This is a genomic window from Tardiphaga sp. OK246, assembly GCF_900188215.1.
In the GTDB taxonomy this organism is placed as follows: domain Bacteria; phylum Pseudomonadota; class Alphaproteobacteria; order Rhizobiales; family Xanthobacteraceae; genus Tardiphaga; species Tardiphaga robiniae.
In genome coordinates this window covers 122,101-179,771 of sequence record NZ_FZOX01000004.1, presented here as the reverse complement: position 1 = coordinate 179,771, position 57,671 = coordinate 122,101, and the positions used below count along the sequence as shown (strand labels likewise).

The following is a 57,671-nucleotide window of genomic DNA, read 5'->3' as shown; positions in this document are numbered from 1 at the left end:
AATGCCGGCCGCTCAGCAACTCAACCCTGGCGAGCCTTGAAACGGCGCTGGGTCTTGTTGATCACGTAGACGCGGCCCTTGCGGCGGACCAGGCGGTTGTCGCGGTGACGACCACGCAGCGATTTCAACGAGTTACGGACTTTCATCGGTCAATCCTGATAGCTTGCGATACTGACGTCAAAGGCCGTGCGCAGCAGGCCGAAATCAGCGAAAATGAGCTTGAACCCGCTGGCGACCAAGTCGCCCGGGACCCGCGGTTTCTAAGCCATCGGGCGCCGGACTGTCAATCCGATCCAGGCATCTGGCGACCATCGGATCGATATTTGCAGGTATTTTGGTGGCGTGAGGGTCCGGGAATAGTCACCGGACCCTCACCCGTGCGGGTCACTCTTGCGGAACATTCGCGGTTTTCACCACTGCGCCCCACTTCTTGATCTCCGAATCGACGAAAGCCGTGAATTCAGCTCCCGTCAGCTTGCCCGGCTCGACGCCCTGGGTGGCGAATTTCTCGCGGGTCGCGGGTGCCGCCAGGATCTCCTTCATGGCCGCGACCAGCTTCGTATAGGCCGGGCTGCCATTGGCCTGCGGCATATACATGCCGAACCAGGCGGTCGCCTCGAACCCCTTTATGCCGGCCTCATCAAGGGTCGGGGCATTGGGGAGCGAGGCCGCTCGGGTGAGACTGGTGACCGCGAGCACACGGATGTTGCCCGCCTCGGCAGCAGGCAAAACGGTCGGCAACGTATCGAACATGATCGGAATATGGCCGCCGATCAGGTCGTTCATCGCCGGCGCGGCGCCCTTGTAAGGGATGTGCTCGATATTGATTCCAGCCATCTGCTTGAACAATTCACCCGACAGATGATTGGCACCGCCGACGCCGGCCGATCCGAAAGACAGCTTGCCGGGCTGCTTCTTCGCCAGCTCGATCAACTCGGCAACCGACTTCGCCGGAAAGTCCCTGGTCACAACAAGCGCATTTGGCGCCGTCGCGATCAGGGCGATCGGCGAGAAGTCCTTCTGTGTCTCGTAAGGCAGACTCTTGCGTAGACTCGGATTGATCACGTGATGCGTGGCCGTGACCAACAACACGCTGCCATCGGCGGGCGACTTCACGACAACTTCTGAACCGATCGTGCCCGATGCGCCCGGCCGGTTCTCGACGATCGTGGTGACGCCGAGCTTCTCGCCCAGATATTGCGCAACAAACCGTGCGAGGATGTCCGTCGTGCCCCCCGCTGGAAACGGCACGATGATCTTGATCTGACTGACTGGAAAATTCTGCGCCAGCGCGCCCGACAACATGACAAAAGTCATCGCCAGACACGACAGGGCGAGCCTCGTGAGCTTCTTCATTTCGATCCCTTGCCTGTTCTTGTTCGGCGTGCGGACTATGCCGCACACCGTTGCATCGAGCCACTAGGCTGTCAGCGGAAATTCAACCATCGCCTCGCCAACAGCGACCTTCTCGTCGTTCTGGTTCTTCACCAGCACGTCGATCAGCACCCAGCGCGACTTCTCGGTGGTCTGCTTGGCCTTGATGATGCCAACCGGCTGGATCGTGTCGCCGGGCTTCACCGGCTTGACCCATCGCGTTTCGAGACGGCGATGGATTGCACCCGCAGGATAGGCCCAGTCGGTCAGCATGCGGGTAATCAGCCCGAAATTATTCATGCCATGCATGATGATGCCGCCGAAATTGGTCTTGCCGAACGAGCTCTTCATGTAGTTGTCGTCGAGATGCAGCGGATTGTAGTCGAGCGATCCGTCGCAGAAGAGCCGGATCGACTCGCGCGACACTGCGAAGCTCGGACCGTCGATGGTGTCGCCGGTGGAGAGTTTGTCAAAGCTGGTTGTCATGGTTGATCTCCTTGCCACGCTCACATCGGGCGAATGGTCTGGCCGCGGCCAGAACAGATGACGTCGCCGCGCTGGTTGAAGAACACGTTGTCGTGGACCACGAACAGCCGCTCGCGCTTGATGAACTTGTCGAGCGCGCGGGCCTGCAGGGTGATGGTGTCTCCGGGCCGTGCCGGGACGTTGTAGCTCCAGGACTGGCCGGCATTGACGGTGCCAGGTGTGCGCATCCAGTCGTCAGCCGGCGTGCAGGAGAACATCAGCAGAATGTGGATCGATGGCGGCGCGATCAGACCGCCATAGGGCGACGCCTTCGCGTAAGCCTCGTCGAAATACAATGGGTGGTTCTCGCCGACCGAGCGGCAATAAAGCTGGATCGCCTCCCTCGTCAGGACATAAGGCAGCGTCTTGCGTGGCTCGCCCGGGACGATCTCGTCCCAGACCTTGCGCAGGTTCGCGTCCTTCCAGAAATCGGTTTCAAAAACTTCCGCTTGCGCCATAGCGCCTTCTCCACTAGTGTTCACCAGGCGAACTTTATGGCCGCCTTACGAACAACTATAGGCGCGGTTTCCCGGGACTGACAAGTCCGAACCGGTAGGATGGTGCATGGCCAAAGACAGTGACGGTTTCGTTCGGGCGATCGCCCGTGGTTTTGCGGCCGTCGAAGCGCTGGGTCGCCCACCGGGTCGGCACACGCTCTCGGAAGTCGCCGCGATCGCGGGCCTCAGCCGCGCGACGGCGCGCCGGATGCTGGCGACGCTGATCGTGATGAAATATTGCGAAGCCGATGGTCGCTATTTCAGCCTACGCCCGCGGGCGCTGGGGCTTGGCCTTTCCTACCTCAATGCACTGCCTTACTGGGGCTACGCGCAACGCGCTTTGGAAGACCTGCGCAACGAAATCGGTGAATCCTGCTCGCTGGCAGTGCTGGACGAGACCGAGATCGTCTATGCGCTGCGATTGCCGGCGCAGCGCATTCTCTCGGCCAATCTCGCCGTCGGCAGCCGCCTGCCCGCCCATGTGGTGTCGCTCGGCCGGGTCCTGCTGGCGGCCCTCCCACCGGACCAGCGTGCGCACTATCTCGCCACCACCGAATTCAAACATATCACCCCACGCACCATCACCGATCCCGTACTGCTGGAACGCGAGCTCGAACGCGTCGAGGCCAAAGGCTATGGCTGGGTCGATGGTGAACTCGACCCAGCCATCTGCGGCATCGCCGTCCCCGTCCGCGACCACGGCGGCCGGGTCGTCGCGGCGATCAGCGTGAATGCCATCTCGGGCACAATGGACGAGGCGACGGCAAAGGAGAAATACCTGATCCCGCTCCGCCGCACCGCGCAGGATATCCGGACACAGTCCTTCTCCACCGGCTAAGGTCAGCAGCGTTCCGCGCCTTTCATTCAGCAGGCCGGTTTGCTAGAGCAACCGCCAACGATAATGATGAAAATGCGGGAGACGCGGGACATGAAATTGCTCAATCCGGACGACCTGGTCGCCATCGACATCCACACCCATGCGGAAGAGCCCTGCGGCTGCCACGCCGACGACGGCTATGATGATTTCCAGGCCCGCATGGCCGAGTATTTCAAGTCGCCGCACAAGCATCCGCCGACAGTGCAGGAAACAGCCGCCTATTACCGCGACAAGAAGATTGCCGCGGTGATCTTCCCGGTCGACGCCGAGCGCGAGACCGGTTTCCGCCGCTACAACAACTACGAGATGCTGGAGATCGCCAAAGAGAACGCCGACGTGCTGATCCCGTTCGCGTCGATCGATCCGCACAAGGGCAAGCTCGGCGTGCGCGAGGCACGCAAGCTGATCTCCGAATACGGTGTGAAGGGTTTCAAGTTCCATCCGACCATGCAGGGCTTCTACGCCAACGACCGCATGGCCTATCCGCTCTATGAGGCGATCCAGGAAGGCGGCGCTATCGCGCTGTTCCACACCGGCCAGACAGGCGTCGGCTCCGGCATGCCAGGCGGCATGGGGATGCGGCTGAAATATTCCAACCCGATGTATATGGACGACGTTGCGGTCGACTTTCCCGACATGAAGATCATTCTGGCGCATCCCTCCTTCCCCTGGCAGGAAGAGGCGCTGTCGGTCGCGACCCACAAGCCCAACGTGTATATCGACCTGTCCGGCTGGTCGCCGAAATACTTCCCGCCGATCCTGGTGCGCTACATCAATTCGATCCTGCAGGATAAGATGCTGTTCGGCTCCGACTGGCCGGTGATCATGCCGGATCGCTGGATGGCCGATTTCGCCAAGCTCGACATTCGCGACGAGGTGCGTCCGAAGGTCCTGAAGAACAACGCACGGAAACTCCTGGGCATATGACGAACAACGATCTGCCGCGCAAACTTTCGGATGCCCGGCAGATCGCTGCCATTGCCACCGGCTTCTCGCTGCCGTTCTCAACCAGCGGTCAGGCTATCGCGGTGTCGATCTTTGCAGTGCTCGCGCTGCTGACACTCGACCGCGATCGTTTCATCGCCGCGTTGCGGAAGCCGGCGGCCTATCTGCCGGTCGCGCTGTTCGCACTGATCCTAGTCGGCGTGCTCTGGTCGATGCAGCCGCTCAGCGGCGCGATCAGATGGGTTGGTCCCTACGCCAAGCTGCTGCTGATCCCATTGGTGATGGCAACGGTATTTACGCCGAAACAAGCGTTACACATCGCTTATGGCTTTCTTGCCGCCTGTATATGTCTTCTCGCCCTGTCATGGGCTGCGTTCCTGTGGCCCACGGGACCGTGGGGCTGGTTCAAGGCGCCCGGCGTGCCCTTCAAGGACAACGCGGTTCAATCCGGCTGCTTCGCGCTTTGTGCCTTCGCTCTGGCGATCGGCGCGATGCGCATCTGGGTGCAGGACACCCGCCGCGCCATCGCGATGATCGTGCTCGCGCTTCTGTTCTTTGCCGACATTTTCCTGATCTATGTGTCGAAGACCGGCGCAATCATGGCCACCGCATTACTCGGTTTATTCGTCATCCATGCCGGCGGCTGGCGACGCTCCGCCATGGTCGCGGTCGCAGCCATGATCGTAATCGGCATCGCACTGCTGACCTCGCCACAAGCCCAGCGCCGGATCGCAGAGATCAACTCGGACATCAACGCCAATAGCGGCCAGACCGCAGGCGGCGAAACAATCTCGACTGCATCGCGGCTGGATTTCTGGAGCAAGGCAGTCGGCTTCGTGAAGGCCTCGCCCATCGCCGGTCACGGCACCGGGAGCATCAAGCCGCTGTATCAGAGCATGGAGGCGACGAAGCCGTCGCCCTATGGCCAGGCCACGCCCGATCCGCACAATCAAACGCTTCATACCGTGCTGCAGGTCGGCCTGATCGGCGGGCTGCTGCTGTGGGCCATGTGGATCGCGCATGCACGACTTTTTCTCGCGCGCGATTATGCAAGCATCCTCGGCCAGGCCGTCGTGTTGCAGAACGTGATTGGCTCTTTATTCAACAGCCACATCTCGGCGGTGACGCAGGGGATGCTGTACTGTCTGGCAGTGGGATTGCTCGGCGCACTGGTGCGCAATGCTCCATCCGGAATGACCGGCCGGAAGCCGCCAACTACTTCAGCTTCAACCACCGCTTCAAATAACGCCGCCTGAATTTCTGCACGGCAAACTGTATGCGCAGCTGCAATTGCGCATGCCCTTTGCGATCAAGCGAGCTCTTGAACACGCCATTAAGCGAGCCTTGCTCGGCCAGCGGCGGTTCCGGCCACAGGAACGGGATGCCCATGGCAGGATCGCCGGTGTTAAAGGCGATGTCGATAGGCTCGTGCATGGGATGCCGCGCGATCCAGTCAAGTCGCGCCGAGGCCTCCGGCGCGCCCAGGACATAGGCTTCCATATTGCGCACGCGATTGCCGGGATAGACGATCTGCCCCGGGCGCAACTCCGACGCCGGGGTGTAAAAATTGGTCGCGGCGCCAAGATGCAGAATTCGCGGCCGCGGCCACTTTTCAGCTTCATCGAGCACGCGCTTCAACTGGTCGCAGAAATCCGGCACCAGCAATGCGTCATCCTCGAAGATCAGCGCCAGATCCTGGCCGCGCTCGCGGATGCGCTGCATGGCGACGACATGTTTCAGCGCGCAGGATTTCTGCCGCAGCGTGAGATCGGCGCCTTCGGCGAAATAAGCCCGATCGACATCGGAGGTGATCTCGTCGGCATCGAAATCCAGCACCCACTCGAACTTGATGCCCGCACGGTCGAGCTCACGCTGGATATGCTCCGTGCGCTCGGGCAACGACTTGGCATGGATCACATAGGCCGGCAGCATCGAGGGGTAGGCTCCAGAACATCGCCCGGCACGGTCAGCCGGACAAGAGCCCGTATAAGGTCAAAACCGGCGTGAGGGAATGGCGCGGCAGCGCCGCCCCAGTTCCCCAATGCACGGATGTGACTTCACTTTGTCGGCGACATGTGAGAGGGCGTGGCGGTATGTCACCGAGACCGCATCATGAGCCTTGAGTCCGTCCGCGCCTTTCTCACCGCCAACGCCCCCGAATTATCCGTCACCGTCACCGACAAAAGCTCGGCCACGGTCCTTCTCGCCGCCGAGGCATTGGGCGTCGAACCCGGCCAAATCGCCAAGACGCTGTCGGTACGGGTCGGCGACCGGGTGGTGCTGGTGGTGACCAAGGGTACAGCGCGGCTCGACAATAAGAAGGCACGCGATGCACTTGGCGGCAAGCCCCGCATGCTGGGGGCCGACGAGGTCGTTGCCCTCACCGGCCATCCGGTTCGGCGGCGTCTGCCCGTTCGGCCTGGCAACGCCATTACAAGTCTACTGCGACGTGTCGCTGAGGGAATTCGCCGAGGTGTGGCCGGCGGCGGGCTCGGTCAACAGTTCGGTGCGGATGTCCCCGGCACGGATGGCCGAACTGACCGGGGCCAGTTGGGTCGATGTTTGCCAGGAGCCGGCGGCAGTGCAGGAGCAAGCTCCCGCGATGGGTTGAGGCAGCGAGAATAATTCACTGCCGTTCATTGCCGGTAGAGAACAAGCCAACCGCCGTCCGGCACGAGAGCAGCGCGGGTATTGCTATTTTTGCCGGGGGATCGACTTCCCCCACGCAAGGCACGATTTTCCGGGTGTCGTCCCTGAGGACGCTCGGCTGCGCAGCAATATGTGCGGCCAAACCGGACAAGACCATGCGCTTCAAAGCCTCGTCTCATCGCCCGCAGTCGTCGAAGAGCTGGAAGCAGGTCGTGGCGTCGATCGTGGCCGCAGCTGCAGCCGGACTACAGTCCGCTGGCGCCTGAACGCGCTCTGTAGACGTCCGCTGGCGCGCAAACGCCGCTGGCGCCAAGTTCCCGCGTTATCAAAATCTTGAGGGTATATAGCTAGGGTTGCATCCGGCCGTGTGTAAATCGGCGGGGGGACCTCGAGATGCGGCTCGTGCCGATCACCGACGCCGACAGAAGCTGGGCTTCACTGAAGTCGCAGTGGCGGAAGGCTGCCGAGGCAGCCGAGGAAGACTTCTCCACTTACACCCAGGGTATTTTCGCGGCGCTGGACCCTGTCATGCAGGGCGGCAAGGGTGGGTTGTACGGTCTCTACGACGGCACCGTTCCGCAGGCCTTCTGTCAGGTCAGCAAACTTCTGATGCCCAAATTCGAAGGTCCCGTGCTGCGTTGCCGTTTCATGACCGTGTCGCCGACCTACGACTTCGGGAGTGCCGGTCTCGATAAATACGGACAACTGCTGATCGAGCTGTTTTCCGGCATGATCTGGCTGTCGCGCAACGCCCTTTCCGCCAGCCATATCCAGTTTCACCTCCGCAGCCCCGCCGACGCGCAGTTCCTCGCCCCATTGCAGGCTCCGGTGCCCAACTCGCCGTTCCAGCGCTTCACCATTAACGGCGCCTGGGTCGAATGCGATCTCAAGCTCCCCGAACTCGAAACAATGTAAAAGCGTGCAGCGCAATGACGCGTGCCGCAAGCTTGCGCAGCGACATCGGCGATGATAGCCCGGTTGTACGATGACCGGACAAGCTAAGCCACGCACCAAGCGCAAGACAACCAATGGGGCCGCAGGCACGCCTTTGCTGCGACCGCTCAATCCCGTGCGCCGCCGTACTGAGGAAGTCGTCGAGCGCATCGCTGCCCAGATCATCGAAGGCCGCTTGCCCGCAGGCGCGCGCCTACCGACCGAGCAGGCCATGATGGCGGCCATGGGCGTCAGCCGCACGGTCGTTCGCGAGGCGATCGCGGCACTCCGCGCCCGGGGTCTTGTAACCACCCGGCAAGGCGCCGGTGCCTTCGTCAACAGCGAGCCCGATCAGCAGCCTTATGCCATCGACCCCGACGGCCTGGGCTCGCTTGGCAGCGTGATCGAAATTCTTGAACTGCGCACGGCCGTCGAGATGGAGGCCGCGGCTATAGCCAGCGAGCGCGCCACCGCTGCCCAGATCCGAGCCATTGCCAAGGCCGCGGCTACCTTCAGCCGCGCCATCGCCAATGGCGACCGTGCGGTGAAGGAGGACTTTGACTTCCACTTCGCCATTGCTGTCGCCACGCAGAATGCGCGCTTTGTCGGTTTTCTGGAATTCCTTGGCGGTCTTATCATCCCGCGCCAGAGCATCCGCACCTTCGATGGCAAAGTCGAATTGCAGAAGCGCTATCTCGAGAGCATCGAGAAGGAGCATCAAGTCATCGTCAATGCGATCAGCGCCCGTTCGCCGCGCAAGGCTCGCGATGCGATGCGCCGGCATTTGCTGAACGGCAAGGAACGCTACAAGCAGTTGTCAGTCGATCCGGTCCAGTAGCTCACCTGAAGCCGAACGCGTGCGGCAGCGCCATCGAGAACCACGGTACGTAAGTCACCAGCATCAAGACCGCGAACATCACCCAGTAAAACGGCCAGATCCCGCGCATCACCTCGTCCACCGAGACCTTGCCGATGGCGCAGCCGACGAACAGCGTGGTACCGACCGGCGGCGTCAGCAGACCGATGCCGAGATTGAGCAGCATCACGATGCCAAAATGCACGGGGTCGATCCCGAAACTCTTCACCACCGGCAGCAGGATCGGCGTGCAGATCAGCAGCAGCGGCGCGAGATCGAGCGCCGTGCCGAGGATCAGCAGCATGATATTGAGCCACATCAGCAGCACGTATTTGTTCGACGAGATGGCGACGAAGAACTCCGTCATATGCGCCGGCATCCGCATCATCGCAGCGACATAGCCGAAGCATGACGCGGTCGCGACCAGCGTCAGCACCATCGCCACCGTCTGGAGCGTCCGGTAGGTCAGCATCGGCAGCTCGGACCATTTATAGTCGCGATAGATAAACATCGTGACGAAGAAGGCCCAGACGCACGCCACAGCGCCAGCCTCGATCGGCGTGAACACGCCGGTGAGAATGCCGCCGAGCACAATCACCAGCGTGACGATGCCCCAGGTGGCATCCCCCAGCATCTTCAGCGCCTGCTTCACTGGCACCGGCTCGCCCTTCGGATGACCATCGCGATAGGCAAAGTAGAGACACAACAGCATGATTGCGAAGCCAAGCAGTAGGCCGGGCACGATGCCTGCCAGGAACAGGCTGGTGATCGAGACCACGCCGCCGGTCGCCAGCGAATAGATCACCGCATTGTGGCTCGGCGGCACCAGGATCGCCTGGACCGAGGCGGAGATCGTCACATTGGTGGCGAACACCCGTGGATAACCCTTCGCCGCCATCTGCGGGATCATCACCGAGCCAATCGCCGACGTATCTGCGACCGACGAGCCGGAAATCCCGGACATGATAGTCGTAGCCAGAATATTGACCTGGGATAGGCCGCCGCGGATACGCGTGAAGCCGACCACGACGGCTGCAAAATCCACCAGCCTGCGCGCCATGCCGCCTTCTGCCATGATGGCGCCGGCCAGCACGAAGAACGGCACAGTCAGCATCGACACCTTGCCGACGCCGCTGGAGAGTTGCTGCATCACGGCTGCAACGGGCAGATCGATCCACAGTGCACCGACCAGCGCCGAAAGCGCCAGCGCGAAGGCGATCGGCATGCCGACGGCGAAGAACAGACACATGCTGAGCAGAAGAACGGCGATGTCCATGTCGGATTTTCTTTGTTCTGGCTGGAGCTGATCGGCGAAACTAGTCGAGAGGTATATGTGCGTCGCTGCCATCCTGCGGCGGCGGACCGATGGTCAGGCGTTCGACGACAAAGAGAAACATCATCGCGCCGGAAACGGGGATCGGCATGTAGGTGATCCCGACAGACAACCAGGGAAATTCATCCACCGAATTGCCCCAGGTGGTCATCACCAGCTTCATGCCCCAGATCACCATGAACAGTGCCACCGCAGCCATCAGCAACTCGCTGATGAAAGCAGCTACGACACGCGCGTGAGGCGGCAGCAGGTTGGTACCTACCGTCATGTTCATGTGGATGCGCTGACGATAGCAGTTGGCAGCGCCGATGAAAGTCACCGCTATCGTCAGCAACACCGCCAGAGGCTCCGGCCACGACGCCGCGCTGTTCAAAATGTAGCGGGTGTAAACAGCCCAAGGGATAATCGCGGAGATCAGCACAAGCGCCAGGCAAGAAAACACGGCACCGGTCCAGTACAGTGCGTTCATGGCGCGGCGGAATGCGTAAGCCGCACCATGGCTGGCCGTATCGGCGTGATGACTGGATGCAGCCGGCAGTTTGGAAACAACGTCAGACATGAAGACCTCAGGTAACGCGACGGAAGCGCAGGTCTATTCTGTCGCCCCCGCGAAAGCGGGGACGACACATTGAGAACATGCCGCTAGCTCACCGCAGCAATGCGCTTGGTCATCTCGGCGTATTTCGCGCCGTATTTGTCCCACACCGGCTTCACGGCATCGCGGAACGGCTGCTTGTCGATGGACGTGACGATGTCGGTGCCGACTTCCTTCATCTTGTCCAGCGCGGTCTTCTCCGCCTCGTACCAGAGCACGCGCTGTTCGAGCTGCGCTTCGCGGCCGAATTTCTTCAGCAGCGCCTGATCGTCCGGCGTGAGCTTCGCCCATGACGCCTTCGAGAACACCAGCAATTCCGGAATGATCAGATGCTCTGTCATCGAGAAATACTTGGCGACCTGGAAGTGGTTCTGCGCCACGAAGGATGGCAGGTTGTTCTCGGCCCCATCGACGACGCCGGTCTGCATGGCGCTAAACACCTGATCGAAGCCCATGGCGACGCCATTGCCGCCGAGCGCATTCATCGTGTCGATGAACAAGGGATTACCGATCATCCGGATCTTGAGACCCTTGAGATCGGCGAGCGTCTTGATCGGGCGTTTGCTGTTATAGATGTTGCGCGAGCCGGCATTCATCCAGCCAAGCGCGACCAGACCGGTTTTTTCATTGGCCGTGATCTTGTTCAGCAGCTCGGTGCCGATCTCGCCATCGAGGACCGCTTCCATGTGCTTGGAATCGCGAAACACGAACGGCATGTTGAAGACGTTGACGTCATCGACCACGGGGCCGACGGCGCCGACGGAAATGCGCGCGATCTGCAGAGCGCCGACCTGGGCCTGCTCGATGGCTTCCTTCTCGCCGCCAAGCTGCATGGAGGGAAACATCTGGATGGTGAGCCGGCCGCTGGTCGCGGCATCCAGCTTCTTGCCCATGCGCACCACGGATTCGACCGTGGGATAGCCGAGCGGGTGGACGTCAGAGGCCTTGAGGACCATCTTGGCCTGCGCCTGCGCAGGCGTGAACCGCCCGAGACCGGTAGCGCCAACCGCGAGCGCGGCCAGTCCGCCTTTGACGACATCTCTTCTCTTCATGGACGAAATCCTCCCTGTGAATTTCCCGATGCGGCGCGTTGGCCATTATTCTGGTTCGCCCCTTTGCGGGGTCGATCTTGTCACAATTCTAGGAGCGTGCCGGCCCGGCGTCCATCAGCTTGTAGCGGCAGCGCACCCCAAAAGTTGTACGATGACCCGACATCTAGCACCGACATCGGAGGCCGGCAAGCGCGTGCTCGAGCGGCCGCGCAGAACTAAAGTTCAACCCGAGGCGCGGCGCGAAGAGAGCAGCTCGGCCTCATTCTCGCACGGGTGTTGGGTAACCACTGATTGATTGGGTGGAATCGGTGTAGAAAGAGACATCTGTCACGACAGGAGCCCACCGTGCCAACTGAACGCTTTCAATTCCCCGGCGCGGCCGGCCATATGCTGGCGGCGGCGCTGGACCTGCCCGATGGCGCTGTCCATGCATATGCGCTGTTCGCGCATTGCTTCACTTGCGGCAAGGATGTGCTCGCGGCGCGGCGCATCTCCGCGGCGCTGACGCTCAAGGGCATCGCCGTGCTGCGCTTCGACTTCACTGGCCTCGGCTCCAGCGAGGGCGATTTCGCCAATAGCACGTTCTCGTCGAATATCGCCGATCTCGTAAAGGCCGCCGACCATTTGCGGGAAATACGCCAGGCACCGGCAATCCTGATCGGCCACAGCCTCGGCGGCGCAGCGATCCTCGCCGCCGCTGAACAGGTGCCGGAAGCCAAGGCCGTTGTCACCATCGCGGCGCCCTCCGATCCCGCGCATGTCACCGACATGTTCGCCGAACATGTCGACGCGATCCGCGAAAAGGGCGAGGTCGAGGTCAAGCTCGCCGGCCGGCCGTTCAGCATCAAGCGTGAATTCCTCGACGATATCGCCGAGCACAATCTGATCACAAAGGTGACCAGGCTGCACAAGGCGCTGCTGATCATGCATGCGCCCACCGACGACACAGTGGGCATCGACAACGCCACGAAGATTTTCGTCGCTGCCAAACATCCCAAGAGCTTCGTCTCGCTGGCCGGCGCCGATCATCTGCTCACGCAAAAGCATGACGCGATCTATGTCGCCGATGTCATCGCCGCCTGGGCCGGGCGCTATCTCAATGCGGTCGCCGTCACGCCCGTAGCGAGCCTGCCTGAAGAGCCGCGCAAGGTGGTGGTGAGCGAGACGCGCGCCAGCAAATTCCAGCAGGTCATCACTGTCGGCCCGCATCAGATACTCGCCGACGAGCCGATCGCCGCCGGCGGCGAGGACACCGGACCCGGTCCGTATGATCTGCTGCTCAGCGCGCTCGGCGCCTGCACCGCGATGACCATGCGGCTCTATGCCGAACGCAAGGCATTGCCGATGGACCACGTCACGGTGACGCTGAACCACAAGAAGATCTACGCCAGGGATTGCGAGGAATGCGAGACCAAGGACGGCATGCTGGACCAGATTGAGCGCGTCATCACGATCGACGGCAAGCTCGATGCGGAGCAGCGCGCAAAGCTCATGGAGATCGCTGACAAGTGCCCGGTACACCGGACACTGACATCTGAGATCAGGATCGTGACGACAGCAGCAGAGTAAGCGCGTCGCTGACGCGCCTTTACCTGTTAGGGTCCGGATAGACCAGGCTGCGCCAGCCAGAGCGATCGAACGGTGCCCACGCGCCTTCCTTTTGCGCGAGACGCTCCGCCACTGCATAGACGACGGCGGGGTGATGCCCCATCCCGCAATGGCTGCTCTCGACCTCGATGCTCTCGGACATCGCCGACGGCTTCTCCATGCAGCCCTGCCAGGCACAGACGCCGTCGGTGCGGCTGTAGATCGCGGTGGTCGGGACCGGCGGCGTATCGGCAAGCGAACCACCGAAATCGTCGTCGGTGTCATCGGCGCGTTTGCCGCTGGCGAATTCATAGACGCGCCAGGCATTGGTGGATTTCGGATGGCCGGCAAACGGGCTACCCAGCGTGATCACCGAGCGGACGCGGTCCGGCATCATCTTGGCAAGCTGGCGCGCGTAAAGGCCGCCGAGGCTCCAGCCGACCAGACTTACCTTGCGGCCGTGGGTCTCGTTCATCTCTTTCAGCAATTCGACCATGCTGCCCTGCACACCGTCGCGCAGACCGAGATTGCGGCCCTGCTTCCAGCCGCTGACGGCATAGCCGCGGCCCTTGAGAAACGTGCGGAGCGGGCCTGTCGAAACATCCGAGGCCACAAGGCCCGGCAGTACCAGTACCGGATGACCATCGCCTCGCGGCGCGAGATTCAGCAGCGGCAGCGCGCCGAGAAAGGCGCCGAATTCGTGAACCGCACGGCCTTCAAGAAACATCAGGGTTTTCGATGGGGGACGCTGCGCCTGGGCCGTAGCCGACATCTGATTTCCTCTCGCCGGCGCGTTGGCCGGTCATATCGATTGATTTGAAAGCAGCCTCACAGGGAGGGAATCACACAACGCACCGAAGCAACTATCAGTTCACTCAAGTTAAGGTCGGGTTTGTGGCAGTTCAAGCGCATCCCGATACCCCCTCCGGCGCCTCACTTCCGCAATGCGGAACTGCTCTCACAGCAGTCGCAACAGATATTCGATCGTGTAGAGCGCCAGCCCGGCGAGCCCGCCGATCAGCGAACCGTTGAAGCGGATATATTGCAGATCGCGGCCTATATTGACTTCGATGACACCGATCAGCTGCTGCATGTCCCAGCCCTTCACCTGGTCGGCGATAAAACCCGACACGCCGCTTTTCTGATCGGCGATGAACGTGCGCAGCACCACGACGATGCCCTGGTTGATCTCGCCGCGCATCTCGGCATCGGCGCGCAGCGCTGCGCCGGCCTCGACGAACACATTGGCGAGATGATGTGCCAGTACATTGCTTTCACCCGATGCACTGCGCTCGATGAAGCTGCGCGCATTGTTCCAGAGATTACGCCCAAGTTCGGCAAGCTCGGGGCGCGCCAGCAGATCGCGCTTCAACCCATCGATGCGGCCGGTGAAGCCGGGCTCGGTCTCCAGCCGATCGACGAAGGAGAGCAGCATGCGGTCGAACTCACCACGGAACGGATGCGCTGGATCCTTGCGTACATCGTCAAAGAAGGTCGTGGCCGACGCGACGATGCGCTTCAGCAGGAACGCATCGGCGCGATAGAGTTTGAGCAACGTCGGCAGCTCGTCGCGAATCTTGTTCTTGATGACAGCCAGCGTGTCCGGCTCGGTCAGCGCGCCATGCATGGCGCCGAGCAGGTTATCGAGCAGGCCCTGATGGCGACCATCCCTGATGAAGCCGCGCATGGTGCCGGCAGCGATGGGCGCGAGATCAACCGACTGCAGCTGGGTCATCACGCGGCGCGTGATGAAGGTTTTGAGACCAGACGTTTCCGTCGCCGACATCGCCTCCGGCAACAGCCGCAGCAAGAAACGCGCGAGATCCGCGCTACGCTTTTTGTCGCTCAGCCAGTCTGCAACGAAACTCGCAAAATCCACCTCACGTAATTTGGCCTCGACCGGCCCGGCTTCGAGGAAATGCACCTCGATGAATTCACCCAGCTTGTCGGCGATGCGATTTTGATTCGCCTGGATGATCGCGGTGTGCGGAATCGGCAGACCCAGCGGCCGACGGAACAGCGCGACAACGGCGTACCAGTCCGCCAATCCGCCAATGGTCGCCGCTTCTGCAAAGGCCGCAGCGAATCCGAACGCGGGATGAATCGGCAGCAGGATTTTTGCCGTTATGAACACCACCAGACAGCTCGCCAGCACCAGCGCCGCGATCGCCTTGACGCGGCGCAACTCTGCTGCGCGCGCAGCGTCGCCGGGACTCGCGAAAGACGAAAAACTGTTTGCGTCCATAGGCTTCCTCAACCGGTCAAGATGGCCGGTTCCCGCTGTTAACATAATGTCGGACAATGTGAGTCACTGTCGTTAACCTTTCTTAAAGATGTCGCTCGCGGAACCTGCTCCGCGTGGTAAATCTCGATTCGAACTTGCGAGGCGCACTTCGCTTTGATGAGCGCCGAAGACCGTTTTGGGAATTTCATGAGCGAATCATTGTCGTACCGCCCCGCCCGCGATCCGCTACCGGATCAGGAACAGAAGCAGGCCGCGCTGAGCTATCTCAACGAAGCCTGGGCGGAAGCACGGCATGACGGCGTCGATGGCGATTGCCTCGCGCAGGCCAGCCTGTTCGCAGCCTTTGCCGAGCTCGTCGGCACCTATGGCGAAGACGCCGTGGCGAAGTTCGTCGAGGGTCTTCCGGGCCGCGTGCGCAATGGCGAGTTCTCGCTGACACTGGCACGGCAGTAACGGCTAAGCACCAGTTATCCTCAGGCGTCTTCAACAGACTCAAATGTCATCGCCCGGCTTGACCGGGCGACCCAGTAGACACTGGCTTCACAGCTTCACACTCCGATGGCGTTTACTGGATCACCCGCTTCCGCGGGTGATGACAGCGGAGAGTTGAGCGATACGGCAATGCCGCACGCCATCACGCCCTCAACGTCTCCAGGAATTTCACCGTCTCACCCCGCGACGGCGTGACCAGCTCGCCCTGCCACATCACGCGGCGGCCGCGCACGAAGGTGCCGACGGGCCAGCCGGTGACCTTCACACCGTCATAGGGCGTCCAGCCGGCTTTCGAGGCTACCCAGTCATTGGTGATGGTCTCGGTGCGCTTGAGATCCACGATGGTGAAGTCGGCATCATAGCCCGCCGCGATGCGGCCTTTCATGGCGATGTTGTACAGCCGTGCCGGACCGGCGCTCGACAGATCGACGAAGCGCGCCAGCGACAAGCGGCCGGCATTGACGTGATCCAGCATGATCGGCACCAGAGTCTGCACGCCGGTCATTCCCGAGGGCGACGCCGGATAGACTTTCTTCTTTTCCTCAAGCGTGTGCGGGGCGTGATCGGAGCCGAGCACGTCGATGATGCCCTGACTGATGCCGTTCCAGATGCCGTCGCGATGGCTGGCATCGCGCACCGGCGGGTTCATCTGCGCCAGCGTGCCGAGGCGCTCATAGCATTCCGGCGCCGTCATGGTCAGGTGATGCGGCGTCGCCTCGCAGGACGCGACGTCCTTGTGGTCGCGCAAATAGTCGATCTCTTCTTTCGTCGAGATATGCAGCACATGGATGCGCTTGCCGGTCTCGCGCGCAAGGTTGACCAGCCGCTGCGTCGCCATCAGTGCCGCAGTCTCGTCACGCCACACCGGGTGCGAACGGGTGTCGCCTTCGATGCGCAGGTTCTTGCGCTCGTTGAGGCGATATTCGTCTTCGGCATGGAAGGCGGCGCGGCGCTTGATGACCTGGAAGATGCGGCGGAGGCTGTCGTCGTCCTCGACCAGCAGCGCGCCGGTCGATGAGCCGATGAATACTTTCACGCCGGCGCAGCCGGGCGCACGTTCGAGCTCCGGCAGATCCTGCACGTTCTCGCGGGTCCCGCCGATGAAGAAGGCGTAATCGCAATGCATGCGGTGATGGCCGCGCTTCACCTTGTCGGTGAAGGTGGCTTCGTCGATGGTCAGCGGATTGGTATTCGGCATTTCGAACACGCCGGTGACGCCGCCCATCACGGCGCTGCGTGATCCGGTCTCCAGGTCTTCCTTCTGCTCGAGGCCCGGCTCGCGGAAATGCACCTGGGTGTCGATCACGCCGGGCAGGATGTGCAGCCCCTTGCAGTCGATTACTTCGGCGGCCGAGGCCGCGCCGAGCGATCCGATGGCGGCGATTCGGCCATTGCGAATGCCGATATCGCGCGCACCCTCGCCGTCCTGATTGACGACGGTGCCGTTCTTCAAAATCGTATCGAATGTCTGGGTCATCTGGTCTCGTCACAGCCTGTGAATGCCGCGCAGGATGAGCGCGGGCCTTGTTGTCGGCATCTTAGCGGCTTAACTTTGGCTGTCATATCCGCCAGCCGTGATTCACCCTCGTTTCCTGGCTCGTTTATTGGATTTTTTCGAGATTTTCCCAATGAAAGCAGCGTTTCTCCCCGATCGGGGTGTGGTGAAAATCGCCGGCGACGACGCCCGCGGTTTCCTCAACAACCTCGTGACCTCCGAGATCGAGGTGTTGACGCCGGGCACCGCGCGGTTCGGCGCGCTGCTGACGCCGCAGGGCAAGATCATCGCCGACTTCCTCATCACCGAAGCGCCGGCCGGCCATGGCGGCGGGCTCCTGATCGACTGCCCGCGCGAACTGGCACAACCGCTGGCCACCAAGCTCGGCTTCTACAAGCTGCGCGCCAAGGTGACGGTAGAGAATCTCTCGGACGCGTTCGGCGTGCTTGCGGTGTGGGATGGCGAGCCCGGCATGAAGCCGGACCTGACCTTCGCCGATCCGCGCAATGCGGAGCTCGGCTATCGCATCCTCGTGCCGGCGGATCTCGCCGCAAAGACGGCAGCGCTGGTCGGGGCCGAACTGGTCGGTGCGTCGGCCTATGAGGCGCATCGCATCAGGCTCGGTGTGCCGCGGGGGGGCGCCGACTTTGCATATGGCGATGCGTTCCCGCACGAAGCCAATATGGACAAGCTCTCCGGCGTCGATTTCGACAAGGGCTGTTACATCGGCCAGGAGGTCGTCTCCCGCATGCAGCATCGCGGCACCGCACGCACGCGCATTGTCGGCGTGACGCTGGATGGCGCGGCGCCGGCCCCCGGCACCGAAATCCGCGCTGCGGACAAGCCGATCGGCACCATGGGCTCGTCTGCTGATGGCCGTGGCCTCGCCATGATCCGCACCGACCGCGCCAGCGATGCGCTCGATGCCGATGCCGCTTTCCTAGCCGGCGACATCGCCATTCATCTCGCCGACGCCGCTGCGGTGCGCGCACTGGCCACGAAGAAGACCCCCGCATGAAGAAGATTTCGGCATGAGCAAACCCGCGATCGCGCATGCCGACGGCAAGACGCGCTGCCCGTGGCCCGGTGAAGATCCATTCTATGTCGCCTATCACGACACTGAATGGGGCGTCCCGGAATATGACGACCGCGCGCTCTATGAAAAGCTGATCCTCGATGGCTTCCAGGCCGGCCTCTCCTGGATCACCATCCTGCGCAAGCGCGACAATTTCCGCAAAGCATTCGATGATTTCCAGCCGGAGAAGATCGCGCGCTACAGCGAGAAGAAAGTTCAGGCGCTGATGAATGATGCCGGCATCGTGCGCAACCGTGCCAAGATCGAAGGCGCGATCCTCAGCGCCAAAGGCTATCTGAAAATCATGGAAGAAGGCGCCGGCTTCTCGAAATATCTGTGGGACTTCGTCGATGGCAAACCGCTGGTCAACAATTTCAAGACCCATGGCAGCGTGCCTGCCTCGACACCGCTATCGGCCAAGATCTCGAAAGACCTGCAGGGGCGCGGCTTCAAATTCGTCGGCCCGACCATCGTCTATGCCTTTATGGAGGCCACAGGCATGGTCAACGATCATCTCGTGACCTGCTTTTGCCACGAGGCCTGCATGGGCCTGAAGCGCAAGCCGCGCCTCAAGGCGAAGTAGCAACAAGAAACTCAAGACCAAGAACCGATGGCCAAATCGAAATTCGACCAAAGATTTTCCCGCGACGTCGCCACCCGCGCCTGGCAACGCATGCTGTCGGGCCGGCGGCTTGATCTGCTCGATCCCTCGCCGCTGGATATCGAAATTGCCGATATTGCCCACGGGCTCGCGCGCGTTGCGCGCTGGAACGGGCAGACCCACGGCGCGCATATTTTCTCGGTGGCGCAACACACGCTCCTCGTGGAGGCCGTGTTGCGCGAGCAGATGCCGCGCGCCGACGAGCGCGTGCGGCTCGCGGCCCTGCTGCATGACGCGCCGGAATATGTCATCGGCGACATGATCTCGCCGTTCAAGGCGGTGATTGGCGGCGACTACAAGGTGATCGAGAATCGCCTGCTCGGCGCCATCCACATCCGCTTCGGCCTGCCGCCGGCGCTGACACCGGAGATCACCAAACAGATCAAGGCCGCCGATATGGGCGCCGCCTATCTGGAAGCCACACGCCTTGCAGGCTTCAAGGAAGCCGAGGCAAAGCGTCTGTTCGGCAAGGATCCCGGCCTCTCGGAAGCCATGGTGGAAGATTACCTGACGCCGTGGTCGGCGGGGAAGGCTGAGAAGCGGTTTCTGGCAAGGTTTGAGGCGCTGCTGGCGTAATGTAAACTCCGTCATGCCCGGGCATGACGTGGAGAGAACGGAGCGTTATAACGACGCTCAACAAAAGGTTCCCCGATGATCCACGTCTGCTCGCTCGCCGATCTGCATCCCACCGTGAAGGACACGGCCGCGAGCCACGTGCTCACCATCATGGCCAATGTCGCGCAGGTGCAGCGGCCGCCGTCGATCAGCGAGGCCAATCATCTCAGGGTGCAGGTCGACGACATCACCGAGGCGATGGACGGCTTTGTCGCGCCCAACGAAGGCCACATCACGCAGGTGCTGGACTTCGTCCGTGGCTGGGATCGCGCCTCGCCGCTGGTGATCCATTGCTATGCCGGCATCTCGCGTTCCACCGCCAGCGCCTTTGCCGCTGCCTGCATGCTCAATCCGGACCGCGACGAGCGCGACATCGCGCTGCGCATCCGCGCGGCCTCGCCGATCGCCTCCCCCAACCGCCTGCTCGTGACCCTTGCCGACAAGGCGCTCGGCCGCGGCGGCCGCATGGTCCGCGCGCTCGACGAGATGGGCCCCGGCAATCTGACCGTGATCGGCAAGCCGTTCCGCCTCGATCTGGATTAATTCCAGCAATTACGCGCAGCGCGTGAACTAAAGTTCTCCACGACAACACATACCGATGGCCATGTCCCCGGGCGCCGTTCCGGGGCATGATTGGCGTGTGCCCTGCTTCCTGAAGGTTTGATAGTCGATGTTCGATGATTTCGGTTTCGTCACGCTAGTGATTGCCATCGTTGCCTTCATCTTCGCGCGCAAGGCGCGCAATGAAGTGAAGGTGCTGCGCGCCCGGGTCGACGCCTATGAGGCGCTGCCGCGCGTGGCGGCAACGCCGGCCGCCGTCGCAAGGCCGGACCTCACACCGACCACGCCGAACATTGCATCCGCCCCTGCCGTATCCGAGACTCCAACCGAGGTGACCCGCGAAGCTGCCCCCTCGATCCAGCCGGATGTCCCTGCTCATACTACGCCCGAACCCGCTGCGCCTGTGGAAGCCCCTGCGGCTGGCCCCGGCTTCGAGGAACGCATCGGCACGCGCTGGGTGGTCTGGGTCGGCGGCCTCACGCTGGCACTCGGCGGCTTCTTCATGGTGCGCTATTCCATTGAGGCCGGCCTGCTCGGCCCCGGAGTGCGCGTGCTGCTCGGCGGGTTGTTCGCGCTGGCGCTGCTCGCCGTCGGCGAATTCGCCCGCCGCAAGGAAAGCCTCTCGGCAATCGCACCGCTGCCCATCGCCAATATTCCGGCGATCCTCACGGCCGCCGGCACTGCCGTCGCCTTCGCCACAGTCTATGCGGCGTATGCGCTGTATAACTTCCTCGTCCCCGGCACGGCCTTCGCCCTGCTCGGCATCGTCGCCATGTGCACCATGGCCGCGGCATTGCTGCACGGCCCGGCGCTCGCGGGCCTCGGCATTGCCGCCGCCTTCGTCACGCCGGTTTTGGTGTCGTCCGGCAAGCCGGACTACTGGGCGCTGTATATCTATCTCGCCATCGTCATGGCGGCTGCCTTCAGCCTCGCGCGTATCCGCCTGTGGCGCTGGTTGGCGCTGACCACCATCGTCTTCGCAACGCTGTGGACCCTGCCGGGCCTCGACGCCGGCACACCGGCACTCGCGCCCCATGCGTTCCATGTCCTGGCCGGCTTCATCTTGGCCTCACTGCTGGTCGTCTGCGGCTTCCTGTATGGTCCGCCGGCCGAAGAAGGCCGCATCGAAGGCATCTCGTCGGGCGCGCTCAGTGCGAGCCTGCTCAGCGCGACGCTGGTGGTGCTCTCCAGCTTCCATGCCGACATCGCCATGGTGACCTTCGCGCTGATCGTCGCTGGCACGCTGTTCGTCGCATGGTACGCACAAGCGGCCACCGCGGCGGTTGCCGTAGCCGCAGGCTTCGTCGCCGTGGTCTTCCTGGAGTGGGCCATCCAGGGCAATTTGGACATGCTGGTGCTGCCCGGCGGGCCACTGGCGGGCATCGGCGCCAGCCCGGTGGAAAGCTCGGTGTCGTTGCATCTGGCGTCCGCTGCCATCTTCGCCATTGGCTCCGGCGCACTCGGTTTTCTCGCACAGGGCCGCTCCGTCAGTGCCGTCATTCCGGTGATCTGGTCAGGCGCCGCCGTGTTCACGCCGCTGGCGCTGTTGATCGCGCTCTATGCCCGCATCGCGCATCTCGACCGCTCGATCCCCTTCGCCATTCTCGCCATCGTCATCGGCGCAGCCTTTGCAGCCGCCACCGAACTGCTCGGCAAGCGCGAACAGCGTCCGGGTCTCGCGATCTCGACCGCACTGTTCGCCACCGGCACACTCGGCGCGCTGGCGTTGGGGCTAACCTTTGCACTGGAGAAAGGCTGGCTCACCATCGCCCTGTCGCTGATGGCGCTCGGCACCGCCTGGATCTCCATGCAGCGGCCGATCCCGTTCCTGCGCTGGCTCGCAGCCATCCTCGCTGGCATTGTCGTCGCCCGGATGGGCTGGGAGCCGCGCGTGGTCGGAGATCTCGTCGGCACCACGCCGATCTTCAACTGGCTGCTATGGGGCTACGGCGTGCCCGCTGCATCGTTCTGGGCCGCCAGCATCCTGATGCGCCGCCGCGGCGATGATGCGCCGCTGCGCATGGTGGAATCCGCTGCGATTCTGTTCACAGTGTTGCTGGCCTTCATGGAGATCCGCCACTTCGTGAATGGCGGCGATGTCTATCGGTCCTCCTCAAGCCTCACCGAGGTCGCACTGCAGGTCTGCGTCGCACTGGCCATGGCAATCGGACTGGAACGCCTGTGGGAGCGGAGCCGCAGCATCGTGCACAGCGTCAGTGCCGGGCTGCTGACATTGTTCGCCGGCGTCGCAAGTCTCGGCGGGTTGCTGTTCATCACCAATCCCGGCATCTGGCGTATCGATGTCGGCGGCGTAATCTTCAACCTGCTGCTGCTCGGCTATGCTCTGCCCGCGGTGCTCGCTCTGCTGCTGTCCTATGCCGTCGCCGGCCGTCGCAAGCCGGCCTATGGCAACACCATCGCCGGTGGCGCGCTGGTGCTAGCCCTGATGTATGTGACGCTGGAAATCCGCCGCATCTATCACGGCCCGATTTTCTACAACGCTTCGATCACCGATGCCGAGCAATATACGCTGTCGATCGCGTGGCTGGGCTTTGGCGTCGTGCTGCTCGGCATCGGCATCCTGTTCAACTCGCAGCGCGCGCGGCTCGCCTCCGCCGTGGTCATCGCATTGACGATCCTCAAAGCGTTCCTAGTCGACATGTCGTCGCTGACAGGCGTCTATCGCGCGCTGTCCTTCATGTGCCTCGGCCTCGTGCTGGTAGCCATCGGCTGGCTGTATCAGCGCATCCTGTTCTCGAGACGCGCACAGTCACCCGCGGCGGCCCCTGCAGCAGAAAGCTGACGCCTCTCCAGCGCAATTCCCGCTTGCGCATTCCCTGCGATCGTCAATGATACCGATCGCGGCGATCTCCGGCCTTAAACCGGGATCGCCGCATAAAAGCATCCGCGCACCAAGCGCGCGAGCCAAAAAAGATCGGGAGCCCATGAACGCCCAGGGAAAAATCGCCACAGATTCGTCCGTCGAAAACGCAGCCGAACACGTCGATGTCATCGTCGTCGGTGCTGGGATCTCCGGCATCGGCGCCGCCTATCATCTCACCAAGCAGAATCCGGATACGCGTTTTCTGATTCTGGAAACCCAGGAGAGCTTTGGCGGGACATGGCACACCCATCGCTATCCTGGCATCCGCTCTGACAGTGACCTGCATACGTTCGGCTATCGCTTCAAGCCCTGGACATCGGCGCCCATCGCCACCGCTGCGGAAATCCTGCGCTATATGGGGGACGTGATCGCCGAGAACGGGCTCGGCGCGCATATCCGCTACAAGCACAAGATCCTCTCCGCCAACTGGTCGAATGCCGACAAGCTCTGGACGCTCACCGTCATCCGTCACGACACCGGCGAGACGCTGAACTTCACCACGCGTTTTCTCTGGATGTGTCAGGGCTATTACAACCACAATCAGGGCTACACGCCGCAATGGCCGGGCATGACCCGGTTCAAGGGCCGCCTAGTGCATCCGCAGACCTGGCCGGAAGATCTCGACGTCACCGGCAAGAAGGTTGTCGTGATCGGCTCCGGCGCGACTGCCGCGACGCTGGTGCCCGCCATTGCCGATAAATGTGCCGAAGTCACCATGCTGCAGCGCTCGCCGACCTTCTTCATCACCGGCCGCAATGCCAACGCTCTGGCAGAGATGCTGCGCGAGCTGGATGTCGACGAAGAATGGGTCCATGAGATCGTCCGCCGCAAGATCCTGTTCGATCAGCAGGCCTTCACCAAGCGGACGAACAGTGAACCGGAGGTGGTGAAAGAGGAATTGCTGAAGGGCGTACAGGCCTATCTCGGCAAGGACTACGACATCGCCACACATTTCACGCCGCGCTACCGGCCGTGGCGGCAGCGTATCGCCTTCATTCCGGATGGCGACCTGTTCCAGAGCATCAAGGCCGGCAAGGCGAGTGTCGTCACCGATGAGATCGAGACCTTCACCGAACACGGCATCACGCTGAAATCAGGCAAGACGATCGACGCCGACGTCGTCGTCACCGCCACCGGCTTCAATCTCAACATGCTCGGCGATATCGCCTTCTCCATCGATGACGCACCGCTGAATTTCTCCGACACTGTGACCTATCGCGGCATGATGTTCACCGGCGTGCCGAACATGGTGTGGATCTTCGGCTATCTCCGTGCCAGCTGGACATTGCGCGTCGATCTCGTGGCCGACTTCGTCTGCGGGCTCCTGAAGCACATGGAAGAGACCGGCACGACCACAGTGACGCCGATGCTGCGGCCGGAGGACAGCGACATGCCGCTACTGCCCTGGATCGATCCAGAGGACTTCAACCCGGGCTACATCATGCGCGGCATGCACCTGTTGCCGAAGCGCGGCGACAAGCAGGAGTGGCAGCACAACCAGGACTACTGGAGCGACAAGAACGTATTTCCGGCCATCGACTATGGCGATCCGATCTTCCGATACATGTAACAAACGTTCAACACATCGCGCATTTCTCCAAGCATTGCGCAAACTTAATTGACCATCATGAAACCGTTTCGCGGTTCAGCTATTGCTGCAGTGCGACCATTCGGCTCCAATCACAATTGGACCGACCGCATTGCTGCATCAGCCCGCCTCCCGGCGGAGAGCCAATTCTAGAAATCGGAGCTCCCATGTCGAAAACTGTCGCGGATGAGATTGTCCATGTTCTTGAGACGATTGGCGTACAGCAGATTTTCGGCCTGATCGCCGACTCGCTTAATCCTTTGGCGGACTCGGTCCGGCGCAGCAAGATCGAGTGGGTCGGGGTACGGCACGAGGAAGGCGCGGCGCTGGCCGCCGCTGGCCAGGCCAAGCTCACCGGCAAACTCGGCGTCTGCGCTGGCTCCACAGGGCCCGGCAGCACGCATCTCGTCGCCGGTCTCTATGAAGCGGCGCGCGATCACGCCCCGGTGCTGGCGCTCTCTGGTGAAATGGCGCGAGCCGCAAAAGGCGTCGACTTTTTCCAGACCACCGAGCCGGACCTGCTGTTTCGCGACGTCGCACTCTACACCCAGACCATCACCACCGCCGCGCAGGCGCCCGGTGTGATCCATCAGGCCATCTCCACCGCCTATGCAGGGCCTGGCGTCGCGCATCTGACGCTGCCTGTCGACGTGCTGTCGTCGAAAGCCGAAGGGGCTACAGCGAGCCTTGCCACGCTGGTGCCACGCGGCGAGATCCTGCCGAATGATGCCGCCATACAGGAAGCCGCCCGCCGCATCGACGAAGCCGGCAACGTTGTCATCATGTGCGGCCATGGCGCCATCGGCAGCGCCGAACTCCTGCGTGCGCTCAGCGATAAGCTGAAGGCGCCACTGGTGCATTCGGTGCGCGGGAAGGAGATCATGGCGTTCGATGACGTCCGATGGATGGGCGGGCTCGGCATGATCGGCACCAAGGCCGTCTACAACGCCGTGCATGATTGCGACCTGCTCGTCATGGTGGGCACCGACTATCCCTATTCCAACTTCCTGCCGCGCAAGGGCAATGTCATCCAGATCGATGTGCGCGCCGAAGCGCTCGGCAGGCGCACACCGACGAGCCTCGGCGTCATCGGTTCGGCACGCCCCGCGTTGAAGATGCTGCTGGACAGGGTGCAGACCAAGACCGACGGCCAGTTCTTCGAGACGACCAGTCACGCCCGCAAGAAGTGGGATGAGATGCTCGACAAGCAGGCCGATCCTGCCCGCAGCAAGAACAAGATCCACCCGCAGGCCGTAGCGCGCATCGCCAGCGATCTCGCACGGCCCGATGCAATCTTCGTGTTCGACACCGGTCTGAACACGCTGTGGTCGGCCAACTGGATCCGCCAGAACGGCACCCAGCGCATCATCGGCTCGTTCAACAATGCCGCGGTCGGCACGTCCGTCGGCCAGGGCAACGGCGTGCAGATCCTCGATCGCAGCAAGCAGGTGATCGTGCTCACCGGCGACGGCGGCTTCAACATGCTGATGGGCGAATTCATGACGGCTGTGCAGCACAAGCTGCCTATCAAGGTCATCGTCTATAACAACTCCGCCCTCGGCCTGATCACGCTGGAAGCGGAAAGCATCGGCCTGGCGCCCTTCCGCGAAGCCATCGAATTCCCCAATCCGGATTTCGCGGCACTGGCACGCGCCTGCGGCGCGCAAGGCTTTACGGCCAAGCAGCCGGGTGATTTGAAGAAGGCTATCGCCAACGCGCTGGCCTGTGACGGACCCGCCATCGTCGATTGCGTGGTGGCGCCTGACGAGCTCCCGAACCTGCCGCATGTGGACGCCGCCATGGTCGGCAACTACGCGCTGGCGAAGATCAAGGAAGCAGTGATGGCGGTGACGGGCTGATCTCGGACCTATCAGCTGTCATGCGCGGGCTTGTCCCGCGTATCCACGTCTTGGCCGAGGCGAACAAGACGTGGATGGCCGGGACAAGCCCGGCCATGACGAACGAGAGAACGGAGCGCGAGGTCGCCTAAAGTGTTCGCCAAAAATACACTTCGCCACACCTGCTCAATTTATCGCCGAGAATAAATCCAGCCTGCCCAAAGCCGGGGCAAAACACTTCAAGCCTCAAGCACTCAGCAGAAAACCTGCGCGATTGCTTGAGGCTTTTTCGCGCCCAAGATGGCACGCAGCTTGCGTATGTGCGGTACCCAGGAAACCGCATCATGCCGCCGAAACAAGTTCAACTCACCGTCCAGAACATCAGCAAGTCGTTTGCCGGCAAGGGCGGCGACGTCAATGTGCTCGACGACCTCTCCTTCACCATCAACGAGCGCGATTTCGTCAGCATCATTGGCCCCAGCGGCTGCGGCAAGACGACCATCTTCAACATCATCGCCGGCCTGCTGGAGCCCGATGGCGGCACTATCACCTATCGCGGCAAGGAAATCGAAAGCCTGCGCGGCCGCGTCGGCTACATGATGCAGAAAGACCTGCTGTTTCCGTGGCGCACGGTGATGGGCAATGTGCTGCTCGGGCTGGAGACCCGCGGCGTCGACCAGAAGGAGGCCGAGGAGAAGGCGCGCGAGTATCTCAAGCAGTTCGGCCTCGCCGGCTTCGAGAATGCCTATCCCAAGACCCTGTCCGGTGGCATGCGCCAGCGCGTGGCGCTGATCCGTACGCTGATCATGGATCCCGACATCCTGCTGCTCGACGAGCCATTCTCGGCGCTGGATTATCAGACGCGGCTGTATCTCGAAGGCGTGCTCAAGGATGCAGTCCAGAAATTCAACAAGACGGTCATCCTCGTGACCCATGACATCGACGAGGCGGTCGCGCTGTCGAAGCGCGTCGTCGTGCTGTCCGGCCGCCCGGCACGGGTGAAGGTCGTGCATGAGATCGACATCGAGGCAACCTCGCCCATCACCGCGCGTAACGACGTGAAATTCTCGACTTATTTCAAGACGCTTTGCGCCGAGCTCGATATCCAGACGGAGACAACCTCATGAGCCTCGTGATGTCCGGCACATCCGCGCGCAAGAAGACCGCACCGCGCAAGTCCCGCAAGAAGCGAACGGCCTTCGACACGACGCTCGGCCGCGCGGTGTTGCAGCTGCTCGCCGTCGCAGTGTTCTTCGCGCTATGGGAACTCGGCGTCCATGCCGGCTACATCTCGGCATTTTTGATGGGGTCGCCATCCGGCATCTTTGCCACGTTTTACAAGCTGATCCTGAGCGGCGAACTGCTGTCGGATTCCTGGTACACGCTGTTCGAGGCCATTTTGGGCTTCATCATCGGCACCATCTTCGGATCGCTGTTCGGTCTCGCACTGTGGTATTCGGTGTTCGTCGCAAAGCTGGTCGAGCCCTTCATCGTTGCCATCAATTCCGTGCCGAAGATCGCGCTCGCGCCCATCGTGGTGCTGTGGTTCGGCACCGGCCTGATATCGAAGGTCGCACTCGCCGTCTCGCTCACCGCGCTTGTGGCGCTGATCGCAGCCTATCAGGCGGCCAAGGATGCCGACGTCGATCTGCAGTCGCTGATGATCTCCATGGGCGCCGACAAGCATCAGGTGTTCTGGAAGGCTGTGGTGCCATCCACACTGCCGTCGATCATCGCCACCTTCCGCATCAATATCGGTTTCGGCCTGGTCGGCGCCGTCGTCGGCGAATTCATCTCGTCGCAGCGCGGCCTCGGCCACATGATCTTCCTCGCCTCCAGCCTGTACGACCTCAACTCAGTCTGGGTCGGGCTGTTCACGCTGATGATCCTCGGCTTCGTGCTCTATTACGTCATCGACATCATCGAGCGCACTTCGCTGCCGTGGAAGCAGGCGACCACCTCGCATCAGGTCCAGGTTTAATCCCTCTCTTTCCACCATAACGGAGACGTTCTATGTCGTTGTTGAAGCGTATCACCGGCGCGGTCGCGCTGGCTGGAGTCCTGCTCGCCACGCCAGCGATGGCGCAGAACAAGAAGGTGGTGTTGTCGCAGGCCTTCCAGTCGATGCTGTACCTGCCGCTCTATGTCGCCATTAATGAGGGCTTCTTCACCGCGCAGGGCCTCGACCTCACCAAGGAAACCGCAGGCTCGCCCACAGTCGCACTCTCGGCGGTGATCTCCGGCAGCGCACAGTTCTCGATCCATGGCCCGGAATGGACAGCCATCGCCGCTTCCAAGGGCGCACCGGTTGGCATCATCGCCAATGTGGTCAACGGAGCCGCGGTGTGGATCGCCACCGCGCCGGATTTCAAGTTCACCGACGTCAAGAGCCTGAAGGGCCAGAAGGTGGTCGTTGGCACCATGCCGACCACCAGCACCTCGCTGTTCCTGAAGCTCCTGAAAGAGAATGGCATGGACGGCAAGACCGATGTGGAGATGATCCCCGTCGCGATCGGCAGCGAACCGGGTCCGTTCCTCGCCAAGCAGGCTGACGTCGCCGTGATGTATGAACCCGGCCTCGATCAGGTGGTCGCCAAGGGCATGAAGGTGGTCTACGGCTTCCCGAAGAGCTACGGCGCCTATGCATTTTCGTCGGTGACGGCGCGCAATGACGTCAATCCGGATCTGGCGCAACGTGTGACCAACGGCATGGAAATGGCGATGCGCTTCATGAAGAAAGATCCTGCCAAGACCGTAGCCATTGCGCAGAAGGAATTTCCAACGCTGGATCCGGCCGTGATTGAATCCGCCGTCAAGCGTATGCTGGCCGACGGCGTCTATCCGGACAGCGTCGATATTTCTGCACCCTCGCTGAAGATCTCCATGGACACCCAGATCGCGCTCGGCAATCTCGCGGCCCAGCCTGACTATGAAAAGTTTGTCGTGAAGAAATATATCGAGCCCGCATTGGCGATGAAGTAATATCGAAGGCGCGCAGCCTCGCGGTTGCGCGCCTCTCTTGATCCCAGAAGAAACGTTCAGGACGACACGACATGACGAATGCAACCGCGCGCACTGCAACATCTGGCGCGGGGGTTCTGGACCTGCTGCGGCTGTTCAAGGGCAATACATCTGCGGCAGATCACTACGCATCGGAGCGGCTCGCACAGGCCAAGGCTGCCGAGCCCATACTGAAGGCCTTTGAGGTCCTCCCCACCGACACTGTGCGCAAGCCAGGGCCGCTCTCCGGCATTCCCGTCGCCGTCAAGGATATCATCGCCACCACCGACATGCCGACCACCAATGGCTCGGCCGTCTATGCCGATCACGTGCCAACGGCCGATGCATGGGTCGTCGAACGTCTGCGCAATCTCGGCGCCACCATCTTCGGAAAGACCGTCTCCACCGAATTCGCCTGGCGCCATCCCGGCCCGACCACCAATCCATGGAACAGCAAGCACACACCGGGTGGCTCGTCCTCCGGCTCGGCAGCCTCCGTCGCTGCCGGCATCGTGCCCCTGGCGCTGGGCACGCAGACGCTGGGCTCCATCATCCGTCCCGCTGCCTTCAACGGCGTCGTCGGCTTCAAGCCGAGCTTCGGCGCTATCCCCCGCAGCGGCGCACACCACCTCAGCCAGTCGCTCGACCACATCGGCTTCTTCGCGCGCAAGGTCGATGACGTCGCCTATGCGCTGTCACTGATCGCAGGCACCAGCGACAGCGATCCGCATGGCGCGCCGGTGCCGGGTTTCGAAATCTCCGTCGAGCGCGGTGTACCGCCGCTGCCGTCCCCGCGTCTTGCGGTGGTGCGCTTTGCCAAATTCGCCAAGGCCGAGAGCGAACAGCAACAGGTGTTCGAAGCCTCCGTTGCCCGACTGCGCAGCGCGGGTGCTGTCATCGAAGAACTGGAACTGCCCGAACTCGATCGCAGCAACTGGGACGCGATCAACATCATTCTGGCCGCCGAAGGCGCGGTGATCTTTGGCGATCTCGTCGCGCGCTATCCCGACAAGACCAGCGATCACCTAAAGAAGCTGGTGGAGACCGGCAGCGCCATCAGCGCGGCAGCCTATCTCAAGGCCAAGGCGTTGCAGATGAAGCTGCGTGCGGATTTCACCGCGCAGATGACGAATTACGATGCGGTGCTGACGCTGCCGGCCTACGGCGAAGCACCGGAAGGGCTGAGCTATACCGGCGATGCCGAATATTGCGCGCCATGGACCCTGATCGGCGTGCCCGCGCTGTCGCTACCGGCTGGGTTCGGCAAGAACCATCTGCCGCTCGGCCTGCAGGTGGTCGGCCCCTATCTGAACGATCTGCGCACGCTGCGCGTAGCGAAGTGGATCGAGAGTGCGCTGGCGTTCTCGCCGGGATTGCCCGAGATCAAATAGCCTTCTTCCCTCGCCCCGCTTGCGGGGAGAGGGTGGCGCGGCAAGCGAAGCTTGTCGCGACGGGTGAGGGGGAGTCAGCGAGTGAAACACTGACTCCCCCTCACCCGCTTTCCACATGCTGCGCATGCGGAAAGCGACCTCTCCCCGCAAGCGGGGCGAGGTAAGATAACTACTTCTTCACCGCCCCATCGGGATGCGTGGGATCGACCCACAACACCGTCTCCGGCTTCTCCACCGGCTCGATGTCGATATTGATAGCGACCGCCTCGCCGTCGCTGCGCACCAGCACGCATTCCAGCACTTCGTCGGCACTGGCATTGATTTCCTGATGCGGCACGTAAGGCGGCACGAAGATGAAATCGCCGGGGCCGGCCTCCGCGGTAAACTGCAGGCGATCGCCCCAGCGCATCCGAGCCTTGCCCTTCACCACATAGATGACGCTTTCGAGATGGCCGTGATGATGCGCACCGGTCTTGGCATCCGGCTGGATCGACACGGTGCCGGCCCACAGTTTCTGCGCGCCGACGCGCGCGAAATTGATAGCCGCCGCACGGTCCATGCCTTTGGTCGATGGCACGTTGGTATCGAGATTGTCGGCGGGAATGACGCGAATGCCGTCGTGCTTCCAGCGATCTGGATCATGGTCGTGAGAATGATCATGCGCGTGATCGTGCGGATGAGTGTGATCGTGGCCGTGACCGGACATTTCAATGCCTTCTTGGGTTCCGAAGAAATGCTGCCACCGCATGCGGCATCACGGCCCCGGGAGTGAGGAACATTCAATTGAGCTGGCAATTGTCTCTGCGAAGCTCAAGCAGCGCGTATCGAGAATGGTCTCGGAACTGCGTCTGCAACATGACAGGAGTATCCCATGGGTGCCACCGCAGACAAGATCAAGGGAACCGCAAACGAAGCCATCGGCAAGGCCAAGCAGGGCATCGGTGAAGCGACCGGCTCTGACCGCCTGCAGGGCGAAGGCCTGATCCAGGAAGGCAAGGGCCACGCGCAGAAGGCCGTCGGCGATGCCAAGCAGGCTGCCAAGGACGCCGCCGACAAGGCGTCGGATTTTGCGAACCGCAAACTTTAACCAATTCCAACCGGCGGAGTTTTGACTCCTCCGTCGGTCGCAGTGACGCTGCAAAAGAAGCCGGTCCCGTAAGGGGCCGGTTTTTTTGCGTTCTGGCACTACGCGTTGCGCTGGTTTCGCCGGGAATGACATAGGTCAATACCTGCGCAGGGGAGCATCCGACCCGAGGCCCTGAGGGCAACGCTATTTCGGCGAGTTCCCGGACTTCCCCCTCGCGGGTCCGGCTGGTAAACCCCCGCCATGTTCAAGGTCGCCGCCCTCTATCAATTCGCCGCGCTGCCGGATTTCCGGCAATTGCGCGAGCCGCTGCGCGCACTCTGCGTCAATCTCGGCATCAAAGGCTCGATCCTGCTGGCCGAGGAGGGCATCAACGGCACCGTGGCCGGGACAGACGCCGCCATCGATACGCTGGTGCACGAACTTGAGACCGGCGTGATGTTCAGCGGCCGACTGAACCATCTGGAGCTGAAATTCTCCCGCGCCAGCCTGATGCCGTTCCTGCACATGAAGGTGCGGCTGAAAAAGGAGATCGTCACCCTCGGCGATCCCCAGACGGATCCGACCAAGACGGTTGGCGCCTATGTGGACGCCGCCGACTGGAACGATCTCATCGCCGACGAGAACACGCTGGTGCTCGATACGCGCAACGCGTTCGAAGTGGCGATGGGCACGTTCGAGGGCGCAGTTGATCCGGAGATCGCAAGCTTCGGCCAGTTCAAGGATTTCGTCGCGCGTACGCTGGATCCCGCCAAGCACACCAAAATCGCGATGTTCTGCACCGGCGGCATCCGCTGCGAGAAGGCGAGTTCGTATCTGCTCTCGCGCGGTTTCGCCGACGTCTATCATCTCAAGGGCGGCATCCTGAAATATCTCGAGGAGATCCCTGAGGCCGAGAGCCGCTGGCGCGGCGAATGCTTCGTGTTTGACCAGCGCGTCGCGCTCGGTCATGGCCTCGTCGAAAGCCAGTCGATCAAGCCTGACTTGCCGATCAATTCGGAAGATTTTGCGATGCTGCGGGAGAGCGCATCCGATGAGTGAGACCGCAAAAGACCTGACAGGCTTACGCGAACGTATCGACGCACTCGAAACTCGCGTCGCCTATCAGGACGACACGATCGAGACGCTGAATACGACGATCACCGCCCAGTGGAAACAGATCGACATGCTGACGCGGCAGGTTGCCACGCTCGGCGAGCGGCTGCAGGAGGCCGAAAGCAACAGCGGTGCGCCGCGGAATGAACCTCCGCCGCATTATTGAGGCGGCGATCCCAAACTCAGCCGTCGTCCCCGCGGAGGCGGGGACCCATACACGCCGAAGAGTTGGAAAAGACGCTGTGGCTATAACTCTGCCGCTTGAACCATACTGACCGTGGTTATGGGTCCCCGCCTCCGCGGGGACGACACCTGATAGGCCAGTGCTCTAAACCGACAAATCCGCCGCCAGCTTGCGGTCTCGCAACTCGCGCTTCAGCACCTTGCCGATGGCGCTGCGCGGCAACACATCGACCAACACGACATCGTTGAGTCGCTGGAACTTGCCGACACGCTCATTCGTCCAAGCCTTCAGTCCCGGCGCATCGACCGAGGCACCCGCCTTCATCACCACGAAGGCGAGCGGTGTCTCACCCCACTCTTCCGACGGCATGGCCACGACAGCGGCTTCGAGCACGTCGTCGTGTTTCGTCAGCACGGCTTCGAGATCGCTCGGATAGATGTTGAAACCGCCGGAAATGATCATGTCCTTCTTGCGGTCCATTAGCTGCAGAAAGCCGTCTTCGTCAAAGCGCCCGACATCGCCGGTCCGGACATAGCGCTTTCCGGAAGCGTCGTGCCAGAACGTCTCGGCGGTCTTGCCGGGCTGGTTGAGATAGCCCTGCATGATGACGGGCGAATGCCCGACCACTTCGCCAATTTCGCCTTGGGCAACGAAATTGCCGTCCTCGTCAATCAGGCGGATCTCATGATCTGGCGCTGGCTGGCCGACGGTGTGCAACTTGGTCGGATGTTCATGCGCCAGCAGCACGCAGGTGCCCCCGCCTTCGGTCATGCCGTAATACTCGGTTAGTCCACCAGGCCATCGCTTGAGCACGTCGGCCTTCAGCGCTGCCCCGAACGGCGCCGAGGTCGAGAATTTCATCACGAAGGACTTCAGATCGAAACTGTCGAAATCCGGCACAGCCATAATGCGGCGATACTGCACCGGCACCAGCATCGCATGGGTCGCCCGATGTCTGGCGCTGAGTTCAAGGAAGCCGCGCGCATCGAACTTCTTCATCAGCACCAGGGTGCCGCCACCGGCGAGTGTCGGATTGAAACAGACCAGCGTGGTGTTGGAATAGAGCGGCGTCGACAGCACGGTGACCGCATCCGGCCCGTAGCCGAGCGGATCGAGCTGGCCATATTGCCGCCAGCGCATCCAGCAGGTGTGGATGATGCCTTTCGGCGTACCGGTCGTGCCCGAGGAATAGATGATATTGAAGACCCATTCCGGATCGATCGCCACCGGCGTGGGCTTCACGCCTTCCGGCGCGAGCCATTGCGCGAACGGTTTTCCAGCCTTGCCGCCGTCAAGCGCAATGCGCTGGACCGACGGATCGATCGCAGCATCCGCAAAGGAGGCTGCCGTCGCGTCATCCATGAACAGGATTTTTGCCGCTGCATCCTTCGCCATTGCGGCGAAATCCGTGGGTGTCGATGACGGCGCCAGCGGAGCGACCGCCACACCGACGCGCAACGCACCAAGAAACACCGCTGCATATTCGATCGACGACAGCGCACAGATGGAGATCGCGTCGCGCGGCTTGAGGCCACTGGCCTGCAGTGATGCAGCGATACGGTCGATCAGTGCGTCGAATGCGGCGTAGTCGATCTGGCGATCAGCATCGATCACGGCGATCTTGGTCGGCTTGGATGCGGCGGTGTTACGGACCAGTGCATCGAGGGTGATGAAGTCGGGCATGTTGTTTCTCCCAGTCTTTTTTGTTCTTTATCAACTATCCACGTCATTGCGAGGAGCGGAGCGACGAAGCAATCCAGAAAGCGACAAGGAAAGACTGGATTGCTTCGTCGCCAAGAGGCGCCTCGCAATGACGGCTGAGGGTAAGGCGGCTACCGATCCAGCTTTTCGCCGTTCAGCCATTTCTTCCCACTGGCATAAAGCGCCTCCACCGCGTCGCCGCGCAGCCCGGGCATGTCTGGCTTGATCTGATAACCGATCTGGCTCTGCAGATAAGCGAGATGGCGATAGCCCTCGGGGAAGCTCGCGAGCAGATCCGCATCGAGCTTCAGCGGCGCGCCGGGCACGACGGGATCCATGCGGTCCTTTTCATAAATCGGCTGGCGCAGCACCATGCCCCACTTGCCGTCGCGCTTTTCGAGGAAATCATAGAAGCGTCCGGTCAGCATCACGTCGACATTGACGCCGTGCACCAGCGCGCGCTGGGCGATGGTCATTTTGGTCTGCGACACTGCGCGGGTGCCTGCCAGATCGATCGACTGCGCGCCGAGGAAATGCATGATCGAGACGCCCTTGGCCCAGCCGGCCTTGCTCATGGCGATGAACTCGTCGGCGGTGCCCTGGGTCCAGGTGGCCACCATGCGGCCATCGTCGAACCAGACGGTGCGGAAGCGGTCCCAGTCGCCGGCGTCGCGCCAGACTACCCAGTTTTCAATCAGATCGCGGATGGCAAGGCGGTCGATAATCTCTATATCCATGGAATATCCATTATGCGGGGCAGGCGCCGATGCGCGCGTGTTCCGTAATCATATCCGATCAGGCTTCCGCGAAAAGAGCGTTCATGACAAAGCAGACATCCTCCATGCCCGCGCCGGTTGCGCCGCGTCATCCGCATTCCTCCACGACCCACGGCATCACTGTGACCGATGACTATGCCTGGCTGAAGGATGCCAAATGGCAGGAGGTGTTGCGCGATCCCAGCGTGCTGGAGCCGGAGATCCGCACCTATCTGGAGGCCGAGAACGCCTATACCGGGAGCCTGCTCGGCGGCACGGCGGCGCTGCAGACCAAGTTGGTTGCGGAAATGCGCGGCCGCATCAAGGAAGACGATTCCAGCGTCCCGTCGCCGGATGGCCCTTATGCTTATTTGCGGAAATTCCGCGAGGGCGGCCAGCATGAATTATTCGGCCGCATGCCGCGGGATGGCGGCGAGGCCACCATCATTCTCGATGGCGACAGGCTTGCCGCCGACCACAAATATTTCAAGTTCGGCGGCGCCCGCCATTCACCTGATCACGCGCTGGAAGCCTGGAGTGCCGACGTCAAGGGCTCGGAATATTTCACCATCCGCGTGCGTGACTGGGCCACCGGCAGTGATCTCGACGACGTGGTCGAGGAGACCGATGGCGGCGTGGTGTGGACGCTCGATTGCAAGTCCTTCTTCTATGTGAAGCTCGACGACAATCATCGTCCGATGCAGGTCTGGCTACACAAGCTCGGCACCAAACAGGCCGACGACAGGCTGATATTCGAGGAGCAGGATTCCGGCTGGTTCACCCACATCCATGAAAGCGCCAGCGGCCGCTTCTGCGTCATCGCCGGCGGCGATCATGAAACGTCCGAGCAGCAATTGATTGATCTCAACACGCCAGACGCGCCGCCGCGCCTCGTGGCGAAACGCGAAGATGGCGTGCAGTATTCGCTGGCCGATCGCGGCGACGAGCTGTTCATCCTGACCAATGCCGATGGCGCCATCGACTTCAAAATCGTGACGGCGCCGCTGACATCGCCCGCGCGCGCCAAATGGAAAGATCTGATCCCGTATCGCGAGGGCATCTATGTCCTCGACATGGATCTCACTGCCGGCCATCTCGTCCGTCTGGAGCGCGCCAATGCGCTGCCATCGATTGTGATTCGCGATCTCACCACCAAAGACGAACACGCCATCGCCTTCGACGAAGCCGCCTATTCGCTCGACACCATGGGCGGCTACGAATTCGATACGACCACGCTTCGCTTCGCCTATTCCTCGATGACGACGCCGTCGGAAGTCTATGACTACGACATGGCAACGCGCGAACGCACCTTGCGGAAGCGTCAGGAGATCCCGTCCGGCCACAACCCCGCTGACTACGTCACCACGCGCATCATGGCCAAGGCACATGACGGCGCCGAAGTCCCGGTGTCGATCCTACATCGCAAGGACCTGGCACGGGACGGCAAGGCTCCGCTGCTGCTCTATGGCTATGGTTCCTACGGCATGGCGATGCCGGCGTCGTTCTCCGCCAACCGGCTGTCGCTGGTCGATCGCGGCTTCGTCTATGCCATCGCGCATATCCGCGGCGGCGCCGACAAGGGCTGGGGCTGGTATCTCGACGGCAAGCGCGACAAGAAGACGAACTCGTTCGACGATTTCGCCGCGGCTGCGCGTGCGCTGATATCAGCGAAATATACTTCGGAGAAGCGCATCGTTGGCCATGGCGGCAGCGCCGGCGGCATGCTGATGGGCGCCGTCGCCAATCGCTCCGGCGAGCTATTCTCCGGCATCGTTGCCGAAGTGCCATTCGTCGATGTGCTCAACACCATGCTCGACGACACGCTGCCACTGACGCCGCCGGAATGGCCCGAATGGGGCAACCCGATCGAGAGCGAAGCCGACTTCAAGACCATCCTGTCCTACTCGCCCTATGACCAGGTCGCGGCGAAAGCCTATCCGAAGATTCTGGCGATGGGTGGCCTCACCGATCCACGCGTCACCTATTGGGAGCCGGCGAAATGGATCGCACGGCTGCGCGTGACGATGACGGGTGGAGGCCCGGTGCTGCTGCGGACGAATATGGGCGCCGGTCACGGTGGCGCGTCCGGGCGTTTCAACCGGCTGGATGAGATCGCGATCGTCTATGCGTTCGCACTGTGGTCGGTGGGGATGGCGGAGAGCTAGTCGCCACACACTCCGTCATGGCCGGGCCTGACCCGGCCATCCAACTTCACTGTCGTACATCAAAGGATGGATGCCCGGGTCAAGCCCGGGCATGACGTGGAGAGGGCAAAGTGTCGTATCGAACGGCCTAGTGCTCCGGCCGATTGGCCTCGATCAGCGCGCCGGCGCCCTTGTCGAGCAGCTCCAGCCCGACAGCCCGCCCCAGCTCGCGCGGACGATCCGCCGGCCCTATGCGTGTCACCTCAATGAACTGCCCGCCGGCTTCATCCAGCACCGATGCGGTCAGCGACATCTCGTGCCCTGAGATCACCGAATAGCCGGCGATCGGCGAATTGCAGTGCCCGTTCAGCACCCAAAGCACCTCGCGCTCGGCATCGCAGGACAGATGCGCCGCAGGGTCGTCGATCAGTGACAGATGACGCCGCGAGGCCCAATCATGCGCCGCGCATTCGACTGCGACGATGCCCTGCCCCACAGCCGGCAACATTTCCTGCGGCGTGAAATCACGTGCGATGCGGCTCGCCAATCCAACACGCTCGAGGCCTGAACGCGCCATGATCAGCGCGTCGGCGGGACCGACCTCGCCGCCATCAGGCAGCCGCTGCATTTCGCCATTGTCGAGTTTGCGCACGCGCGTATCGGCGGCACCGCGGAAGTGGATCACCTCGATCTCGGGAAATAGCCGCCGAATATAGGCCGCGCGGCGCACGGCGTTGGTGCCGATCTTGAAGCCCTTGCCATGCGTGCGCTTGAGATCGTCGAGGCTGACGCCTTCGCGCAGCACCAGTGCATCGGTCGGCGGATCGCGCACCAGCGTGGCGCCGATCACGAGACCCGGCGTGTCTTCATTGCCGGGCATGTCCTTCAGCGAATGCATCGCCGCATGTAGCGTGCCCTTGAGCACGGCCGCGCGAATCTCCCCGACGAAAGCCCCGCCCTTGCCGCCATGCTTCAGGAGATTGCTGGTCTGGTCGCGGTCGCCGACCGGCTCGAATTTCACGATCTCGACGGCCAGTTCCGGCGCGACCACCGCCAGCCGGCGCGCGATCTCTCCGGTCTGGGCCAGCGCCATGGTGCTTTTGCGCGTGCCGATGCGCATCGATTCAGTCACTCAGGCAAGCTCCATCCGGCGGTCCCGCACAGGGATGGCGGGCATTCGCGCGGACAATAAAGCCAGCGCGCGCCGGAAACAATGCGCGCGCGGGCTTTACAGCGAGGCCTTTAAGTGCTCGCCGCCTCGGCCGTTGCCACCGGCTTCCGCACCACGAGATTGACCAGCATTGCGACCACGATATTCGCGACGAGGGCAATCAGCCCGACATAGACCGTCGCCTGGAAGCTGCCGATCGACAGCATGTGCAGCGGCTTGAGGCCGTCCGTCCAGGCCAGATATGTGCCGCCGAACAGGCCGACCACCCATCCGGTCAGCAGTGCCAGCGCCGTGAACCAGCGGGTGAACAGGCCGAAGATCAAGGCCGGCAGCGTCTGCAGGATCCACAGGCCTCCGAGAAGCTGCAGGTCGAGCGCGAACTGCGTCGGCAGATAGATGATGACCAGCAGCGCGCCGACCTTCACCACCAGCGACGCGATCTTGGCAACGGCTGCTTCGCCCGCTGAATCGACCTGCGGATTGACATAGGCCTTCCAGAAATTGCGGGTGAAGAGATTGGCCGCACCAATGCTCATCACCGCTGCCGGGACCAGCGCGCCGATGGCGATCGCCGCAAAAGCGAAGCCTGCGAACCAGCTCGGAAACAGCGTCTGGAACAGCGCCGGTACCACGTCATTATTGCTGGCGAGCTTCAACTTGGCGGCGTGGCCCATATAGCCGAGCAGCGCCAGCAGGCCGAGCATCAGTGTATAGGCCGGCAACAGTACGGCGTTCTTGCGGATGGTCGTGGCGCTCTTGCTGGCGAAGATACCGGTCAGCGTATGCGGATACATGAAGGCCGCGAGCGCCGAACCAAGTGCCAGCGTGGCATAGGCGACATACTGGCTGGGCTGCAGCAGGATACTGCCCGAGCCCTTGGCCTTGAATGCCTGATCGGCGGCGTCGAACACTGCGGCATAGCCGCCGAGCTTGCCGGGGATTACTGACACTGCCGCGATGACGGCGATATAGATCATGATATCCTTGACGAAGGCGATCAGCGCCGGGGCACGTAGGCCCGACGAGTAGGTGTAGAGCGCCAGCACGACAAAGGCCGCGATCAGCGGAAGTTCGCCTTCGAAGCCAAGCGCCTTCACAGCCGTGGCCATACCGATCAGCTGCAGCGCGATATAGGGCATGGTGGCGACGACACCGGTGATGGCGACTGCTGCTTCCAGCATGCGTGAACCATAGCGGCCATGCACAACGTCGGCGGCAGTGACATGGCCGTTGTCCTTGGCGACCTGCCACAGCCTCGGCATCACCATGAACACGATGGGATAGACCAGGATCGTGTAAGGCAGCGCGAAGAAGCCGTAAGCACCGACCGAATAGACCAGTGCCGGCACGGCGATCACCGTATAGGCGGTATAGAAATCGCCGCCGACCAGAAACCAGGTGATCCAGGTGCCGAACTGGCGGCCACCAAGGCCCCATTCGTCGAGACTGGCCAGCGTTTTCGGGCGGCGCCACTTCGAAGCGACGAAGCCCATCACGGTGACGAGCGCGAAGAAGAACAGAAAGACCGCAACGGCGGGAATATCGAGCTCAGTCTTCATTGGCGTAAGTCCGATAAGCGAGCCAGGTCAGAAAGGCGGTCATCGGCACCCAGGCGAGCTGGTACCAGTAGAAGAACGGAAAGCCGAGCAGCACCGGATCATGAAAGTTGTAGAACGGGACCCAGAGCAGGCCGACGAAGGGGATCAGCAGAAGCCATAGAAAATGGCGGGCCATGGCGGGCTCCTCTCGACAGGCGGGCAGCGCCGGATGCCACGATTATTTTACGGCGCAGAATTTTGCGCTGTGTAGGTGCGACATTCTGTCATGTAAACACGATGCTGCCGCAGGGCTGCCATTCGCGGAGTGGACGCACCGCAACGACAAACACCCACACATCGCACCGGACTTGCGGGACAATGTGTGGGTGTTGAAAGTGAGGCGCCTTGAAGTGGTTTAGCGCCCGCCGAACGTCGTATCGCCGAACAGCGCCTTTTGCGTCGATGGCTGCGAGCGCCAGTATTGCGGCGGCGCCTGTACCTGACCGCCAAGCTGCGCCGCCGCGTGCCACGGCCAGCGCGGATCGTAGAGAATGCCACGTGCGATGGCGACCAGATCGGCCTTGCCGGAGGCCACGATGTCTTCAGCCTGTTGCGCTTCGGTGATCAACCCCACCGCAATCGTCGGCAGTCCCGTCGCCGCTTTCACGGCTTCGGCGAACGGCACCTGATAACCCGGCCCGAGCGCGATCTTCTGCTGCGGCGAGACACCACCGGACGACACATCCATCCAGTCGACGCCGCGCTTCTTCAACTCACTGGCGAAGACGATGGTCTGCTCGATATCCCAGCCGCCCTCGACCCAGTCCGACGCCGAGACCCGGACGCCAACCGGCTTGTGGGCCGGAAACGCTGCGCGCACAGCGTCGAATACTTCGAGCGGAAAGCGCATGCGATTTTCCAGCGAACCGCCATAATTGTCGGTGCGCTGGTTGGAGATCGGCGACAGGAATTCGTGCAGCAGATAGCCGTGCGCCGCGTGGATCTCCAGCGCATCGATGCCGAGCCGCTCGGCGCGCTTCGCCGTGGCCACGAAGGCATCGCGGATGCGCTTGAGGCCGGCAACGTCGATCTCCTGCGGCGCCAGTTCGCCGGGTTTCTGCGGAATGGCCGAGGGCGCCTGGGCGACCCAGCCGCCTTTGTCGAGGGGGACCTGCTGGCCGCCATCCCATGGGGCGTGGCTCGACGCCTTACGGCCTGCGTGGGCGATCTGCATGCCAACGGCAATGTTCGAATGCTTGCGGATTGCCGCCAGCACCGGCCTCAACGCGGCTTCGGTCGCGTCATTATAGAGGCCGAGATCGCCGGGTGTGATGCGGCCGATGGCTTCCACGGCGGTCGCTTCGATCACCAGCATGGCGGCGCCCGACAGGGCCATATTGCCAAGATGGATCATGTGCCAGTCGGTGGCGCGGCCATCTTCGGCAGAATACTGGCACATCGGCGCAATGACGATGCGGTTCGGCAGCGTGAGATCGCGCAGCTTGAAGGGAGAGAACAGGGCGCTCATGAAGGTTCCAGGGTGGGAGGACCGAATTGCCATGCGCGGGCGCGCAAGCTTGCCATGCCGACATTGGAATTTGGATGAGAAAACACAAGATGGCATGCCAAAAGCGACTTCAGCGTTGTGCAAGGAGGGTAGCTTTCGACAAATCATTCCCGAAGGAGAGGCCCGTTTTCTGGAGAAAGGCGAGCCTGGAAAGCAAAAGGCGCCCCGGTTACCCGGCGCGCCTCTCCATCTCGTTCATCCAGCGCCGTAGCGCCTATGACTTAGTACGGGCAGACCACTCGGCCCCAGCGACGGCTGAAATAGCAGCCCGGCGCCACGAAGCGCGGTCCACCGTAGAAGCCATAGCCACGACCATAGCCACGACCGCCGCCACGATAGAAGCCGCCACCGCGTCCACGGCCCCAACCGCCGCCGCCACGACCGCGACCACCGCCACGGGCTTCGGCCGAGGTGCTGCTCGTGGTGAGCAACACCGTGGATGCGCCGATCAGACCAACACAGTAGACAGACACAAGCGCCATCGCTGCCAGGCAGCGGGTCACGATATTATGGCGCGTCGTTTTGGTTTGAGCCATTCTTAGGAACTCCCATTCTGCAGAAGCACGGCTTTAGAATGCTTCCGGCCTCAAATCGTTCAGTGAGCAATTCTTGATTCACACAGGTGCTGAAACCAGAATAGTAATATGGCCATCACAAGGCGTGCACGCACGAACAACTTTACAATAGGGTCAAGCTCGAACGGCGGTCAAGTTGCCGGCAACGCTGTCACTACGAACGAATGCGCACCTTCACGCGTCACCTCGCTTTTGTCCTCCTGTGTTCATCTTCTCTTCATATTGCCTCGCACTATGCTGATCGCTGCACCTCGCAACTGCGAATATGCGGTCAGCCCCACCCGCCGCGTCTGCGTTAGCAGCTCGATCCCATCATTCGTCCCTTCCCGCGAATTGTCAGAAGCTGATTCATGCCCAAACCCAGCTACATCCTCGGTCTCAACACCTACGATCACGACGTCAGCGCCTGCCTGCTGCGCGACGGCGCGCTGGCCTATGCGATCGAGAAGGAGCGGATTACCCGCGAGAAACACGCGACGGGGTTCTACAAGGAAGTGATCGACTACGTCCTCGACGCCGAAGGCATCACGCTGGACGACGTCGACCTGGTGGTGAGCAATTGCTACATCCTGCCGGTTCCGGAGATGGAAGACCGCCTGATCTATCAGGACATGCCGGGCTTCCTGCCCGAATATGAACGGCAGGACGCCAGCGTCCATCCGCTGTTTCGGGCGCGCACCGGCAAAGTCAAAACGATCTCGCATCATCTGGCGCACGCCTATAGCGCATTCGCCGTCTGCCCCTTCGAGGAGGGCGCGATCATGATCGTCGACGGCGTCGGCAGCTATCGCTCCGACGTCATGGAGACCTATCCGGACGGCGAGCCGGGCTCAAAGCTCGCCCGGGAATCCGAGAGCTATTACACGTTCAAGGGTACGCAGCTCGATTGCCTGAAGAAGGTCTGGATGGAGCCGGACCGCGGCTTCCTCAGCGACGAATTCTACAACATGCCAGGCCTCGGGGCGCTTTACAGCCGCGCGTCGACCTATGTGTTCGGCGACTGGAACAAATGCGGTGAACTGATGGGGCTCGCGCCCTATGGCCGCCGCGACCAGGTCAAGCCGCTGATGGACATCACCGACAACGTGCTCAGCGTGCCGCGCTGGACCCCCGAATACAACCAGCCCTATATCGCCGACAGCGATGGCAAGTGGGACACCCATCCGTCGATGCGGCATTGGGAGGATATCGCCTGGCGAGTCCAAGACGACACCGAGAAGGTGCTGCTCGCCCGCGCGCGCTGGCTGCGCGAGACGACCGGCGCGAAGAACCTCTGCATTGCCGGCGGCGTCGCGCTGAACTGCGTCGCCAATGGCCGCATCGCCCGCGAAGCCGGCTTCGAGAATGTCTGGATCCAGCCCGCCGCCGGCGACAACGGCATCGCGATCGGCTGCGCCTATTACGGCCTGCTGGAGGTACAGAAGCAGCCGCGCTCTTATGTAATGACCCACTCTTACACCGGCCGTGCCTATACAGATCGCGACGTCGAGGCAGCGACCCAGCGCACGCTGGTCAAGGCGCAGACCAGTGCGGTACGCAGCGACAATATCTGCCGCGATACGGCCAGGCTGCTCGCCGACCAGAAAGTGATCGGCTGGTTTCAGGGCCGCTCGGAATACGGCCCGCGCGCGCTCGGCAATCGCAGCATCATCGCCGATCCGCGCCGGCCGGAGATGAAGGACATCCTCAACTCACGCGTGAAACATCGTCAGCCATTCCGGCCATTCGCGCCGATTGTGCTCGCCGAGCGCGCCAGAGAGATTTTCGAAGGCGATCAGGATTCGCCGTTTATGCTGATCGCCGCCCCGGTGCGCCCCGAATGGCGCGAGAAGATTCCGGCCATTGTGCACATCGATGGAACGGCGCGCATCCAGACCGTTACGCAAGACACCAATCCGGTGCTCTATCGGCTGCTGAAGGAATTCGATGCGCTCACCGGCGTGCCGGTGCTGCTCAACACGTCGTTCAACGTGAAGGGCGAGCCAATCGTCGAGACCCCGCGCGATGCCATGGCGTGTTTCATCAATACCGGCATCGATCACCTAATCCTGCAAGATACGCTGGTGTCCAAGACATCGGCGCATCGTTTCGTCGCCCCGCTGGTGCGCACCTATATGGACATCGCGGGACTGGTGTCTGCTAACACGAGGTAGAACGCCCAGCATTTGCAGGGTGGGCAAAAGCGCAGCCTGCCCACCACCATCATCGAACGCGCTGCGGTGGGCACGGCGCAAAAGCGCCTTTGCCCGCCCTACAAGCCATGATCAAGCCGCGCGCACCGCGTTCAGGAACTTGCTGACTTCATCCTTCAGCCGCGTGCTGTCCGAGGACAGCGATTGCGCCGCAGCGAGAACCTGAGTCGAGGCAGATCCAGTCTCTGTTGCACCACGCTGCACATCAACGATGTTCGACGAGACCTGCATCGTGCCCTGTGCCGCCTGCTGAACGTTGCGAGAAATCTCCTGCGTCGCCGCGCCCTGCTCTTCCACCGCCGATGCGATGGTCGAGGCAATCTCGGACATCCGGCCGATAGTGTCGCCGATCTCCTGGATGGCGCCAACCGATTCCTGCGTCGCCGCTTGGATACCGGAGATCTGCGTCGAGATCTCGCCAGTCGCCTTGGCAGTCTGCTCAGCGAGTGCCTTCACCTCGGAGGCGACGACGGCGAAGCCGCGACCGGCTTCGCCGGCACGCGCCGCTTCGATGGTGGCGTTGAGCGCCAGCAAGTTCGTCTGGCCTGCGATGTTGTTGATCAGCTCGACCACATCGCCGATGCGCGACGCAGCGCTGGCGAGCTCGCCGACGCGATCATTGGTCTTGCGTGCCTGATCGACCGCCTGCCCTGCGATCGCAGCCGACTCCTGCACCTGTCGGCTGATCTCGTTGACCGACGAGGCCATTTCTTCGGTTGCCGATGCCACTGACTGCACATTGGCCGATGCCTCTTCGGAGGCTGCGGCAACCGTCGTGGTCAATTCCTGCGAGCGCTCCGCCGTGGCGGTCAGCGTACCTGCCGAGGCTTCCAGTTCGGTCGATGCCGACGACACCGTCTCCACGATCTCGCCGATCATCGATTCGAAGTTGCGGGTGATGCTGTCGACGCGGCGACCGCGCTCGATCTTGGCTTCTGCATCGGCCGCTGCGGCTTCATCCGCCGCGCGCTTGTCGATCAGCGCCTGTTTGAACACCTGAAGCGAATCCGCCATCGTACCGATTTCGGTCTTCTCGCCCTGATGCGGAACATTTGCAGTCAGGTCACCCGTGCCGAGCGCCTGCATAGGCAACACGATCGACGTAATGCCCGCGGAGACATCGCGCACCAGCAGGATAGCCGCACCGACACCGACAACAATCGCAAACAAGAGCGAACCGATCACCATCTTGATGGCGACCCCAAAGCTGTCCGTCGCCAGTTCTCCGGCTGTCAAAGCTCCCTTGTTGTTGAGCTCGACATCCTTCTGCAGGGCTTCGTCCGCTTTGAAGCCAATCTGGTTGACCTTCACGTTCATATCTCGCGCTTCATCACGAGCGTTCTTGCGCGACAACGCTAGAACCGGCTGCAACGCCGCTATGTATTCGCTCCAGAGCTTGCTGAATTCGCTATACATCGCGCGCTCCTCGGGCGACGAAATCATCGGCTCATAGCTCTTGCGCGCCTTGTCGAGCATCTCGGCGTAACGCACCAGCGTGTCGTCCTGGACCTTCGTATCTGCGGCATCGGTCGCAAGCAGATGTCCACGAACCACCGAACGATAGCTGATCGTTGCAGCGCGGACTTCACCCAGAGCGCGCACGCTCGGCAGCCAGCTCGTGACGATGTCGGATGTCGCTCCGTTGATGGTGTACATCTGCTTGATGGCCAGCGCGCCCATTGCAGACATGGCGAGCAGCAGGAACGAGACGACAAGAGTGATCTTGGTGCGGATGGACAGGCTGGCAAACATAGGTGATGGTCCCTCGGTTTTTGACCGTTGGCGCGCAACTGCACGAATGGCATTTTCTGGGTTTGAAGACACGGCATGCATTGGAGCTGCCGGCCGAGCGTCGATAGCTTTCAACGATCTCGTGATCGAGATTGTCCGGATAAAGTTAAGGAGCAGTGCATCATGACTGCTTCCTGTGCATGACTTCTCGAATGAGTGTGGCGCACACGCATAACAACACTATCGCGTAGGAAAGCCGACGCTCACGCGCCGGCTTTTTGCGCTGTACACTTGTATTCAAGCCCGTCAGGCAGCGCGCACCGAGTTCAAGAACTTGCCCACTTCATTCTTGAGACGTGTGCTGTCCGATGACAGCGACCGCGCGGCGGAAAGCACCTGCGACGACGCAGAGCCGGTCTCGGACGCTCCACGCTGCACGTCGGTGATGTTCGACGAGACCTGCATGGTACCCTGTGCCGCCTGCTGGACGTTACGCGAAATCTCCTGCGTCGCGGCACCCTGCTCTTCCACCGCCGATGCGATGGTCGAGGCAATCTCGGACATCCGGCCGATGGTGTCGCCGATTTCCTTGATGGCGCCGACCGATTCCTGCGTCGCCGCCTGGATACCGGAAATCTGCGTCGAGATCTCGCCGGTCGCCTTGGCGGTCTGCTCGGCCAATGCCTTTACTTCGGAAGCCACGACCGCGAAGCCCCGGCCCGCTTCACCGGCACGCGCCGCCTCGATGGTTGCGTTGAGCGCCAGCAGGTTTGTCTGGCCGGCGATATTGTTGATGAGCTCGACGACGTCCCCGATGCGCGATGCAGCGCTGGCGAGTTCGCTGACGCGATCGTTGGTACGCCGCGCTTGGTCGACCGCCTGATTGGCGATGCTCGCCGACTCCTGCACCTGTCGGCTGATCTCGTTGACCGACGAGGCCATTTCTTCAGTGGCCGATGCCACCGACTGGACGTTGGTGGAGGCTTCTTCGGACGCTGCCGCCACTGTGGTGGCCAGGTCCTGGGAACGTTCGGCTGTCGCGGTCAGCGTGCTTGCGGAGGCTTCGAGTTCGGTCGATGCCGACGATACGGTCTCCACGATCTCGCCGATCATCGATTCGAATTCGCGGGTGATGTTGTCAACGCGGCGACCGCGCTCGATCTTGGCTTCGGCGTCAGCAGAGGCAGCTTCATCTGCCGCGCGCTTGTCGATCAGCGCCTGCTTGAACACCTGGAGCGTGTCGGCCATCGCGCCGATCTCGGTCTTTTCGCCCTGATGCGCCACATGCGCCGTGAGATCGCCAGCGCTCAGCGCCTGCATCGGCTGCACGATCGAAGCGATACCCGACGACACGTCCTTGACCAGATAAATGCCGACACCGATGCCGATGGCCGCGGTCGCCGCAATGATCACGATTACCGTCATCAGCGCCGAACCATAGCTCTCATCGGCCTTCTGTCCCGATGCTGCCGCACCCTTGTCGTTGAATTCGATGGCCTTGCGCAGGGCAAAATCGGCTTTGGATCCCAGCGGATTGATCACATTCAGATTGAGCTCATGGGCTTCCTGACTGCCTTTGCCAAGATTCTTGCGATCGAGGACAAAGATTTCCTGGCTGCGTGATACGTAGTTGTCCCACTCCTTGCTCCAATCGTTGAAGATTGCGCGCTCTTCGGGGCTCGATACCAACTTATCATAGGCAATCCGCTCATCGGCGGCCCGCTTGACGATGGTGTCGATACCAGCCTCGGTCTTCTGCATCTGGTCAGCATTGGCTGCGAGGATGTGTGCGCGCACCAGATTGCGGTAATCGATGGTCGTCGCCCGCAGCCCGCCGAGCACACGGACGCTTGGAAGCCAGTTCTTCTGGATGTCCGACGCGTTGGCATTAATCGTCTGCATCTTGCTGACAGCAAGCGCCCCCATCCCCGTCATTGCGATTAGCAGAAAAGCGATAACGATGGTGATCTTGGCTTTGATAGAGATGTTCGAGAGCATGGCTGGACGTCCTGTTATCGCTCGGTAGAATGATCAGTTCTGAACCCGCATGGCCTAGGCCGCGCGAACAGAGTTGAGGAATCGCGCGACTTCGACCTTTAGCCGCGCGCCGTCCGACGACAGCGACTGTGCTGCCGAGAGAACCTGCGACGAGGCCGACCCGGTCTCGCTGGCGCCGCGCTGCACATCCGTAATGTTGGACGAGACCTGCTGGGTGCCATGCGCGGCTTGCTGCACGTTGCGGGAAATCTCCTGGGTGGCGGCCCCCTGCTCTTCGACGGCCGAAGCAATCGTGGACGAAATTTCCGACATCCGGCCGATGGTGACGCCGATCTCGCGGATGGCACTGACCGATTCGTCCGTGGCGGACTGGATGCTGCCGATCTGCATGCTGATCTCGCCGGTCGCCTTGGCGGTCTGCTCTGCGAGCGTCTTCACCTCGGCCGCCACCACGGCGAAGCCGCGGCCGGCTTCACCGGCGCGGGCGGCTTCGATGGTCGCATTGAGCGCCAGAAGGTTGGTCTGCCCCGCGATGCTATTGATCAGCTCGACCACGTCGCCGATACGGCTGGCCGCCTTGGATAGCTCGCCGACACGGTCGTTGGTCTTCTGGGCCTGCTGCACGGCCTCGCTGGCAATGCGCGCAGATTCCTGAACCTGGCGGCTGATCTCGTTTACCGATGACGCCATTTCCTCGGTCGCCGATGCCACGGATTGTACGTTCGTCGAAGCCTCTTCCGAAGCGGCTGCCACCATGGTGGTCAAATGCTGCGAACGCTCGGCAGACGACGTCAGCGTGCCCGCCGACGCTTCGAGTTCGGTCGATGCCGATGACACTGTTTCGACGATCTCGCCGACCGCACCCTCAAAATCGTTCGCCAGCTTGATCATCTCGCGCTTGCGCTGCTCGGCGGCGATCTGCTCCTGCTGCTTTTGAGCGTCGGCTTCGGCGCGGGCGCGCTCCTGTGCCTTAACCTTGAACTTCTCCACGGCGCCAGCGACGTCGCCGATCTCGTCCTTGCGGCCCAAGCCCGGCAACACCACGCCGAAATTACCCTCGGCGAGTTCTTCCATCGAATGGCTCAGCGCGCGCATCGGACGCCCGATGGTGAACACCGAGAACACGCAGGTCCCGATCAGCATCAGGGCGACCACACCACCGAGAATTAGCGAGTCTCGCTCGGTCGCAGCGGCCTCGTTCGCCGCAGCGGTCGTCTGCTGCTCGACCTTCTCCTTAGCCAGATTGACGATCGTATCGGCCAGCTTGTCGAGTTCTGCACTCATGGGTAGCAGCACGTCGGTGCGGAGCTTCACGATCTCCGCACCCAGTGCGGTGATGCGCGCGGAGGCATCCGCAGACAATTCGCCAGCTTCGTTGCGCGTCGCCTGCAGATTCAAGATATCTGTGCGGATTACGCCGATCTTGTCGCCGCCCTTACCGAGGATCGTCATCATGTCGAGGAATTTGCCGATGCGCTCGCGCTCGTCCGGTGCGGTCGCAAGCTTGAGCATCTGAGCCGAAAATTTAAGGCCGGCGGTAGTACGCGCCGTGAAATAGTCGGCGGCCTTCTGGACATCGGCCACTTTCGTTGCCCCGAGGAAGTCTCGCACGCCGATCTGCATGCCGCGGAACGAGGCCTTGGCCTCGGCAGCGTTCTGCGCAATGCCCTGATAGACGCCGGCCGTCTGATATGACTGGCGAACGCCTGCGCTTCCCATCGTCTGCATATAGATCATGACACCGAGGAGAATAATGCCGAGCCCGGACGCAATCGCGAGCTTCGTGCCAATGCGCAGATTCTGGATGAAGGCCATGACAGTCCCTGGGAATGAAGTGGCAGAAAAATGAGTCGGGTCGTCCTTCGCCGGACGGAGTCCGGCGTCGCGTGAAATGGTCGAATGCTAAGCGGTTGTCATTTTTGGCGCAGCCCGGCGGCAATCCGACGGGCACGCGAAGCTTGGCGTGAGCCGATCCTGAACGAGAAGCGTCATCGGCTCATATGAGCGGGCGATACGTTCGATGATCGATCAAATCACCTGCTCATGGGCAGGAACCTACCACCGCGCTTCTGACACAAACGTTAACGCGCCGATGATGCCATCACTCAAATTGAGCCGGTACCGCAATGGTCGTCGAGCAATTCGGACTTTTCAGACAGTGATGGAGTTCGAGTTCAGGCATTAACGATCTAAAATTGCAATCTCATCATGCGATGCCCTGCACGGGATATTTCGAGGCCCTGAATTCTCTCGGAGCATACAGCGGCTTGAGTGGCGGTGTGCGGAGAACGCACCGTTACTCAAGCCAGTGAATTGCGATGTTGGAGAACTCAGGCCGCGCGGACCGAGTTCAGGAAGCGACTGACTTCATGCTTCAGACGGTTGCTGTCTGACGAGAGCGACTGCGCTGCCGACAGCACCTGAGACGACGCACCGCCGGTCTCGCTCGCGCCGCGCTGCACGTCGATGATGTTGGACGAGACCTGCATCGTGCCTTGCGCAGCCTGCTGCACGTTACGGGAAATCTCCTGCGTCGCCGCGCCCTGCTCTTCGACAGCCGAAGCGATCGTGGACGCGATCTCCGACATCTTGCCGATGGTCGTGCCGATCTCGCGGATCGCCGAGACGGAATCATCGGTCGCAGTCTGGATGCTCGCGATCTGCTGGCTGATCTCGCCGGTGGCCTTGGCGGTCTGCTCGGCGAGCGCCTTCACCTCGGACGCGACCACTGCGAAGCCGCGGCCGGCGTCTCCTGCACGCGCAGCCTCGATGGTGGCGTTGAGCGCCAACAGGTTGGTCTGCCCCGCAATGGTGTTGATCAGCTCGACCACCGCGCCAATGCGGCCGGCAGCTTTCGACAGTTCGCCGACGCGATCATTGGTCTTCTGAGCCTGGTCCACGGCCTCATTGGCAATACGTGCGGATTCCTGGACCTGACGGCCGATCTCGGTGATGGACGACGCCATTTCCTCAGTGGCGGACGCCACCGACTGCACGTTGGTGGAGGCTTCTTCCGACGCCGTCGCGACGACCGTGGTGAGCTGCTGCGACCGATCCGCTGTCGACGTCAGCGTGCTGGCCGAGGCTTCCAATTCGGTCGACGCGGACGACACCGCCTCGACGATTTCACCGACCGTACCTTCGAAATCGTCGGCGAGCCGGATCATGTCCTGCTTGCGCTGCAAGGCCGCCGCCTGATCCTGCGTGATCCGTGCCTCGGCTTCCGCCTGGGCTTTCTCTTCCGCCTTGACCTTGAAGGTCTCGACAGCCTGCGCCATGTCGCCGACCTCGTCCTCGCGGCCGAGCCCCGGCAGCACCACGCCGAAATTGCCCTCGGCGAGCTGCTTCATGCCCGCCGTCAGACCCAACAGCGGCCCGATGATTCCGCGCGCGATCAGGAACGCAATCAGCAGACCGGTGATGGTTGCCGCACCCGCCACGATCTGCTGCAGCGTGATCGTGCCGGAAATGCGCTGCTCATTGGCTGTCGTCGCGCTCACGACCTCCTGCTGGATCGCGGCCTTGATGCCGTCGGTCTTGCGGATGGCGCTGACCACCATCGGCGTGATCGCGTTGTAATAGAGTTGATCCATCTTCAGCAGGTTGTTGGACGCCTTATCGAACACGCTGGAGTAGCTGACCAAGCCTTTCTTGATCGATTCGAACAGCGCTGAAAGACTCGGCGCCATATCAAATTTTTCCATCTCGGCGATCTGTTGCTGCGCGTTCTTCACGCTGTTGGCAAACAACGTCACATTGTCCTGGTCGCGACCTGCAAAGAACCGCCAGTTCGCCATCTGAACCAACAGAGTTTCGGATTGCAGGGTGGTCGCCCCTTGTGCGAATGGCGAGCTACGCGTCGCGAGCACGAGCTTCTTCAAGTCGGCCTGAAGCTTTTCACCCTCAGCAAGCAGCGCCTTGCGGCTGGCGAGCATCTCCTTGACGGTGTTACCGAGATCGACTCGCTTGCTCTTCAGATCGGCGATCGTCTTTTCGACCTCGCGATAGACTCCGCGACGCTCCTCCGAGCTCGCCTTGATCGTCTCCTCCAGCACACCACCGACCTGAGTCAGCAGCTTTTCGGCTTCAGCGAATGACGCCTCGTCCTGATCGAATGTATAGCGCAGCATCGCGCGGCGAAGTGCCTGGAGTTCCGCCGAAATCTCCATCGAGCGCATCGCATTGGCGGACTGGGCATTCATCGCCGAGACGTCGTCACGAATTTCCGTGAGCTTCCATACGGCGAAACCCGCCATGCCCAACCCGAACAAGACGAGCGCACCGAAGCCCCCATACAGCCTGCCACGGATGCGGAGATTGAATAGCGACATGCGACGTGCCCTTCTTGGGAGAACCACTGATAGCCGACCTTGCACGTCGCGAATCGCGCCCGCAACGCAAGAGGCAATCTCGAATCCGATCATCGTTAGGTTGCGAGAACTTCGGGTTAATTTCAGCCGCGCAAACGCTTTAAAGTGGAATGACTTTTTGTCGCGCGTGTCATCGTTTGACTCACCAAAACAAACAGCCCGGATGCGATGACGCATCCGGGCTATTTGCGAGTTGTATTTTATTCGACAGGCGAACCCGCGTGATCGTGTGACGTTTTGTCCTATGCCGCGCGAACGGAATCCAGGAACTTGCCGACCTCGCGCTTCAACCGCGCGCTCTCGCCGGACAGCGATTGCGCAGCGGACAAGACCTGCGACGACGCTGAACCCGTGTTGCTCGCGCCGCGCTGCACATCCAGAATGTTCGAGCTCACCTGCATCGTACCTTGCGCCGCCTGTTGAACGTTGCGCGAAATCTCCTGCGTCGCCGCGCCCTGCTGCTCGACGGCAGATGCGATGGTCGACGCGATCTCCGACATGCGGCCGATGGTGTCGCCGATTTCCTTGATGGCGCCGACCGACTCTTCGGTCGCGGCCTGGATGCCGGAGATCTGGTGACTGATGTCGCCGGTTGCCCTGGCCGTCTGTTCGGCGAGCGCCTTCACTTCCGATGCAACAACCGCGAAGCCGCGACCGGCATCGCCGGCGCGCGCCGCTTCGATGGTGGCATTGAGCGCCAGCAGATTGGTCTGGCCGGCAATCGTGTTGATCAGCTCGACAACATCTCCGATCCGCGCGGCCGCCTTGGCAAGCTCAGCCACGCGATCATTGGTCTTGCGGGCCTGTGCCACCGCGGAGTTGGCGATATTGGCCGACTCCTGAACCTGACGGCTGATCTCGTTGACCGAGGACGACATCTCCTCGGTGGATGACGCCACCGCCTGCACATTGGTCGAGGCTTCGTCGGAGGCCGCGGCCACCATGGCGGTGAGCTGGCGAGATTGCTCGGCGGTCGCAGTCAGTCCGCCCGCCGATTCTTCGAGCTGGCTCGAAGCCGATGACACGTTCTCGACGATGCTGCCGACAGCGCCCTCGAAATCGTCCGCGAGACGGATCATGTCCCGGCGGCGCTGAATCGCTGCCTGCTGGTCCTGCGTCAGCTTGGCTTCGGCCTCGGCGCGTGCCTTCTCCTCGGCCCGTACCTTGAAGGTCTCGACTGCGCGTGCCATGTCGCCGACCTCGTCCTTGCGTGCGAGACCCGGCAGCACCACGCTGAAATCGCCGTCCGCGAGCCGCTTCATACCCGCCGTCAGGCCCGACAGAGGGCCAATAATGCCGCGCGCGATCAGGAAGGCGATCGCTAGACCGACCACAGTAGCGACGCCGGCCACGATCTGCTGCAGCATGCTCGTCGTCGACATGCGGTTGCTGGTTGCGGCGACGGTCTGCGACTGAACCTGCTGGATGTCGGATTTGATGGTCTCGACCTTGCCGATCGCTTTCACGACGGTCGGGCTGATCGACTTGTTGAAGATGCCGTCTGCCGTCTGCAGGCTGGCGGCAGCCTTCTCGAACTGGGCGGCGTAGCTCTTCAGGTTGTTGCGGATGGTGCCGAACAACGCGCTGAGCGTCGGCGGCATCTGCATCTTCTCCATTTCGCCGATCTGCTGCTCCGCGATGCGGACGTGATCCTTGAAAGATTCGATATGTTTCTCGTCGCGGCTGACGAAGAAGCGCCAATTCGCAATCTGCACCATGAGCGTATCGGATTCGAGCTTGGTCGAACCCTGGCCATACATGGTGTTGCGCGTGCTGATCACCAGCTTGCGCAGGCTAGATGACAGCTTGTCGCCGGCTTCCTGCAGCACTTCCCGGCCGGCGACCATCTGCTTGATGGCCTCGCCAAGCGCCTGGCGCTGCGCCTTCACGTCGGCGACGTCCTTCTCGATGGTGCGGTAGGCGGCGCGGCGCTCTTCCGAACGACTGGTCTTGATCACCGTGTCCAGGCTGGCGGTGACGCCGGCGAGACGCTTGTCGGCATCCGCAAGCGCCGCTTCATCCTGATCGAACGAATAGCGCAACACGGCACCGCGGATCGCGTGCAGTTCGGAGGCGATCTCCGAGGCCCGGATCGTGTTGGCCGAAAGAATGTTCAGGGAGTCGACCTGCGTTCCAACTTCCGTCATCTGCCAGACGGCAAATCCCGAACTGGCGAGACCAAACAGGACCAGCGCGCCGAAACCACCATAGAGGCGACCGCGGATACGGAGATTGAGCAGCGACATCATTGGCTTCCTAGGTAGGATCTGATCTGGCTTCGGCGACGGGGCGCCGTCTTCGTTGTGGCTTCCCCCATCATGGGAGAAGCATGAATTTATGCGGCCCGGACGGAGTCGAGGAACTTGCCGACTTCGAGCTTGAGCCGCGCGCTTTCGCCGGACAGCGACTGCGCCGCCGACAGCACCTGCGTCGAAGCTGATCCGGTCGCGCTGGCGCCGCGCTGTACATCGGTGATGTTCGACGTCACCTGCATCGTGCCCTGCGCTGCCTGCTGAACATTGCGTGAGATTTCCTGAGTCGCTGCGCCCTGCTGTTCGACCGCTGAAGCGATGGTCGAGGCGATCTCGGACATGCGGCCGATGGTGTCACCGATCTCCTTGATGGCGCCGACGGATTCCTGGGTCGCCGCCTGGATACCGTTGATCTGGTGGCTGATGTCGCCTGTCGCCTTGGCGGTCTGTTCGGCCAGCGCCTTCACCTCGGACGCAACCACCGCAAAGCCGCGGCCCGCATCGCCGGCGCGCGCCGCTTCGATGGTGGCGTTGAGCGCCAGCAGGTTGGTCTGGCCGGCAATGGTATTGATGAGCTCGACGACATCGCCGATCCGGGCCGCGGCCTTGGCAAGCTCCGCCACGCGGTCATTGGTCTTGCGCGCCTGCGCCACGGCGGAGTTGGCGATATTCGCAGATTCCTGGACCTGCCGGCTGATCTCGTTGACCGATGACGACATCTCTTCGGTCGATGACGCAACCGCCTGCACATTGGTGGATGCCTCGTCCGATGCAGCAACGACTGCAGCGGTCAGCTCCTTGGCCTGTTCGGCCGTTGCCGTCAGCGCGCCCGCGGACTCCTCGAGTCTGTTCGACGCCGAGGAGACGTTGTCGACGATATTGCCGACGGCGCGTTCGAACGTCCCGGCGAGCTCGACCATTTCGCGCTTGCGCGACGCCGCGGCCAGATTGTCCTGGTCGAGGCGCGCCGCAGCCTCATCGCGCGCCTTCTGTTCGGCGTTTGCACGAATGACCGTAACTGTCTTGGCGATGTCGCCGATTTCGTCGCCCCGCTTGGCGCCGGGGATCACGACATCGAGATCGCCGGCCGCCATCTTGCCCATGGCGCCGTTCAGGCGCGTCATCGGCCGTGCGACGCCGACGAAAGAGAACACCATCGTGCAGATCAGCACCAGCACGACCGCGAGGCCGAGCGCGAGATTGACCTGGCCGGATCGTGCCATTTCCTCGGCGGCCTGCGCCCGTGCCTCTCCAACCGCAGCCTTCGCCGACGAGACCGATTGCGCGACCAGTTGAGATGCTGCCACAGCGGCGGGCGTGATTTTGGTGCGGACGATATCGGTCTTCTGGTCGTTACTGCCGATCGCTTCATCGGTGGCCGTCATGAACTTCTTCATGTCGGTGCCGAGCTGGATCAGGCCGCTCTGCACGAGCTCGCTGTCTTCGAACACGCTGGCCTTGGCCAGCGCATCGGTGAGGATCTTGGCCTTGGTGATGATCTGGCCCTTCTGCGTGACTTCATTCATCGACGCATAACGCCATGCGGCTGCCTGCACAGCGTTGATGGCATTGTCCGCGATCTTGAGCTGTCCATCGACTTCAGGCCAGTTCGTCGCCTCGGTCACGGCAGTGGTGAGGCGCAGCTGGTCGAGATGCCGGTTCCAGTCGATCACGGCGACGTTGCGGTTGCGATAGAGCTCGAGCAGTTTCTTCTGCAGACCGACTATCTCGTCGGCAGCGGCGAGATAGGTTGACGTCAGCGATTTAATCTTCGCGAAATTGTCCTTGTATTCCTGCCTGGTCGCCAGGGCGGACGCGGCATCGATGATGCGGTCCTGCGCAGCCTTGGCGGCCCTGATCTCGGCCGCGTTCTTGTCAATCTCGGGTGTCGTGATGGCCATGCGCAGGCCTTGACTGGCCACCTGCATGGCGCGCATCTGGCCGTCGGCCTCCATCGCGCTATCGGCGATTTTCTGCTGCACATCGGCCAGACGATTAACCTCCGAGATCGCGCTCTCGGTCCTCATCTGGTTTGCGACGACGCCCGCCGAGAGCAAGATGCCAACGAGACCGGCAAGACCCAATTTGTTGCCGACACTGTTGATCTTGATCATGCGATGTACTTTCCGGAGAAGGGCCAAGTCAGGACGCGCGCAAGCATGGCTCGCGCAGCCTCGGCTCGGGTCGTTGGAAGACGGTCAGAGAAGCATTGGGCAGAGGCTGAGAACGTGGCGTCGTGGAATTGT

48 protein-coding genes and 1 pseudogene are annotated in these 57,671 nt (G+C 62.0%); 24 read left to right on the top strand and 25 right to left on the bottom strand.

Features of this window, described 5'->3' with window-relative positions; genetic code table 11:
* Positions 1 to 20 precede the first annotated feature (20 nt).
* From ykgO to CHC01_RS19190, 4 genes are all read right to left on the bottom strand, one after another.
* The gene (ykgO, locus tag CHC01_RS19205) at positions 21 to 146 is read right to left on the bottom strand and encodes a type B 50S ribosomal protein L36 (protein ID WP_055038661.1); all 126 of its coding nucleotides are present in this window, start codon (positions 144 to 146) and stop codon (positions 21 to 23) included.
* A 238-nt stretch (positions 147 to 384) separates the two neighbouring features.
* A complete protein-coding gene (locus CHC01_RS19200) occupies positions 385 to 1,356 on the bottom strand; it encodes a Bug family tripartite tricarboxylate transporter substrate binding protein (RefSeq protein WP_089265869.1) in 972 nt (323 codons plus the stop codon).
* Between the two features lie 63 nt (positions 1,357 to 1,419).
* Positions 1,420 to 1,860, bottom strand: a complete 441-nt coding sequence (locus CHC01_RS19195; protein ID WP_089265868.1) for a MaoC family dehydratase — start codon at positions 1,858 to 1,860, stop codon at positions 1,420 to 1,422.
* A 20-nt stretch (positions 1,861 to 1,880) separates the two neighbouring features.
* The gene (locus CHC01_RS19190; protein ID WP_089265867.1) at positions 1,881 to 2,357 is read right to left on the bottom strand and encodes a MaoC family dehydratase; all 477 of its coding nucleotides are present in this window, start codon (positions 2,355 to 2,357) and stop codon (positions 1,881 to 1,883) included.
* Positions 2,358 to 2,463: 106 nt separating this feature from the next.
* On the opposite strand from CHC01_RS19190, the gene CHC01_RS19185 reads away from it, so the two are divergent.
* From CHC01_RS19185 to CHC01_RS19175, 3 genes are all read left to right on the top strand, one after another.
* Complete coding sequence (locus tag CHC01_RS19185; protein WP_089265866.1) at positions 2,464 to 3,234, top strand: IclR family transcriptional regulator domain-containing protein; 771 nt, start codon at positions 2,464 to 2,466, stop codon at positions 3,232 to 3,234.
* A 90-nt stretch (positions 3,235 to 3,324) separates the two neighbouring features.
* Positions 3,325 to 4,200 carry an amidohydrolase family protein gene (locus tag CHC01_RS19180; RefSeq protein WP_089265865.1) on the top strand — a complete coding sequence of 292 codons (876 nt, stop codon included), beginning with the start codon at positions 3,325 to 3,327 and terminating at the stop codon, positions 4,198 to 4,200.
* The gene (locus CHC01_RS19175; protein WP_089265864.1) at positions 4,197 to 5,474 is read left to right on the top strand and encodes an O-antigen ligase family protein; all 1,278 of its coding nucleotides are present in this window, start codon (positions 4,197 to 4,199) and stop codon (positions 5,472 to 5,474) included. Before CHC01_RS19180 ends, CHC01_RS19175 begins: the two co-directional genes overlap by 4 nt.
* On the opposite strand, the gene CHC01_RS19170 is transcribed toward CHC01_RS19175, so the two are convergent.
* Complete coding sequence (locus CHC01_RS19170; protein ID WP_089265863.1) at positions 5,434 to 6,150, bottom strand: glycosyltransferase family 25 protein; 717 nt, start codon at positions 6,148 to 6,150, stop codon at positions 5,434 to 5,436. The two genes, CHC01_RS19175 and CHC01_RS19170, sit on opposite strands and share 41 nt — an antisense overlap.
* Before the next feature lie 180 nt (positions 6,151 to 6,330).
* On the opposite strand from CHC01_RS19170, the pseudogene CHC01_RS19165 reads away from it, so the two are divergent.
* The 3 genes and pseudogenes from CHC01_RS19165 to CHC01_RS19155 all read left to right on the top strand — a co-directional run bounded on the left by CHC01_RS19165 (position 6,331) and on the right by CHC01_RS19155 (position 8,638).
* A pseudogene (locus CHC01_RS19165) lies at positions 6,331 to 6,829 on the top strand (YbaK/EbsC family protein).
* A 431-nt stretch (positions 6,830 to 7,260) separates the two neighbouring features.
* Positions 7,261 to 7,782, top strand: coding sequence for a hypothetical protein (locus CHC01_RS19160; RefSeq protein ID WP_089265862.1), 522 nt, complete (start codon positions 7,261 to 7,263; stop codon positions 7,780 to 7,782).
* Between the two features lie 70 nt (positions 7,783 to 7,852).
* Positions 7,853 to 8,638 (top strand): FadR/GntR family transcriptional regulator, encoded by a 786-nt coding sequence (locus CHC01_RS19155; protein ID WP_089265861.1) that lies wholly within the window; start codon positions 7,853 to 7,855, stop codon positions 8,636 to 8,638.
* Between the two features lies 1 nt (position 8,639).
* On the opposite strand, the gene CHC01_RS19150 is transcribed toward CHC01_RS19155, so the two are convergent.
* The 3 genes from CHC01_RS19150 to CHC01_RS19140 all read right to left on the bottom strand — a co-directional run bounded on the left by CHC01_RS19150 (position 8,640) and on the right by CHC01_RS19140 (position 11,636).
* Entirely contained in the window at positions 8,640 to 9,932 is a 1,293-nt protein-coding gene (locus CHC01_RS19150; RefSeq protein ID WP_089265860.1) for a TRAP transporter large permease, read from the bottom strand.
* Positions 9,933 to 9,972: 40 nt separating this feature from the next.
* Positions 9,973 to 10,548 (bottom strand): TRAP transporter small permease, encoded by a 576-nt coding sequence (locus CHC01_RS19145; protein ID WP_089265859.1) that lies wholly within the window; start codon positions 10,546 to 10,548, stop codon positions 9,973 to 9,975.
* An 83-nt stretch (positions 10,549 to 10,631) separates the two neighbouring features.
* A complete protein-coding gene (locus tag CHC01_RS19140) occupies positions 10,632 to 11,636 on the bottom strand; it encodes a TRAP transporter substrate-binding protein (RefSeq protein ID WP_089265858.1) in 1,005 nt (334 codons plus the stop codon).
* 345 nt (positions 11,637 to 11,981) lie between these two features.
* Between CHC01_RS19140 and CHC01_RS19135 the strand changes: the two genes are divergently transcribed.
* A complete protein-coding gene (locus tag CHC01_RS19135; RefSeq protein WP_089265857.1) occupies positions 11,982 to 13,205 on the top strand; it encodes a bifunctional alpha/beta hydrolase/OsmC family protein in 1,224 nt (407 codons plus the stop codon).
* A 19-nt stretch (positions 13,206 to 13,224) separates the two neighbouring features.
* Here the strand turns inward: CHC01_RS19135 and CHC01_RS19130 are convergent, their stop codons facing one another.
* Positions 13,225 to 13,995 (bottom strand): esterase/lipase family protein, encoded by a 771-nt coding sequence (locus tag CHC01_RS19130; RefSeq protein ID WP_089265856.1) that lies wholly within the window; start codon positions 13,993 to 13,995, stop codon positions 13,225 to 13,227.
* A gap of 186 nt (positions 13,996 to 14,181) precedes the next feature.
* Complete coding sequence (locus CHC01_RS19125) at positions 14,182 to 15,468, bottom strand: DUF445 domain-containing protein (RefSeq protein ID WP_089265855.1); 1,287 nt, start codon at positions 15,466 to 15,468, stop codon at positions 14,182 to 14,184.
* A 186-nt stretch (positions 15,469 to 15,654) separates the two neighbouring features.
* Here CHC01_RS19125 and CHC01_RS19120 point away from each other — a divergent pair, with 186 nt between their 5' ends.
* Positions 15,655 to 15,921, top strand: coding sequence for a hypothetical protein (locus tag CHC01_RS19120; RefSeq protein WP_068730348.1), 267 nt, complete (start codon positions 15,655 to 15,657; stop codon positions 15,919 to 15,921).
* 181 nt (positions 15,922 to 16,102) lie between these two features.
* On the opposite strand, the gene CHC01_RS19115 is transcribed toward CHC01_RS19120, so the two are convergent.
* Positions 16,103 to 17,437, bottom strand: coding sequence for a dihydroorotase (locus CHC01_RS19115; RefSeq protein ID WP_089265854.1), 1,335 nt, complete (start codon positions 17,435 to 17,437; stop codon positions 16,103 to 16,105).
* Between the two features lie 151 nt (positions 17,438 to 17,588).
* Here CHC01_RS19115 and ygfZ point away from each other — a divergent pair, with 151 nt between their 5' ends.
* The 11 genes from ygfZ (at position 17,589) to CHC01_RS19060 (ending at position 31,068) form a co-directional block, all read left to right on the top strand.
* The gene (gene ygfZ, locus CHC01_RS19110; RefSeq protein WP_089265853.1) at positions 17,589 to 18,473 is read left to right on the top strand and encodes a CAF17-like 4Fe-4S cluster assembly/insertion protein YgfZ; all 885 of its coding nucleotides are present in this window, start codon (positions 17,589 to 17,591) and stop codon (positions 18,471 to 18,473) included.
* 13 nt (positions 18,474 to 18,486) lie between these two features.
* Complete coding sequence (locus CHC01_RS19105; RefSeq protein WP_089265852.1) at positions 18,487 to 19,113, top strand: DNA-3-methyladenine glycosylase I; 627 nt, start codon at positions 18,487 to 18,489, stop codon at positions 19,111 to 19,113.
* A gap of 27 nt (positions 19,114 to 19,140) precedes the next feature.
* A complete protein-coding gene (locus CHC01_RS19100) occupies positions 19,141 to 19,767 on the top strand; it encodes a YfbR-like 5'-deoxynucleotidase (RefSeq protein ID WP_089265851.1) in 627 nt (208 codons plus the stop codon).
* Between the two features lie 75 nt (positions 19,768 to 19,842).
* A complete protein-coding gene (locus CHC01_RS19095) occupies positions 19,843 to 20,349 on the top strand; it encodes a tyrosine phosphatase family protein (RefSeq protein ID WP_089265850.1) in 507 nt (168 codons plus the stop codon).
* A gap of 127 nt (positions 20,350 to 20,476) precedes the next feature.
* Entirely contained in the window at positions 20,477 to 23,170 is a 2,694-nt protein-coding gene (locus tag CHC01_RS19090; protein WP_089265849.1) for a DUF2339 domain-containing protein, read from the top strand.
* Positions 23,171 to 23,312: 142 nt separating this feature from the next.
* Entirely contained in the window at positions 23,313 to 24,821 is a 1,509-nt protein-coding gene (locus CHC01_RS19085) for a flavin-containing monooxygenase (RefSeq protein WP_089265848.1), read from the top strand.
* A gap of 185 nt (positions 24,822 to 25,006) precedes the next feature.
* Positions 25,007 to 26,698: a thiamine pyrophosphate-dependent enzyme gene (locus CHC01_RS19080; protein WP_089265847.1), complete on the top strand. Its 1,692-nt coding sequence runs from the start codon at positions 25,007 to 25,009 to the stop codon at positions 26,696 to 26,698.
* Between the two features lie 323 nt (positions 26,699 to 27,021).
* Complete coding sequence (locus tag CHC01_RS19075) at positions 27,022 to 27,804, top strand: ABC transporter ATP-binding protein (protein ID WP_089265846.1); 783 nt, start codon at positions 27,022 to 27,024, stop codon at positions 27,802 to 27,804.
* Positions 27,801 to 28,658 carry an ABC transporter permease gene (locus CHC01_RS19070; protein WP_210421687.1) on the top strand — a complete coding sequence of 286 codons (858 nt, stop codon included), beginning with the start codon at positions 27,801 to 27,803 and terminating at the stop codon, positions 28,656 to 28,658. Before CHC01_RS19075 ends, CHC01_RS19070 begins: the two co-directional genes overlap by 4 nt.
* 32 nt (positions 28,659 to 28,690) lie before the next feature.
* Positions 28,691 to 29,659, top strand: coding sequence for an ABC transporter substrate-binding protein (locus CHC01_RS19065; RefSeq protein ID WP_089265845.1), 969 nt, complete (start codon positions 28,691 to 28,693; stop codon positions 29,657 to 29,659).
* Between the two features lie 71 nt (positions 29,660 to 29,730).
* Positions 29,731 to 31,068: an amidase gene (locus tag CHC01_RS19060; RefSeq protein WP_089265844.1), complete on the top strand. Its 1,338-nt coding sequence runs from the start codon at positions 29,731 to 29,733 to the stop codon at positions 31,066 to 31,068.
* A 169-nt stretch (positions 31,069 to 31,237) separates the two neighbouring features.
* On the opposite strand, the gene CHC01_RS19055 is transcribed toward CHC01_RS19060, so the two are convergent.
* A complete protein-coding gene (locus CHC01_RS19055) occupies positions 31,238 to 31,774 on the bottom strand; it encodes a cupin domain-containing protein (protein WP_089266238.1) in 537 nt (178 codons plus the stop codon).
* 165 nt (positions 31,775 to 31,939) lie between these two features.
* On the opposite strand from CHC01_RS19055, the gene CHC01_RS19050 reads away from it, so the two are divergent.
* From CHC01_RS19050 to CHC01_RS19040, 3 genes are all read left to right on the top strand, one after another.
* The gene (locus CHC01_RS19050) at positions 31,940 to 32,155 is read left to right on the top strand and encodes a CsbD family protein (protein ID WP_089265843.1); all 216 of its coding nucleotides are present in this window, start codon (positions 31,940 to 31,942) and stop codon (positions 32,153 to 32,155) included.
* Positions 32,156 to 32,395: 240 nt separating this feature from the next.
* On the top strand, positions 32,396 to 33,193 hold the full coding sequence (gene trhO / locus CHC01_RS19045) for an oxygen-dependent tRNA uridine(34) hydroxylase TrhO (protein WP_089265842.1): 798 nt from the start codon (positions 32,396 to 32,398) through the stop codon (positions 33,191 to 33,193).
* Complete coding sequence (locus CHC01_RS19040) at positions 33,186 to 33,413, top strand: SlyX family protein (RefSeq protein WP_089265841.1); 228 nt, start codon at positions 33,186 to 33,188, stop codon at positions 33,411 to 33,413. The genes trhO and CHC01_RS19040 overlap by 8 nt, the downstream gene beginning before the upstream one ends.
* 162 nt (positions 33,414 to 33,575) lie before the next feature.
* Here the strand turns inward: CHC01_RS19040 and CHC01_RS19035 are convergent, their stop codons facing one another.
* Together CHC01_RS19035 and CHC01_RS19030 are read right to left on the bottom strand one after the other, a co-directional pair.
* Positions 33,576 to 35,114, bottom strand: coding sequence for a class I adenylate-forming enzyme family protein (locus CHC01_RS19035; protein ID WP_089265840.1), 1,539 nt, complete (start codon positions 35,112 to 35,114; stop codon positions 33,576 to 33,578).
* A gap of 149 nt (positions 35,115 to 35,263) precedes the next feature.
* Positions 35,264 to 35,869, bottom strand: a complete 606-nt coding sequence (locus tag CHC01_RS19030; protein WP_089265839.1) for a nuclear transport factor 2 family protein — start codon at positions 35,867 to 35,869, stop codon at positions 35,264 to 35,266.
* Between the two features lie 83 nt (positions 35,870 to 35,952).
* Between CHC01_RS19030 and CHC01_RS19025 the strand changes: the two genes are divergently transcribed.
* Complete coding sequence (locus CHC01_RS19025) at positions 35,953 to 38,052, top strand: S9 family peptidase (protein WP_089265838.1); 2,100 nt, start codon at positions 35,953 to 35,955, stop codon at positions 38,050 to 38,052.
* A 127-nt stretch (positions 38,053 to 38,179) separates the two neighbouring features.
* Here the strand turns inward: CHC01_RS19025 and hemC are convergent, their stop codons facing one another.
* From hemC to CHC01_RS19000, 5 genes are all read right to left on the bottom strand, one after another.
* A complete protein-coding gene (gene hemC / locus CHC01_RS19020) occupies positions 38,180 to 39,163 on the bottom strand; it encodes a hydroxymethylbilane synthase (RefSeq protein ID WP_176454641.1) in 984 nt (327 codons plus the stop codon).
* 110 nt (positions 39,164 to 39,273) lie between these two features.
* On the bottom strand, positions 39,274 to 40,761 hold the full coding sequence (gene mctP, locus CHC01_RS19015; RefSeq protein WP_089265837.1) for a monocarboxylate uptake permease MctP: 1,488 nt from the start codon (positions 40,759 to 40,761) through the stop codon (positions 39,274 to 39,276).
* Positions 40,751 to 40,936 carry a DUF3311 domain-containing protein gene (locus CHC01_RS19010; RefSeq protein ID WP_089265836.1) on the bottom strand — a complete coding sequence of 62 codons (186 nt, stop codon included), beginning with the start codon at positions 40,934 to 40,936 and terminating at the stop codon, positions 40,751 to 40,753. The genes mctP and CHC01_RS19010 overlap by 11 nt, the downstream gene beginning before the upstream one ends.
* A gap of 219 nt (positions 40,937 to 41,155) precedes the next feature.
* Positions 41,156 to 42,268 carry an NADH:flavin oxidoreductase/NADH oxidase gene (locus CHC01_RS19005; protein ID WP_089265835.1) on the bottom strand — a complete coding sequence of 371 codons (1,113 nt, stop codon included), beginning with the start codon at positions 42,266 to 42,268 and terminating at the stop codon, positions 41,156 to 41,158.
* A gap of 260 nt (positions 42,269 to 42,528) precedes the next feature.
* Positions 42,529 to 42,843, bottom strand: coding sequence for a hypothetical protein (locus tag CHC01_RS19000; protein ID WP_089265834.1), 315 nt, complete (start codon positions 42,841 to 42,843; stop codon positions 42,529 to 42,531).
* Positions 42,844 to 43,232: 389 nt separating this feature from the next.
* On the opposite strand from CHC01_RS19000, the gene CHC01_RS18995 reads away from it, so the two are divergent.
* Positions 43,233 to 45,035: a carbamoyltransferase family protein gene (locus tag CHC01_RS18995; RefSeq protein ID WP_089265833.1), complete on the top strand. Its 1,803-nt coding sequence runs from the start codon at positions 43,233 to 43,235 to the stop codon at positions 45,033 to 45,035.
* A gap of 111 nt (positions 45,036 to 45,146) precedes the next feature.
* On the opposite strand, the gene CHC01_RS18990 is transcribed toward CHC01_RS18995, so the two are convergent.
* The 6 genes from CHC01_RS18990 to CHC01_RS18965 all read right to left on the bottom strand — a co-directional run bounded on the left by CHC01_RS18990 (position 45,147) and on the right by CHC01_RS18965 (position 57,539).
* Entirely contained in the window at positions 45,147 to 46,826 is a 1,680-nt protein-coding gene (locus CHC01_RS18990; RefSeq protein ID WP_089265832.1) for a methyl-accepting chemotaxis protein, read from the bottom strand.
* Positions 46,827 to 47,111: 285 nt separating this feature from the next.
* Positions 47,112 to 48,803 carry a methyl-accepting chemotaxis protein gene (locus tag CHC01_RS18985; protein WP_089265831.1) on the bottom strand — a complete coding sequence of 564 codons (1,692 nt, stop codon included), beginning with the start codon at positions 48,801 to 48,803 and terminating at the stop codon, positions 47,112 to 47,114.
* Between the two features lie 54 nt (positions 48,804 to 48,857).
* Positions 48,858 to 50,618 (bottom strand): methyl-accepting chemotaxis protein, encoded by a 1,761-nt coding sequence (locus CHC01_RS18980; RefSeq protein WP_089265830.1) that lies wholly within the window; start codon positions 50,616 to 50,618, stop codon positions 48,858 to 48,860.
* A 515-nt stretch (positions 50,619 to 51,133) separates the two neighbouring features.
* The gene (locus CHC01_RS18975; protein WP_089265829.1) at positions 51,134 to 53,134 is read right to left on the bottom strand and encodes a methyl-accepting chemotaxis protein; all 2,001 of its coding nucleotides are present in this window, start codon (positions 53,132 to 53,134) and stop codon (positions 51,134 to 51,136) included.
* Between the two features lie 281 nt (positions 53,135 to 53,415).
* Positions 53,416 to 55,419, bottom strand: a complete 2,004-nt coding sequence (locus CHC01_RS18970) for a HAMP domain-containing methyl-accepting chemotaxis protein (RefSeq protein ID WP_089266236.1) — start codon at positions 55,417 to 55,419, stop codon at positions 53,416 to 53,418.
* Between the two features lie 89 nt (positions 55,420 to 55,508).
* Positions 55,509 to 57,539: a methyl-accepting chemotaxis protein gene (locus tag CHC01_RS18965; protein ID WP_141137129.1), complete on the bottom strand. Its 2,031-nt coding sequence runs from the start codon at positions 57,537 to 57,539 to the stop codon at positions 55,509 to 55,511.
* Between the last annotated feature and the right edge of the window lie 132 nt (positions 57,540 to 57,671).

Coding starts and splice junctions, on each gene's coding strand:
- ykgO (WP_055038661.1), bottom strand. CDS start 146: ATGAAAGTCCGTAACTCGTTGAAATCGCTGCGTGGTCGTCACCGCGAC.
- CHC01_RS19200 (WP_089265869.1), bottom strand. CDS start 1,356: ATGAAGAAGCTCACGAGGCTCGCCCTGTCGTGTCTGGCGATGACTTTT.
- CHC01_RS19195 (WP_089265868.1), bottom strand. CDS start 1,860: ATGACAACCAGCTTTGACAAACTCTCCACCGGCGACACCATCGACGGT.
- CHC01_RS19190 (WP_089265867.1), bottom strand. CDS start 2,357: ATGGCGCAAGCGGAAGTTTTTGAAACCGATTTCTGGAAGGACGCGAAC.
- CHC01_RS19185 (WP_089265866.1), top strand. CDS start 2,464: ATGGCCAAAGACAGTGACGGTTTCGTTCGGGCGATCGCCCGTGGTTTT.
- CHC01_RS19180 (WP_089265865.1), top strand. CDS start 3,325: ATGAAATTGCTCAATCCGGACGACCTGGTCGCCATCGACATCCACACC.
- CHC01_RS19175 (WP_089265864.1), top strand. CDS start 4,197: ATGACGAACAACGATCTGCCGCGCAAACTTTCGGATGCCCGGCAGATC.
- CHC01_RS19170 (WP_089265863.1), bottom strand. CDS start 6,150: ATGCTGCCGGCCTATGTGATCCATGCCAAGTCGTTGCCCGAGCGCACG.
- CHC01_RS19160 (WP_089265862.1), top strand. CDS start 7,261: ATGCGGCTCGTGCCGATCACCGACGCCGACAGAAGCTGGGCTTCACTG.
- CHC01_RS19155 (WP_089265861.1), top strand. CDS start 7,853: ATGACCGGACAAGCTAAGCCACGCACCAAGCGCAAGACAACCAATGGG.
- CHC01_RS19150 (WP_089265860.1), bottom strand. CDS start 9,932: ATGGACATCGCCGTTCTTCTGCTCAGCATGTGTCTGTTCTTCGCCGTC.
- CHC01_RS19145 (WP_089265859.1), bottom strand. CDS start 10,548: ATGTCTGACGTTGTTTCCAAACTGCCGGCTGCATCCAGTCATCACGCC.
- CHC01_RS19140 (WP_089265858.1), bottom strand. CDS start 11,636: ATGAAGAGAAGAGATGTCGTCAAAGGCGGACTGGCCGCGCTCGCGGTT.
- CHC01_RS19130 (WP_089265856.1), bottom strand. CDS start 13,995: ATGTCGGCTACGGCCCAGGCGCAGCGTCCCCCATCGAAAACCCTGATG.
- CHC01_RS19125 (WP_089265855.1), bottom strand. CDS start 15,468: ATGGACGCAAACAGTTTTTCGTCTTTCGCGAGTCCCGGCGACGCTGCG.
- CHC01_RS19120 (WP_068730348.1), top strand. CDS start 15,655: ATGAGCGAATCATTGTCGTACCGCCCCGCCCGCGATCCGCTACCGGAT.
- CHC01_RS19115 (WP_089265854.1), bottom strand. CDS start 17,437: ATGACCCAGACATTCGATACGATTTTGAAGAACGGCACCGTCGTCAAT.
- ygfZ (WP_089265853.1), top strand. CDS start 17,589: ATGAAAGCAGCGTTTCTCCCCGATCGGGGTGTGGTGAAAATCGCCGGC.
- CHC01_RS19105 (WP_089265852.1), top strand. CDS start 18,487: ATGAGCAAACCCGCGATCGCGCATGCCGACGGCAAGACGCGCTGCCCG.
- CHC01_RS19100 (WP_089265851.1), top strand. CDS start 19,141: ATGGCCAAATCGAAATTCGACCAAAGATTTTCCCGCGACGTCGCCACC.
- CHC01_RS19095 (WP_089265850.1), top strand. CDS start 19,843: ATGATCCACGTCTGCTCGCTCGCCGATCTGCATCCCACCGTGAAGGAC.
- CHC01_RS19090 (WP_089265849.1), top strand. CDS start 20,477: ATGTTCGATGATTTCGGTTTCGTCACGCTAGTGATTGCCATCGTTGCC.
- CHC01_RS19085 (WP_089265848.1), top strand. CDS start 23,313: ATGAACGCCCAGGGAAAAATCGCCACAGATTCGTCCGTCGAAAACGCA.
- CHC01_RS19080 (WP_089265847.1), top strand. CDS start 25,007: ATGTCGAAAACTGTCGCGGATGAGATTGTCCATGTTCTTGAGACGATT.
- CHC01_RS19075 (WP_089265846.1), top strand. CDS start 27,022: ATGCCGCCGAAACAAGTTCAACTCACCGTCCAGAACATCAGCAAGTCG.
- CHC01_RS19070 (WP_210421687.1), top strand. CDS start 27,801: ATGAGCCTCGTGATGTCCGGCACATCCGCGCGCAAGAAGACCGCACCG.
- CHC01_RS19065 (WP_089265845.1), top strand. CDS start 28,691: ATGTCGTTGTTGAAGCGTATCACCGGCGCGGTCGCGCTGGCTGGAGTC.
- CHC01_RS19060 (WP_089265844.1), top strand. CDS start 29,731: ATGACGAATGCAACCGCGCGCACTGCAACATCTGGCGCGGGGGTTCTG.
- CHC01_RS19055 (WP_089266238.1), bottom strand. CDS start 31,774: ATGTCCGGTCACGGCCACGATCACACTCATCCGCACGATCACGCGCAT.
- CHC01_RS19050 (WP_089265843.1), top strand. CDS start 31,940: ATGGGTGCCACCGCAGACAAGATCAAGGGAACCGCAAACGAAGCCATC.
- trhO (WP_089265842.1), top strand. CDS start 32,396: ATGTTCAAGGTCGCCGCCCTCTATCAATTCGCCGCGCTGCCGGATTTC.
- CHC01_RS19040 (WP_089265841.1), top strand. CDS start 33,186: ATGAGTGAGACCGCAAAAGACCTGACAGGCTTACGCGAACGTATCGAC.
- CHC01_RS19035 (WP_089265840.1), bottom strand. CDS start 35,114: ATGCCCGACTTCATCACCCTCGATGCACTGGTCCGTAACACCGCCGCA.
- CHC01_RS19030 (WP_089265839.1), bottom strand. CDS start 35,869: ATGGATATAGAGATTATCGACCGCCTTGCCATCCGCGATCTGATTGAA.
- CHC01_RS19025 (WP_089265838.1), top strand. CDS start 35,953: ATGACAAAGCAGACATCCTCCATGCCCGCGCCGGTTGCGCCGCGTCAT.
- mctP (WP_089265837.1), bottom strand. CDS start 40,761: ATGAAGACTGAGCTCGATATTCCCGCCGTTGCGGTCTTTCTGTTCTTC.
- CHC01_RS19010 (WP_089265836.1), bottom strand. CDS start 40,936: ATGGCCCGCCATTTTCTATGGCTTCTGCTGATCCCCTTCGTCGGCCTG.
- CHC01_RS19005 (WP_089265835.1), bottom strand. CDS start 42,268: ATGAGCGCCCTGTTCTCTCCCTTCAAGCTGCGCGATCTCACGCTGCCG.
- CHC01_RS19000 (WP_089265834.1), bottom strand. CDS start 42,843: ATGGCTCAAACCAAAACGACGCGCCATAATATCGTGACCCGCTGCCTG.
- CHC01_RS18995 (WP_089265833.1), top strand. CDS start 43,233: ATGCCCAAACCCAGCTACATCCTCGGTCTCAACACCTACGATCACGAC.
- CHC01_RS18990 (WP_089265832.1), bottom strand. CDS start 46,826: ATGTTTGCCAGCCTGTCCATCCGCACCAAGATCACTCTTGTCGTCTCG.
- CHC01_RS18985 (WP_089265831.1), bottom strand. CDS start 48,803: ATGCTCTCGAACATCTCTATCAAAGCCAAGATCACCATCGTTATCGCT.
- CHC01_RS18980 (WP_089265830.1), bottom strand. CDS start 50,618: ATGGCCTTCATCCAGAATCTGCGCATTGGCACGAAGCTCGCGATTGCG.
- CHC01_RS18975 (WP_089265829.1), bottom strand. CDS start 53,134: ATGTCGCTATTCAATCTCCGCATCCGTGGCAGGCTGTATGGGGGCTTC.
- CHC01_RS18970 (WP_089266236.1), bottom strand. CDS start 55,419: ATGTCGCTGCTCAATCTCCGTATCCGCGGTCGCCTCTATGGTGGTTTC.
- CHC01_RS18965 (WP_141137129.1), bottom strand. CDS start 57,539: ATGATCAAGATCAACAGTGTCGGCAACAAATTGGGTCTTGCCGGTCTC.